The sequence below is a fragment of the Streptomyces yokosukanensis genome, assembly GCF_001514035.1.
Classification (GTDB): Bacteria; Actinomycetota; Actinomycetes; order Streptomycetales; family Streptomycetaceae; genus Streptomyces; species Streptomyces yokosukanensis.
The window spans coordinates 224785-282455 of the sequence record NZ_KQ948219.1; the positions used below are offsets into that span (position 1 = coordinate 224785).

Below are 57671 nucleotides of genomic sequence, written 5' to 3' on the forward strand. Positions count from 1 at the left end.
GCATCTCGATCTTGCCGCCGAGGTGCATCAGGAACGTACGGTCGGAGACCTTGCCGAGGGTGACGCCCTCGATGCCGCGGAGCTTCTCGACGATCTCCTCGGCGTGGGCCGTGGAGGTGGCCGCGATGGTCACGTCGATACGGAGCTTCTCGTGGCCGGACGCGGTGACGTCGAGGCCGGTCACCGAGCCTCCGGAGGACTCCACCGCGGTGGTGAGCTGCGAGACGGCGGTTCCGCTCGCGGGCACCTCCAGCCGGATGGTCATCGAGTAGGAGACGCTGGGCGCCGTTGCCATGGCCGACTTCCTCTGCTTTCACCGTGTCGCGAGTTGTGCCGTCCGATCGTCGCACCTACCGCGGAGTACGCGGTAGTCGCCCTGGATTGCGGACGTTTTGTTCATGAGCGGTGCATGGTTTCGGAAAACCACTTCCACCATACGAGAAGTGATCTGGTGAGAGAAGGGGTGCACGCACCAAAGAAAGAGACCCACATCACGTCGGTGATGTGGGTCTCTCACAAGCTCATGACACCGACCCGCCATGCTCGCCTCGCGGCAAGTGGTCCCTCGCAGGGACAAAGGTTGGGCCCGGGGGCTTGGATCGGGCCGGTGCCACACCAAGGCTAACAAACCGATGCCGTACGGCCATTCCCCTACGGGATGTTCACAGGAAAGTCAGTCCCGCAGCAGGTCCGGCACCCCGGCCGGGTCCGGCTCGTCGCGCTCCCCCGACACCACCGTCAGCTGCTGGGTGGCCCGGGTCAGCGCCACGTACAGCACCCGCAGACCGGCCGGTGACTCGTCGGCGATCTCCGCCGGCGACACCACCACCGTCGCGTCGTACTCCAGGCCCTTGGCCTCCAGGCTGCCGAGCGCCACCACCCGGTCGCCGAGCCCGGCCAGCCAGCGCCGGGCCTCCTCGCGCCGGTTCATGGCGACGACCACGCCGACCGTGCCGTCGACCAGGTCCAGCAGCCGCTCGGCCTCGGCCCGCACCGTGGCCGCCGGCGACCTCTCCGCGCCCTCGCCGCGCGCCGCGGGCGTCGCCACGAAACGCGGCGCGACCCCGGTGGACCGCACGGCGCGGGGCGACTCGGAGCCGGGCATGGCGAGCGCGAGCACCTTGGCGGCCAGCTCGGCGATCTCCGCCGGGTTGCGGTAGTTCACGGTGAGCTGGAAGCGGCGCCGGGGCCGGGTGCCGAGGGCCTCGTCGCGGGCCTCGGCCGCCTCGTCCGGGTCGGACCAGGAGGACTGGGCCGGGTCGCCGACGACCGTCCAGGTGGCGTGCCGGCCGCGCCGGCCGACCATGCGCCACTGCATCGGCGTGAGGTCCTGCGCCTCGTCCACGATGACGTGGGCGTACTCGGTGCGCTCCTGGGCGAGCCGCTCGGCCCGCTCGCGCTGGCTCTCCTCGCGCACCGGCATCAGCTCCTCCAGGCCGGTGAGCTGGTCCAGCGGGTCCAGCTCACGCTTCTTGCGCGGGCGGGCCGGGACACCGAGGATCGCCTGGAGTTCGTCGAGCATGGCGATGTCGTGCACGGAGTGCCCGTCGCGCTGCAGGGAGCGGGCGACCCTGCGGACCTCGCCGGGGTTGAGGATCCGGCGGGCCCAGCGGCCGAGGCGCTTGTCGTCGGCCATGGCGGCCAGCACCGCCTCGGGGGTCAGCTCGGGCCACCAGGCGTCGAGGAAGGCGATGAAGGCGTCCTCGGTCGTGACGTCCTCGTCGAAGGAGGAGCGCAGCTCGGCGGCCAGCTCGGGGTCGCTGTGCCGGGAGCCCGCCCCGGACTTGGCCCACAGGGCGTCCAGGAGCAGCTTGCGGGCGCGCGGGCGCAGCAGGTTGACGGGCGCGGTGCCGCCGAGGGCGGTGCGCCGGACACGCTCCAGCTCGGCGGCCTCCAGCTCCACGCGGCGCCCGAAGGCGACGACGCGCAGGCGGGACGGCGGCCCGTCCATGCCCCGCGGCCCGGCGTCCGCCTCGATGTCGTCGTCCAGGGCGAGCTGCCCGGCCGCGGCGGAGCCGGCCGGCCCCAGTTCCAGCGCGCCCCGGGCGGCCTTCCGCAGCACCTTCAGCATCCGGTACGAGCCCTTGGCGCGGGCCACGGACGGGGAGTCGTACAGCGTGGCCTCGGCGCCGTCGACGAGCGAGCCGATCGCGCGGATCGCGACCTGGCCCTCCTCGCCGAGCGAGGGCAGCACACCCTCGGTGTAGGCGACGAGCAGCGGGGTCGGGGAGACGACGAGGATGCCGCCCGCGTATCTGCGCCTGTCCTGGTACAGCAGATAGGCGGCGCGGTGCAGGGCGACGGCGGTCTTGCCCGTGCCCGGACCGCCCTCGACATAGGTGATGGAGGCGGCGGGGGCACGGATGACCAGGTCCTGCTCGGCCTGGATGGAGGAGACGATGTCCCGCATGGTGTGACTGCGGGCCTGGCCGAGTGCGGCCATGAGGGCGCCGTCGCCGATCACCGGCAGGACGCGGCCGTCCAGGCGGGCGGTCAGCTCGGGCCGCATCAGATCGTCCTCGACACCGAGGACCCGGCGCCCCTTGGACCGGATGACCCGGCGCCGCACGACCCGCCCGGGATCCACCGGCGTGGCCCGGTAGAACGGCGCGGCGGCGGGCGCCCGCCAGTCGATGACCAGCGGCGCGTAGTCCGCGTCGAGGACGCCGATGCGTCCGATGTGCAGGGTCTCGGCGATGTCGGCGGTGTTGTCGTCCCGCACCGCGCCCTCGGCCGGCTCGACCGCCGTGTAGGCGCCGTCCGGGCCCTTCTTGCCGTCCTTGCCGAGGAGCAGGTCGATCCGCCCGAACAGGAAGTCCTCGAACTCGTTGTTGAGCCGGTTCAGGTGGATGCCGGCCCGGAAGACCTGAGCGTCCCGCTCGGCCAGCGCACCCGGCGTGCCGACCTGGCCGCGCTTGGCCGCGTCGTTCATCAGGAACTCGGCCTCGTGGATCTTCTCCTCGAGCCGCCGGTACACCCGGTCCAGGTGTTCCTGTTCGACGCTGATCTCCCGGTCACGGACGGAATCGTGTGCGTCGTGTACCGAGCCGACCGCGGACTGCTGAACCTGAGCGGCCACCGGGCCCCCTTCTGACGTGCTGGGCAGCCGTCAACCGTACGCGAAGGGGGCCCGAAGAAGCTACGGGGTCGAGCGCGTCGACCCCGATGGCGCTACGCCTGGACCTGTACGAGCTTCTTGCCCTGGAAGGTCACGACCTCGAAGTGGTCGATCTCGTTGGGCTTGAAGGCCGCCGCGCCGCCGATGTAGAGCGGCTTCCTGGACTCCGGCGTCTTCCCGTCCGGGATGCCGTAGCCCCAGTTCGGGACGGACCAGGAGGACATCGTCACGCGCTGGCCGTTCTTGGCGACGAGCACCAGCGAGCACTTCAGGGGGCCCGTGGCGTTCTTCAGCTCCAGGACGGCCTGGGTGCCCCAGTCCTTCTGCTCCATGCCGACGGTCGCGCTGACATGGGACGACGGGTCGGTGGCCGACTTCTTGTCGGCCATCGAGGCGAAGGTGGTCTGCGCGGAGGACGCCGCGACCTGGCTGCCGCCCCCGCCCGAGCCGCTGTTCACGGCCACCGCGGCCAGCGGTCCGGCGATGATCAGCGCGGCCGCCGCCGCGATCATGTAGAAGCTGCGCCGGCGCTTGTGGGCGCGCTTCTCGGCGACCTCGTCGACGAGCTTCTCCACCAGGCGCGGGCTGGGCTGGGCGGACAGCGAGTCGCCGATCGCGGGGGTGCTGCCGGAGCCCGGCAGATCCGCGAGCGCGGCCAGCATCGGCTCCATCCCGGCCAGCTCGTCCAGTTGCTGGGCGCACCACTCGCAGCCGGCGAGGTGCGCCTCGAAGGCGGTCGCCTCGGCGTCGTCGAGAATCCCGAGGGCATAGGCGCCGACGGTCTCGTGCTCGCTCGGCACCGGAGATCCCTGATTGGGGCTCATGGGCCCAGACATACCCGGACCACCTGCGCCGAATCCCTGCATTCCCCCGTATCCACTGCTCATCACGCCGTCACCCCCCGCTCCTCCAGTGCCAGCTTCATCGATCGCAGGGCGTAGAACACCCGGGAACGCACCGTGCCGCTGGGAATGCCCAGCGTCTCGGCCGCCTCATTGACCGTACGCCCCTTGAAGTACGTCTCGACGAGCACCTCCCGGTGGGCCGGGGTCAGGTCGTCGAGCGCGTCCGACAGCGTCATCAGCCACAGCGCCTTGTCGATCTCGTCCTCCGCGGGGATGACCTCCAGCGGCGACGGGTCGACCTCCTGCGGCCGGGCCTGCCGGCTGCGGTGACCGTCGATGACGATGCGGCGCGCGACCGTCACCAGCCAGGGGCGTACCGATCCGGTCGCCCGATTGAGCTGACCGGCGTTCTTCCAGGCACGGATGAGCGTTTCCTGCACGACGTCCTCGGCGCGCTGCCGATCACCGGCGACCAGCCGCAGGACATACGCGAGCAGAGGTCCGGCGTGCTCGCGATACAGCGCACGCATCAGCTCCTCGTCAGGTTCCGAGGGCTGTGAGGACATGCGATGTCGGGCCCTCGTTCCACGTTCATTGGCCACGGCCGCATCCTTGCGCACGCCCACCTCCGGTGTCCGGGGGTTCCCCCAGTCGGTCGCTCGCCCACCCGTACGGAAGGGAGCGGCGCGGCGTTCAAACGGAGGCGGCGGTTTTCTCAAGAGCGGTGTGACGACAGGGACATGCGCACACATTCCCCCCGCCTGATCTTTGCATTTCCGACACATCGCCGGGGGGTGCGCCGAGACGACCGAGCTGCCCGGCCGGAGCACGCGGAAAACCGGGTGTTACGCAAATCACGCCCGGGCGGCTCGGGTTCGGACGGGTCAGACACGGGCGTGGGCGGTCCGCCGCCGATGCCGGGCCACCCGCTCCCGGTTCCCGCAGACCTCGCTGGAGCACCAGCGGCGGCGGCGCCCTCGGGACGTGTCCAGGTACACCAGAGGGCAGTTGTCCCCCTCGCACTCCCGCACGGCCGCCCGTGCGACGGGATCGGTGAGCAGCTCCACGGCGTCCCGTGCGACCAGCGCGAGCAGCCCCGCGCACGTCGGCGGGACGGCCAGCTCCCGCACGAGGCAGCCGTTCTCGGCACGAACGGCGAGCGGGGCCGGGGGCGCGGCGCGGGCGGCCTCGTTGACCAGCCGGAGCGCGCGGACGTACGGAGCCGTGTCCACGGCCGGGAGGCCCGCGCGCCCGCACCGCACCAACTGCCCTATGTGCGAACGCAGTTCCCGGAACCCGACGAGCCAGGGGGCGTCGGCGTGGCCGAGCGCCGTACCCTCCGGCACCAGCCCGGACCCGCCGATCCACGCGCACAACGCCTTCGGGGAGTCCAGCCGTTCGACCGGATGCGTGGTCGCGAGGAGATCGAGACAGATCCGTCCGGCGTCGAAACGCAGCTCGTACGGGGGCGTGGCCGTACCCAGTGCCATGTGCCTGTCACCGCCTAGGCCGGGACTGCGGGGAACCGTTCCCTCAGTGCTCCTCTCCTCACAGTGCCTGCCCGGACGCCCCGCCGGAACCCCTCGTACCGGCTGGACGCACGCGTATGCGCACGCGCGCCTCGGCCATGTCCGGGGCCGGGGGTCCCCGGGTTGGCTGAAGGCATGACGAACACACGGCACACGGCGCGGACGCACAGGACGCACGCACACGAGACGGACACGACGGCCACGGCCACCCGCGCCCGGACCGCCGTCCTGAGCGCGGCGACGATCACCATGGGCCTGAGCGCCGGGGTCTTCTACATCTTCGCCTGCGCGGTGATGCCTGCCCTCGCCCGCAGCGACGACCGGACGTACGTCGAGGTCATGCGGAACATCAACACCGTGATCCAGAACCCGGTGTTCCTCCTGGGCTTCATGGGGGCGCTGCTGCTGACGGCGCTGTCGGCGTGGCAGCTGCGCAGGACACCGTGCGGGCGCTGGGTCCGGGCCGCCCTGCTGGCGTACGCCCTGGTCTTCCTCGTCACGATGGCGTTCAACATCCCGCTGAACAACGCCCTCGCGGCCCCGGGCACCCCGTCCGCCCTCCGGGAGCGCTTCGAGGGCCCGTGGGTGGCATGGAACGCGGTCCGGGCGGTGGGCTCGGCGCTGGCGCTCGGCCTGTTGACCCGAACCCTGCTGCTGTACGGCCGCTTCGGCCGCGCAGCACGGTCGGGTACGGTCGGGACATGCCCGAGCTGCAGCGGCTGAGCGCCGCTCACGCCACGGCGGTCCTGGCCTTCGAGCGGGTCAACCGCGCCTACTTCGCCGCCTCGGTCTCGGACCGCGGCGACGCCTACTTCGACCACTTCACCGACCGGTACGACGCCCTGCTGGCCGAGCAGGACGCCGGCACCTGCGCCTTCTACGTGCTGGTCGCCGAGGACGGCTCGGTGCTCGGCCGGTTCAACCTGGTCGACATCGAGGACGGCGGTGCGCAGCTCGGCTACCGGGTCGCGCAGGCGGTCACCGGCCGCGGCGTGGCCACCGCGACCGTACGGGAGCTGTGCCGGCTGGCGGTGCACCGGCACGGGCTGCGCACGGTCCGGGCGGCCGCCGCCCACGAGAACGCGGGGTCCCGGAAGGTGCTGACCAGAGCCGGGTTCGTCCCGGACGGCCCGGCCGACCCGGCCGACCTCGGCGGCAGGCCGGGCACCTGGTACCGGCTCGACCTGTAGCTTCGCCCGTCCCTCCCCCTTTACGCGTCCGCCTCCTACGCGTCCGCGTACTTCGCGTCCGCCGCCGGGTCCAGGGCCAGGCGGTATCCGCGCTTCACCACCGTCTGGATCAGCTTCGGCGCGCCGAGGGCCGTGCGCAGGCGGGCCATCGCCGTCTCCACCGCGTGTTCGTCGCGGCCCGCGCCCGGCAGCGCCTTCAGGAGGTCCGCCCGAGGGACCACCCAGCCCGGGCGGCGCGACAGGGCGCGCAGCAGCGACATGCCCGCCGGCGGGACCGGCTTGAGGTCGCCGTCGACCAGGACCGCGTGGCCCCGGATCTCCACCCGGTGCCCGGCGATCGGCAACGAGCGTGCCCGGGCGGGGAGTTCCCGACACAGCAGCTGGACCAGAGGGCCCAGGCGGAAGCGCTCCGGCTGGAACGTGTCCACGCCCTGCGCCTGCAGCGGCAGCGCGGTCACCGGGCCCACACAGGCCGGCAGGACGTCGTGGGAAAGGGCCGCCACGAGCTCCGGCAGCCGGCCTCTGTCCTCTGCCCGCGAGAGCAAGGAGGCGGCCGCCGGGGCGCTGGTGAAGGTGAGCGCGTCCACCGCGCGGGCGACCGTCGCGTCCAGGAGGCGGTCCAGGGGGGTGATGTCCTCCGGGGGCATCCAGCGGTACACCGGGACCGGGACCACCTCCGCTCCCCCGGCCCGCAGGGACTCCACGAAACCCGGCAGCGGTTCGCCGTGCAGCTGTACGGCGATACGGCGGCCGTCCACGCCCTCCTCCAGGAGCCGGTCCAGGACCTCGGCCAGGGACTCCGAGGAGGGCGACCACTCCTCCGTCAGACCGGCCGCGCGGATCGCCCCCTTGACCTTGGGGCCCCTGGCCAGCAGTTCCGCATCGCGCAGCCGTCCGAGCAGCTGCTCGCCGAGGCCCCAGCCGTCGGCGGCCTCTATCCAGCCCCGGAAGCCGATCGCCGTGGTGGCCACGACCACGTCCGGCACCTGCGCGATGATCCGCTTTGTGGCGGCGAGGAGTTCGCCGTCGTCGGCGAGCGGCACGATGCGCAGGGCGGGTGCGTGCAGCACGGCGGCCCCGCGCCGCTGCAGCAGGGCGCCCAGCTCGTCGGCCCGGCGCGCGGCGGTGACACCCACGGTGAATCCCGCGAGCGGCCCGTGCTCAAGGGCTCCGGAGTGCTGCTCTTCGTCGTACATGGGACTCTCCTAGCTGACCGGCACGCCGAACGAGCCTGTCAACGGCGCGTGACAGGCTCGGTTCAAGGTGATGTCACCGGTGTTACGTCACACTTCCGCGTAGCTGAGCTGCGGTTTTGTCTCCGCAGTAGCCATGGTCGCAGCCTGCCCGGCCGGACGGCGAAGGTATACGGCCCATGTCAGAACGAAACATGCGCCGTAGAAGGCGAGGAAGGCGACGAACGCGCCGGTGCCGGAGCCGTAGGAGAGGAAGGACTGGCGGAAGGCCAGGTTGATACCGACCCCGCCGAGCGCGCCGACCGCGCCGATGAGGCCCATGGAGGCGCCGGACAGCCGGCGGCCGCAGGCCGTCGCGGCCTCCCCCTCCAGGCCCTTGGCCAGGGCCTTCGCCTGGAAGATGCCGGGGATCATCTTGTAGGTCGAGCCGTTGCCGAGGCCGCTGAGCGCGAAGAGCACCACGAAGACGCTGACGAACAGCGGCAGCGACTTCTCCCGGCTCGCGAGGATCAGTACGGCGGTGGCGGCGGCCATGGCGACGTAGTTCCACAGGGTGATGCGCGCGCCGCCGTACCGGTCGGCGAGCCTGCCGCCGACCGGCCGGATCAGGGAGCCGAGCAGCGGGCCGATGAAGGTGAGACAGGCGGCCTGCAGCGGCGTACGCCCGAACTGGATCGTCAGCACCTGCCCGAAGGCGAAGCTGTAGCCGATGAACGACCCGAACGTCCCGACGTAGAGGAAGGACATGATCCAGGTGTGGGCGTCCCTGGCGGCGTCGATGGCCGCGCCGGTGTCGTTCTTCACCGTCGCCAGGTTGTCCATGAAGCAGGCGGCGCACCCGGCGGCCACGACGATCAGCGGGATGTAGACGCCCAGCAGGACGCACGGGCCGCCGCTCGCGCCGATGACCGCGAGGGCGACGAGCTGGATGACGGGCACGCCGATGTTCCCGCCGCCGGCGTTCAGCCCGAGCGCCCAGCCCTTCCTCCTCAGCGGGAAGAAGGCGTTGATGTTGGTCATGGAGGAGGCGAAGTTGCCGCCGCCGATGCCGGCCAGCAGACCGACCCAGAGGAACGTCGTGAAGGACGTTCCCGGTTTCATGACCACGAAGGCGGCGATCGTCGGGACGAGCAGCAGGCTCGCCGAGACGATCGTCCAGTTGCGGCCGCCGAGGACGGCCACGGCGAAGGTGTAGGGGACGCGCACGACGGCGCCGACGAGGGTGACCATCGAGGTCAGCAGGAACTTGTCGGCGGGGGTGAGGCCGTACTCCGGGCCCATGAACAGAACCAGGACGGACCACAGGGTCCAGATCGAGAAGCCGATGTGCTCGGACAGGACGGAGAACCACAGGTTCCGATGGGCGATGCGCTCCCCGGTCGCCTTCCAGAACCCCTCGTCCTCCGGGTCCCAGCGCTCGATCCAGCGGCCACTGCGACGGGTTGGGACTGCGGCTGTCATCGCTCCTCCACGGTGCTCCGGCTGCTCGGTCTGCCATACGGCTGACTGAGCCCGAAGGTAGGGAGCACGCGTTTCACCCCTGTGGCCACGAGTGACCGGAAGGGAACGTTGCTCTCACCGTGCGCAGACCGCGGATGAGAGGGTCCGGAGGTCGGGCACGGTCGGGGAAGCGGGCGCACCGAGCGATCAGAGCCTCACACCTCACCGGTGCGCACGTGGCATCATGCAACTCGGCCTGCATGGACTCGATTTGAGAGGGATGCCCATGGCAGACACCAGTGGCCGGCCGAAAGTCGACAACCCGTACCTGGCCTCGCTGAAGAGTCTCAAGAACCGTCTCAAGACCGAGACCGAGGAACTGAAGAAACAGCTCGAGACCGCGGCCAAGGACATGGACAGCAGACGGGTGTGGGTCGGCAAGGCGGCCACCGAGTGGGCCAAGGACCTGCAAGGCCGGCGATCGCGGATGAAGGTCCTGGTGGAGAAGTTGATTCCCGCCGTGGACGCGGAGATCGCCAAGTGCCCGGAGAAGGTCACGCCGGGCGAGGCCAAGATCATGAACATGAACCTGCAGCGACAGTGATGCCGCGGATGCCGGGACAGCACAGGCATCACCGACGGGGGAGAGAGGCATGGGCGAGTTCTCGGGGATCGACGCGAAGGCGTTGAACGGCATGATCGGCTCGGTCAGGAAGGACAAGGAACGGTTGCGCCGAGGCGCGGCCTGGATCAAGTCCAGTTTTGAGCAGCACGGAATCGACGCGCAGCCCCTGACCGAACTGCTCGGCATCTGCGGCTGGCTGGACGACCAGGTGCCGCTTCTGGTCCGCCGCCACCACCTTGCCCTGGCCGCCACCGACGACGGCAGCAAGCGGTACGTGCACGCCCCCAAGGGCACAGTCATGGTGTCGATCGACGAGGCCGAGGTCGGCCGGCAGGCCGCCGCCGAACGGAACGGCAAGGCGCTGGCCGAACGGTTCAAGAAGGACTTCAGCGGCAGCAGGTCGGCGCAGCTGTTCGCCGCCCTGGAGGCGAACGCCGACGACGGCGACTTCGTCAAGGCCTTCTACAACGCCCTCGGACCGGACAACCTGGCATGGCTGTCCAACGAGATGGCCGACGACCCCTACGACGACTACTACGGCAAGCATCCCAAGGCGCTGACCCACGACCGCGATCTCATCGCCAAGACACTCGGCACCTTCACCCAGGTCGCCTTCGACGGCCGGTCGCCGCAGGAGAAGCAAGCCGACTGGAACAAGTGGTTCGACAAGTTCGCCATGGACCCGCAGCGCGGCTTCCGACCGGACCGCCTGATGCCTCTGCTCGCCGGAGGGACGTACGACAAGGACTTCCTGGTCGCGCTCGGTGACCGGGTCTTCTCCAAGGACCACCAGATCTCCGAGAACGAGTGGATGAACGGCAGCGGGAAAGGCCCTTGGGAAACCGACCACTACGCCCAGCTGTTCGATGCCATCGCGAGGAACCCCGAGGCATCCGGCGCATGGATGAGCCATGACTACGAGACCGTCCAGACCATGCTGTACCACCCCACCGCGGCATGGAACACGGCACGCTCGGCAGCCCTGGTCAAGGTGCTGCACTCGGCGACCATCGATCTGCGCTCCACGAACGAGGCTCTGGCCGAGAATCTGACCGCGCACCTCGCGTTCGACAACTACAAGCACATGAACGGCGACGAGAAGGACATCCACCCGATCGAGGGCGTGGACTACTTCTACTCACAGCTGATCACTTCGTACTGGAAGGACATGGAATACGGGATGACCTCTCCCGTCGCCGACAAATTCTGGATGGGCGACGCGACGACGGGCGGCTTCACCGAAAAGGCGTCCCAGTGGAACGAGAAGACCTTCCTCGACAGCCAGGACCCGTCCCGCTTCGGCCTGGAGGCGGGCGCACCGATGTGGCAGGCCCTGATGAACGAGTCCGCCCGCGACCCGAGGGCGGCCGGCGAACTGAGCGCGCTCTTCGACGCTTACCGCAACCGGGTCGATGCTCAGGTCGTGCACACAGCGCGTTCGGATGACACAGCGATCGAGTATCTGAGCATGAGACGCGGGCTGATGATGAAGGCCTACGGAACGGCCTTCACCTACGCGAAGGGCTCGATCGAGGGGGACGCCGAAGCCTGGTCGGAGAGCGTGAACGAATTCCGCAAGACCCTGATCGACACAGCGGCCGACGGAGTACAAGCGGGCGCCACGGGCGGCACCACCGCCATCGCCGACATGGGCAAGGAGCAGCTCACCGAACTCGGTGATTCCGCCAAGAGCTTGCTCACCGACTGGTTGGCCGGCCAATGGAGCGTCAAGCCCGAGGAGGCGCCGGGCGGGCTTGCGGAGAAGTACAAGGAGCTGTCGGACGCAGAGCTCGACACGTCGTGGCGGGACACCTACCAGAAACTGGCGGCTCAGCAACTCGATCCGGACCCGAGTAGCGGCTCGGGGGGCGGGTGGGACCCGACCATCACCCTCCCCGTCACCGTCGGCCCCGTTCACAAGAGCAGAGTGACCTACACGGGAGACCCGAGAAACTACATCAAATGCCCTGCCGACAATTTTCTCACTCCGGCAGGGCACGTGATGGATCCGGACAGGATGAGACCGCGGCAATTGAGCGCATTCTCACGGTGGCTTGAAGACTACGCGGTTGTGGCCAAGATCCAGCACGACGGTTTCAAGACGGCCCAACAATTCCAGAGTCTCCCGGACTGAGAACTCAGTGCACGGTCATCTTGGCCACTGCTCCAGGTCCCGGGGTCGGTTTGCCGTCCTGCTCCGGGATGCTCGCACCGAGCCCGAGCTCCAGCTCGGCTCCCTGACGTACCTGCGGAGACGCAGCGACGCGCAGACGCACGTGCCGGCTCCCGCCTACAGGCAGCGAGAAACGGGCTACGTCTGGGTCCCGTTCGCCCACAGCGCCTGAAGCATCGCTGGTCGGCGTGGTCGTAGGCAGGTCGCGCCAGCCGTCGGGGGCCGACCATTGGACGTGGATGCCCTCGACAGCGACTCTGCCCGGCCCGGTGCGAGTCTGCTTGCAAAAGCCGCCGTTCACGTCGTGGCAAACGGCAGACGCCCGAGTGGTGATCGCGGCGAAGCCGGTGGTGGCGGTGTTGGTCACACTGAATTCCACTGTCCGCCACTTGCCGTCCCGGGACAGGGTGGTAGGCGCCGACACAGTCGTGAACTTCAACAAGTTGAGGCCGAGATCGTTGGTCGTCCGGTCGAGCAGGTGGCCCCGAGGGTCGAGCAGATCCAGTTCCAGGTGCAACTCTCGGGTGTCGGGAGAGGTGCGGAATGCTGGAGCGACACGCAACTGCGGGCGGTTTTCGCCAGGAGCCAGGGTGAGAGCGTAGGAACCGGTGAGCGTCACGGTGCCCGCGTCTTCTGGCCGGCGCGAAGCCGCTGCGGAGGAAGAATCGGTGGTCAAGGCGACAGGCGTCCATCCCTTGCCCGTAGGGCTGTCGTGCGCGACCGTCAGTTTGCCCACGTCACCCTCGGGCACCTTGAACCGCGCCTTCAGGATGACCTGCCTATGAGACCGCGACGGATTGGTGATGAGCGGGTACACCGTCCCGGGTGCGGCAGCGGACAGCGATGTCGATACGGCTTGGAGGGTCACCCCGGACGGCGAGGCGCTGGGGGTCGGGTTCCGACCTGTACCCGTACCGCTGCAGCCTGCCAGTGCCACGGTGAGGACGCCCGCCGACGCCACAACGCGTACTGCCCGCATGGGTTCTCCCATTTCGTTGACTGGTCGATCGTACTGACCCGCGCCCTTCTCAGGAGCCCGGTCGGGCGCAGCGGCCACGGGCCCGAGAGCCGCCGGCAGGGGCCCTGGCCGCTCCGTCCAACCGGAACAAGCGGCCTCGCGCCCTCACACGGTCACCGGTTGACGCTCTGGATCTCCTGCACGACGACGTCCTGCGTGGCCCCGAAGGTCCCGTCCGGCAGATCACCGCCGTCGCCGTCGCTGCCGGTCCAATGAATCTTCCAAGTGATGGTGGCCTTCAACGGATATGACCCCTCCCCCGAGGAACGCAGATACCTCACCCCACACGGCGGCACCTCATCGGCCTTCCCCTTGGCGTACGGCTCACCGATCCGCCCACCCTTGATCTGACAGACGCCCGAAGCGGGATACGTCTCCGCGTCCGAAGTCCCCGGGTCGACCTTCAGAGAGACCGGCTCCGCGGTGGCCGTCGCGGAGATGTTCAACAGCGGCACGGAAGCCGTGACCGCGACGGGTCTGAACTTCGCACCGTCCAACCACGCCCAGGTGGGAAGGTTCACCTTCGTCGGGCCCTCAGGCGCCAAGGTCACCTGAGTACTGGGCACACGGATCTCGTTGTAGGCGAGTTCCGCGAGGATCTTCGGAGTGACCGCTTGCGGGACGTCCGCCGGCGGCGCAGCACCTTTGTCCACCCAGAAGATCTGCTTCGTGCAGTCCAGCGCGCCGGGATCCGCCTCTCTTCCCGGCGTGACGTAGGTGTCCCACCAGTAGCCCTTGCCGGTCTTGTCCTTGTTGAAGTCCTTGTACGGGTGACCGTTGACGTAGTGGTCCCGCTGCTTGGCGTCCCACTCGTACCCCGTTGAATCAGCCCCCCAGATGGGCTCCAGGTACGCCTTCAACCGGGCAGGCGTGTACTTCGGGGCGTAATAGCAGGCTGGAGGTGTCCACGTGGTCGTGGACGCCACCGGCCCGGCAGCCTGCCCCGAGCCGTTTCTGGAGGTGTCATAGACAACGGCACCGGCGATCGCTTGGACCTTCTGGTCTTTCTGGTCCACGTTGGCCTGCGTCTCGGTGCCGGTCCCGTCACCGCCTGGAACAACATCGGCCCAGGCCATCGGGCCGGAGGCCCCTAGCACCGCACCGATCACCGCGCCGCAGACCGAAATCCTGACTATGGCTGACACTGAGCCGCCCCCCTGACCGAAATGATCTGCGAAGTCTGCCAGACCCCGTCGGAGTTCTTGTCCAGCCTGGTGTTGTACAGGACGTAACTGTTCTTCGTGACGGGAGTCTTGGCGATCTTGTGAGTCTTCTTGTCCTTGCTGAAGCCCTTGCTCTCGTCGCCGCAGAAGATGAGGGTCGCCGACGTCTTGCTCTTCAGCGCCACCTTGCGGTCGTAGTAGCGGACCTCACCCGTGACCGTGGCGTCGGCCTTCTGGAACTGAGCCACCCAGGAAAGGGCCGCTTCAAGGGCTTTGCCCGTGTTGTAGTAGGCGACCGCCTCCCCCTTGGGGTCCGTCCCCGCGATCGCCGCATCCACGGCACGCAAACGCTCCGCGCTGTCGGCCAGCACCGCGTCCTTCACCGCGTCGCCCGTGTTCGAATCTTCGAAGGTCAGCGTCAGATCCGAAGGCAACGTGATCTTCGGGCGGCCGCTCGAACTCGTTGCCGAAGCGGTCGGCGAGGCCGACGACACAGCACCCGGGTCCGCCCCGGAGATCTTGTCCTTCGACTTCGACCCACCGCCACCTCCCCCGCACCCGCTGAGCAGGAGCAGGGCTGCCGCACCGGCGGCGGCTGTCGTGAGCAGGCGAGGGCGGCGGATCACGTGGGCTCCTGATGGGACGGTCGAGGTCTATGAGGCAGCGAATACGGTATCGGGGCGGGGAGTTGACGCAAAGAACACATTGCCTCGCTCCCACGGCACAGAGTGCGCATAGCCGACCAGACAGGGGCAACCGGCAGTGCCATGGGGGGCTTTGGTGCCGTGCCGCGGCCTTCCAGCTGACACTGGTTCCGCGCCTCACCCTGGAAGGGCGCGTCGGCGAGGACCTGCGCCTCGCCCGGGCCGTAATTCCTTGCACCAGTGATGGCGGCCGACACGGCGCCGACTGGAGGCAGGGGCGGCGGCATCGCTGACTGGGCGTGGGTGAGGGCACGCGGGCCGGGAGTGCGGACAGCACGAAGGCCCCGCCGCTCGGAGCGGCGGGGCCTTCGGCCACATGGGGTACCCCCGGAGGGGTTCGTGGAGATGGCGGGAATCGAACCCGCGTCCAACGGTGCAGAATCAGGGCTTCTCCGTGTGCAGTTCGCTTCGCTTTTCTCAGCCCCGGCGATCACGCGAACAAGTCGCCGACGGGCTCAGTCACTGTTTGGTTTCCCTCTTCACCCCGTGACCGGGATCAAGGTTTAGTCCCCTAGCTGATGCCAGGATCCGGGTCGGGAACAGCCCCGGGCTGACACTTCGCAAGTCGCTACTTAGGCAGCGAGGGCGAAGGAATCGCGCTTGGTGTTGGCGATTATTTTTTGCGACATATGGTTTACGAGATCATTGCCGCTTCCTCGACACGCTTCCCCTGCTTCGACATCCGCTGTCGAAACCGATCATCCCCATGTTGTTTTTTCAATCCCTCCGTGGAGGGTGCGTGCACCCGCTGTGGAGTGCGTTGCCATCCTACGTGATCGACGCACGACGGGGCCAGCCTATTCCCGGCTGCCCCGGCTAGGCGTTCCGCTGCCTGCGCTTCGCCGCAGCGATCGCGCGGTCCGACTCGCGCCGGTCCTGCTTCTCCCGCAGGGTCTGACGTTTGTCGTACTCCTTCTTTCCCCGCGCGAGGGCGATCTCGGCCTTCGCCCTGCCGTCCTTGAAGTACACGGCGAGGGGCACGATCGTGTGACCCGTCTCCTGGGACTTGGACTCCAGCTTGTCGATCTCCTCGCGGTGCAGGAGCAGCTTGCGCTTGCGGCGCGCCGAGTGGTTGGTCCAGCTGCCCTGGTGGTACTCGGGGATGTGGGCGTTGTGCAGCCACGCCTCACCCCGGTCGATCTGGACGAAGCCGTCCGTCAGCGAGCTCCGCCCCTCGCGCAGCGACTTGACCTCGGTGCCGGTCAGCACGATCCCGGCCTCGTAGGTGTCGATGATCGCGTAGTCGTGCCGCGCCTTCTTGTTCTGGGCGACGATCTTGCGCTTGCCGCCCTTCTCGCCGTCCCTGGCCTTCGCGGCCCCTCCGCCCTGCTTGGGCTGGGACTCCTTCGGTACGTACATTCCCTTGCTCATAGTGCCGACCATTTTCGCACCACGGAGGGGGTGCGGGGGAAGCGCATTTACGGGACCTACGAGGGGTCGCCGAGCCCCGTGAGCACCGTCTCCGCCCGCTGCAGGGCGTCCGCCGGGCCCACCTCCAGGTCCGGGGTGATGCCCCGGCCGTCGACCGTGTGGTCCGAGGGGGTGCGGTAGTGGCCGACGGTCAGCTCGGCCACCGAGCCGTCGGGCAGCTCGGTCGGCATCTGGATGGAGCCCTTGCCGAAGGTGCGCGAGCCGATCACCACCGCGCGGCCCCGGTCCTGCAGCGCCCCGGTGAGCATCTCGGCCGCGCTCATCGTGCCGCCGTCGACGAGGACCACCAGGGGCCGGGCGGTGTCGCCGCCGGCATCGGCGTGCAGGGAGCGCTGGACGCCGTCGACGTCGTAGGTGGCGACCAGGCCACCGTCGAGGAACGCGGAGGCGGTCTCCACCGCCTCGGCGACCAGGCCGCCGGAGTTGCCGCGCAGGTCGAGGACGATCCCGGCGTCGGCCGGGGCCTGCCGCAGCGCGGCGCGCACGGCGTCGCCGGAGCCCTTGGTGAACGCGGCGATCTTGACGACGGTGACCCCGCCGGCCTGTTTGCGCACCGTGACGGAGTCGGTGGACAGGCTGGCCCGGCGCAGCTTCTCGGTCCACGCGCGCGCACCGCGCTCCAGGCCCAGGGTGACGGTCGTACCGGCGGCCGCGTCGTCGGCGTCGCCGCGCAGTAAGGAGACCACCTCGGTGACCGGCCGTCCGTCGACCTTGCTGCCGTCGACGCTGCGCAGCCGGTCGCCCTTGTGGATCCCCGCCGCGGCGGCCGGCGAGCCGGGCTGCACCTTGGTCACCTCGATACGGCCGTCCCGCTCGCGCCCCGCCCACAGGCCGACGCCGGTGTACCGGCCGTCGAGGGCCTCCTGGAACTCCTGGTACTCGCCCTCGGAGTAGACGGCGCCCCAGCGGTCCCCGCTCCGGCTCACCGCGCGCTCGGCGGCCTCCATCGGGGACTTGCCGTCGGCCATCGCCTCGGCCGCGGCCTTCTCGACGTCCTCGTGCCGGGTGGCCGCGGGAGCGGGCCCGACGGCGGCCTTGCGCGCGGTGGCGTCGGGCTCCGGGAAGGAGCCGGTCGCGGCGCCGGTGACCAGGACGCCGGCGAAGACCAATGTCAGGGCGGCCCCGCGGCGGAAGCGGCGGGGCTGGCAGAACAGGTCTCGGCCTGACATGGCGGTGAGTCTAGGACACGGCGGAGGGCCGTACGGCCGGATGTCCGTACGGCCCTCTTGGTAAGCGTCACACCTTCAGGTACTTGCGCAACGCGAAGAACGCCGCGAGCGCCGGCATCAGCACGCTCGTGGCGAGGATCAGCGGCAGCTTGGCCAACACGGCGTCCCAGCCCACGAAGTTGATGAGCGTGAGCTTGTGGGACAGGTCCATGCCGTGGTCGATGGTGAAGTACCGGCCGACCACCAGGCCCACGCAGGCGAGGCCGCCGCCGATGAGCCCGGCGACCGCGGCCTCGGCGATGAACGGTGCCTGGATGTAGAAGCCCGAGGCACCGACCAGGCGCATGATCCCGGTCTCGCGCCGGCGGCTGAACGCCGAGACACGCACCGTGTTGACGATCAGCAGCAGCGCGACGATCAGCATCATCGCCATCACACCGAGCGCGCCCCGGTTCATCAGGTTCAGCAGCTGGAAGAGGTTGTCCAGGATGCCCTTCTGGTCCTGCACGGACTGCACACCGGCGCGCCCGTTGAAGGCCGACGCGACCACCTGGTACTTCTGCGGGTCCTTGAGCTTGATCCGGTACGACTCCTGCATCTGGTCCGGCGTCAGCGAGCTGGCCAGCGGGGAGTTGCCGAACTGCTCCTTGTAGTGCTTGTACGCCTGGTCCTGCGACTCGTAGGACACCTTCTCGACGATGGACATGTTGTGCAGGTCCGAGAGGATCTGCTTCTTCTGGTCCTCGGTGACCGCGCCCTTGGCGCAGTTGACGTCGGAATCGGCGTCGTGCTTGTTGCACAGGAAGATCGAGACGTTGACCTTGTCGTACCAGTAGCCCTTCATGGTGCTCACCTGGTCGCTCATCAGCAGCGAGCCGCCGAAGAGCGCCAGGGACAGGGCGACGGAGACGATGACGGCGAAGGTCATCGTCAGATTGCGGCGGAGACCGACACCGATCTCCGACAGGACGAACTGGGCGCGCATGGCGTCTTGTCGAGCCTTTCGGTCGTGAACTTGCTTAGTGCTGGTAGCCGTAGACGCCGCGGGCCTGGTCGCGGACGAGGCGGCCCTGTTCCAGCTCGATGACGCGCTTGCGCATCTGGTCCACGATGTTCTGGTCGTGCGTCGCCATGATGACGGTGGTGCCCGTCCGGTTGATCCGGTCGAGCAGCTTCATGATGCCGACGGAGGTCTGCGGGTCGAGGTTGCCGGTGGGCTCGTCGGCGATGAGCAGCTTGGGCCGGTTGACGAAGGCACGCGCGATGGCCACGCGCTGCTGCTCACCGCCGGACAGCTCGCCGGGCATCCGGTCCTCCTTGCCGCCGAGCCCGACGAGGTCGAGCACCTGCGGTACGGACTTGCGGATCTCGCCGCGGGACTTGCCGATCACCTCCTGGGCGAAGGCCACGTTCTCCGCGACGGTCTTGTTGGGCAGGAGCCGGAAGTCCTGGAACACGGTCCCCAGCTGGCGGCGCATCTGCGGCACCTTCCAGTTGGAGAGGCGTGCGAGGTCCTTGCCCAGCACGTGCACCTGTCCGTGGCTGCACCGCTCCTCGCGGAGGATCAGCCGCAGGAAGGTGGACTTTCCGGAGCCGGAGGACCCCACGAGGAAGACGAACTCGCCCTTCTCCAGCTCCAGGGAGACATCCCTGAGTGCGGGGCGGGTCTGCTTGGGGTAGACCTTGGAGACATTGTCGAATCGGATCACGGATGCACCACGGGTCGCCGGGGGTAGATGAGCGTGACCATACGCGAACCGGGTGTGCAAGTGCAGTCGCAGGTCGAGGTTGGGTAAGGGATGTACGTTTTTGTACCGTCGACTGCCGCCCCTCCCTTTCGGAGCGACCGGCGCGAGGTCCCCGGGAACCTGGCACAGTGGAGGGGGAACGTTCTCGTTCCCGTGAGCGTTGTAGGAGTGATGGCCGGCGCAAGGAGGGCGACCGCATGACGTACGACCGTTTGGTGTGCGCGAACTGCGCGGCGCCCGTGAGCGAGGGCCGGTGCCCGGTGTGCCGCGCCAACCGCGAGCGACTGCAGCAAGAGGGTTTCTTCGGCGGGGTGAACCCGATGGCGCTGATCGCGCTGCTGGCGGTGCTGATCGCCACCGTGGCGCTGCTGGCCCACCAGAGCGCGTGAAGCGCCTACAGAGGCGGCAAGGGGCGTAAGAAGAGCCCGAGGAACTCCCGGGAAAACGCCGCAAGGGCCCGGAGCGCCTGGCTCCGGGCCCTAGGTCTGTACGCCGCGTGCGCTGCGTGACCTGACGGCTACGCTCAGGCGGCCGCGCCGCCCCGGCCGTTGACCAGCCGCGGCAGGATGCGGAAGCCGATACCGCCGGCGATCATCGTCGCGGCGCCGATGACCAGGAACGCGGTCTGGCCGGCACCGGTCTCGGCGAGCTGCTTGTCGCCGCCCTGGGGCTTGCTGTCGGAGCCCGTGTCGGTCAGGGCCGAGGAGCCCTGGTCCTGGGTGGCGTTGTTGTTGCCGCCCTGGGGCGTGTCGTTGTTGCCGCCCGTGCTGGAGCCACCGGTGCTGCTGCCGCCGGTGCTGCCCGAACCGCCGGTGCTGCCGGAGCCGCCCGTGCTACCGGAGCCGCCGGTGTTGCCGCCGGACGTGCTGGAACCGCCGGTGGTGCTGGAGCCGCCGTCGGTGCTGCCACCCGTGGTGCTGCCACCGGTGGTGCTGGTGCCGCCGTCGGTGGTGCCACCGTTCGTGCTGCCACCGTCGGTGGTGCCACCGTTCGTGCTGCCACCGTTCGTGCTGCCACCATCGGTGGTGCCACCATCGGTGCTGCCACCGTCCGTGGTGCCGCCATCGGTGGTGCCACCGTCGGTCGAGCCACCGTCGGTGGAGCCACCGTCCGTGGTGCCGCCGATGCTGACCGTGCCGCCGATGCCGCCGTCCGTGGTGCCGCCGTCCGTGGTGCCGCCGTCCGTGGTGCCACCGTCGGTGGTGCCACCGTCGGTGGTGCCGCCGTCGGTCGAGCCACCGTCCGTGGTGCCGCCGTCCGTGGTGCCGCCGTTGCCGCCGCCGTCGGTGGTGCAGATGGCGATCGGGCAGCCGCCGTTGTCGCCCCCGTCGGTGCCGCCGTCGTCGTTCCCGGCGTTCGTGTGCACGCCCAGACCGATCGGGCCGGCCTCGACACCGAGGTCCAGAGCGGAGGCCGCGCCGGCGGCGGTCAGTGACGCACCGGCCGCGATCACGGCGCCCGCGGCTATCCGCGCGACCCGGATCCGCGTCTTCTTCGTCATGTGGTTGCTACCCCCAGTAGCTGTTCGTCAATGAAGCGGCGCGTGGGGCATGCCGTGATCGACGGGAGGCAGCCGGTGACGAAGTCTGCGTCAACTCATTCCCCCGGTTCACATGCGCCCCTTTAAGTACGCATGCCGCGTGCCACCCTTCCGATTTTTCAAAGCAACGTCAAGGCCGTTGCGGGCCTGATGTCCCTTGGGTAGGGGTTTGCTGTGACTTGAAGCCTGTGAGTGTGATGTAAAACCCAGACAAAAGACAACTGCCGCCTCTCGGGCGGCAGTTACCTTGTCGACAAAATTACTTCTCCTGCTGCTTGCGCCAGCGAATGCCGGCCTCCAGGAAGCCGTCGATCTCGCCGTTGAACACGGCCTCGGGGTTGCCGACCTCGTGCTCGGTGCGCAGGTCCTTGACCATCTGGTACGGGTGCAGGACGTACGAACGCATCTGGTTGCCCCAGGAGTTGCCGCCGTCGCCCTTGAGGGCGTCCATCTTGGCCTGCTCCTCCTGGCGACGGCGCTCCAGCAGCTTGGCCTGGAGGACGTTCATCGCCGTGGCCTTGTTCTGGATCTGCGAGCGCTCGTTCTGGCAGGAGACCACGATGCCGGTGGGGATGTGGGTGAGGCGCACCGCGGAGTCGGTGGTGTTGACGCCCTGGCCGCCGGGCCCGGAGGACCGGTAGACGTCCACCCGCAGCTCGGACTCGTCGATCTCGATGTGGTCGGTCTGCTCGACCACGGGCAGCACCTCGACGCCCGCGAAGGACGTCTGGCGGCGGCCCTGGTTGTCGTAGGGCGAGATGCGCACGAGGCGGTGCGTGCCCTGCTCGACGGAGAGGGTGCCGTAGGCGTACGGCACCTGGACGGCGAAGGTGGTCGACTTGATGCCGGCCTCTTCGGCGTACGACGTCTCGTAGACCTCGGTCTTGTAGCCGCGCTGCTCCGCCCAGCGCAGGTACATGCGCTGCAGCTTCTCCGCGAAGTCGGCGGCGTCGACACCGCCGGCCTCGGCGCGGATGTTGACGAGCGCCTCGCGGGAGTCGTACTCGCCGGACAGCAGGGTGCGGACCTCCATCTCGTCCAGCGCCTTCTTCACCGAGGTCAGCTCGGACTCGGCCTCGGCGCGGGTGTCCGGGTCGTCCTCCTCCTCGGCCATCTCGAAGAGGACGGCGAGATCGTCGATCCGGCCGCGCAGCGCCTCCGCCTTCCTGACCTCGGCCTGGAGGTGGGAGAGCTTGCTGGTGATCTTCTGCGCCTCGTCCGGGTTGTCCCACAGGGACGGCGCGGCCGCCTGCTCCTCGAGCACGGCGATGTCTGCCCTCATCGTGTCGAGGTCCAGGACGGCCTCGATCGACTCCATGGTCGAGGAGAGGGACTTCAGCTCTTCGGATACATCGACGACTGCCACGCTTCAAGCGTAACGGCTGTGGCAACCGACCTCGGCCGCCCTGCCCCCGCCCCCGCGCTCACGGCTCACGGGGCTCAGGGGGCCGATGTGCTGTGGGTGTCCTGGGGCGGCTGGTCGTCGCCGCCGGAGGAGGCCAGATACGCACCGACGCCCACGACGGCCGCCACGGCCACCCCCGCCACGCCCAGCGTGATCCGGCGCCGCCGCACCGTGGCCCGGTGCCGGGCCGAGCCCGGCCTCGGCGCACCGGTGGCCCGCGGGGCGCGCGCCGTGCCGTGGGCGCCGCCCGCCAGCTCGTCCGGCGCCGGCACCCGCATCGACGTGTGCGTGTCCCGGTTGGAGTCCGGCTTGGCGCCGGGCACCAGCGACACCGCCCCGCGCCGCCGCTCCGGCTCCCCCGCCGGCGGTTCCGCCGGCGCGGACTCCTCCGCCGCCTCGCCGAAGAGGTCCGGCTCGTCCACGTCCAGCGGCGGCATCCCGACCAGCAGCGGCAGCTGCTCGCGCAGCCGAGCCGCCAGCTCCGAGGCGCGCAGCCGGGACGCGGGTGCCTTGGCCAGGCACTGCACGATCAGCTGCCACAGCTCTTCCGGGATACCGGGCAGCGGTACGACGGTCTCGGTCACATGCCGCCGCAGGACCGCGCCGGGGTGGCCGCCGCCGAAGGGGGTGAAGCCGGCCAGCAGCTCGTACAGGACGGTCGCGAGGGCGTAGATGTCCACGGCCGCGCGCGGCGGCAGGCCCTCGACGATCTCGGGGGCCAGGTAGTCCGGCGTACCGATGATCTTGGTGGCGCGGGTCCGCTTCGGCGAGTCGATCAGCTTGGCGACACCGAAGTCGGTCAGCAGGGCGGGGTGGGCGCCGCCGGGCCCGAGCGGGCCCTGCATGTCGAGGAGGACGTTCTCGGGCTTGACGTCCCGGTGGACGACCCCGGCCGCGTGGGCCGCCGCCAGCGCGTCGGCGACGTCGGCGACGATCGCCACGGCCGCCTCGGGGGAGAGCCGCCGCTCGCGCTCCAGGCGGGTGCGCAGATCGGTGCCGCGCACGAGGTCCATGACCAGGGCCAGGTCGTTGCCGTCGACGACCAGGTCGCGCACCGTGACGATGTGCGGGTGCTCCAGGCCGAGCAGCGCGGTGCGCTCCTGGACGAAGCGTCCGACCAGCTCCTGGTCGCAGGAGAGGTCCTCGCGCAGCAGCTTGACGGCGACGGGGCCCTCCGGCCCCTCGCCCAGCCACACCGTGCCGGCGCTGCCCCGCCCCAGGATCTGGTTCGCGGTGTACCGGCTGCCGATCTTCCGTGCCAAGACTGCTCCTACGGACGCGTGTTGCCGATAAAACTACGCGTCCGACGAGCCAACCTTCACCGCCGAGGCGGAAATCACCCGCCAGGTGTCGACAAATCCGCAAACTCGCGGCCAGTTACCGCGAGTACGGGGTTCAGTTGCCGCCGCCCGAGGAGCCGCCCAGGTCCTTGACCCACTTGCCCGTCTGGTGGATCCAGTGGGTCACCTCGTGCCAGTAGCTGCGGCCCTGGCCGATCCAGGTGTGCAGCGGGGTCAGCTCATAGATCAGCCAGCTCGCCACGACCAGGATGACGATCGTGAACAGGCAGCCCTTCAGACAGCCGAGCCCCGGGATCTTCATGGGGTTGGCGCTGCGCTGCCGCGGCGCGCGCGGCTCGCGCGCGGGGCGCTGCGGCTCCGGCGCGGGCGGCGCGTACTGCTGGGGCTGCTGCGGCGGGGCGTACTGCTGGGGCTGCTGCTGCGGGGCGTAGCCGTACCCCTGCTGGTATCCCTGCTGCCGGCCGCGCGGCTGCGGCTGCTGCGGGCGGGGCTGCGGGGCCTGGCGCGGCGCCTGCGCGGGCCGGGTCACCTGCCGCTGCGGCCGGTGGTGCAGCGGGTCGTCCTCCGGGGACAGGTACTGGACCTGCGTCTGCTCGTTGCGGTCGCGGGCCGCGCGCAGCTGGGTCTGCCAGGGGTGCGGCTGCTCGGGCTGCTGCCCCTGCGGGCCCGTGTTCGGCAGCACCGCCGTCGGGTCCGCCGCGCCCGTGTTCGGCAGTACGGCGGTGGGGTCGGCGGCACCGAGGGGCGCGCCGGTGTGCGGCAGCACGCTGGTCGCCGCGTTCGGGTCGTTCTGGCCGTACGACCCCTGTGGCGCGTTCGTGGGCAGCACCTGGGTGGGGTCGGCGGCGCCGGGCACGCCCGGGACGGCGGTCGGGTCCGGGTCGGGGGCGAGCAGCGCGCCGACCCCCTCGGCGGCCGCGATCTGCGCGGCGTTCGCGTGCACACCGACGCCCTCGGCGACGACCCGCAGGCCGCGGGCGAGGTTCTCGGCGCTCGGCCGCTGCGCCGGGTCCTTGCGCAGGCAGCGCTCTATGACGGTCCACAGCGGGTCCGGGACGGTGGAGGGGCGGCGCGGCTCGGCGCTCAGGTGCTGGTGCAGGACCTCCAGGGCCGTGCTGCCGGCGAACGGCGGGCGGCCGGTGACCAGCTCGTACAGCAGGATGCCGGCGCCGTAGATGTCGACCGCGGAGGTCTGCGGGCGGCCCTCGGCGGACTCCGGTGCCACGTACGCGGGCGTGCCGACGAACTCCTGGGTACGGGTCAGACCCGGGGAGTCCGCGAGGCGGGCGATGCCGAAGTCGGTCAGCATCGGGTGCATCCGGCCGTCGTTCTGCGCGAGCAGCACGTTGGCGGGCTTCAGGTCGCGGTGGACGACGCCGTCGGCATGACTCGCGGCGAGCGCGTCGGCGATCTGCGCGGTCATCAGCGCGGCGGCGACCGGCGAGAAGGAGCCGTTCTCGCGCAGGTAGCGGTGCAGGTCGGGGCCGTCGACGAGATCCATGACCAGCGCCAGCAGATCACCCTCCACGACCAGGTCGCGGACCCGGACGATGTTCGGGTGGGTGAGGCGGAGCAGGACGGAGCGCTCTCGCAGGAAGCGCATCACGATGTCCGGATCGCTCGCCAGCTCCTCCTTGAGGACCTTGATCGCGACCGTCTCGCCGGGCTGCCCGGCCACGGCCGCCTCGGCGCCCGCGGTCTCGCGCTGGCGGGCACGCCAGACAGTGCCTGTGGCGCCGCGTCCGAGCGGCTCCTCAAGCAGGTACTTGCTGCCGACTGGCCGCACGTCACGCGCTCCCTGCTGCTTGCTGCTGCTTGCTTGCCTGCATTCCGGATGTTCCGCCCCACTGTAGTGCCGCCCTTCTGGGCACTACGCAAGCGTTACCGAGCATGTTCGAGATGTTCGAAAGCTTTGGCATGACTCGACACGACTCGACATGACCGGCCGGAACGAAGAGTTCGACGGGAAGACGCACGACCCGGTCGACTGGTTGCCGAAGTCGGACGTGATCGATCTCAACTGATCCCCGGTACGGCACCGGTCAGGCACTTTTGGGGGCAGAGCCGACCAATCAAGATCACTTGTCACCGGGTCCGGGGCGCGTTGTCGGTGGCAGGTGCGAGGATGCCTTCCAGTACTGGCCGACGTGCTCGTGTGGGGTGGGGGGAAGTCCGTCCCGCGCAGACCCGCGCAGAAGGGACCGCTGACGCCGATGCAGATCCGGCTGACCGTCGTAGACCCGCTCGGCCCGTCCTCGCCGCGGGGCCGCGCCGCGAGCCGCGACGTGCTGGTCACGGCGCCCACCGGCACGGACCTCGCCGCGGTCGCGTCCGCGCTGGCCGGGGCGGTCACCGGCGAGGGCGGCGCGGGCCGCGACACCGGCGGTGCGCCCGTGGTGCTGTACGCCGGCACCGAACGCCTCGACCCGCGCCGCCGCACGCTCGGCGAGCCTCCGCTGGTCGACGGCGCCGTGCTGTCCCTGGGTGCCCCGGCCGTCGCCGAGCCCCATCCCGAACTGGACGACGCGCCGACCCAGCTGCATGTCGTCGCGGGCCCGGACGCGGGCGGGGTCCATCTGCTGCACGGCGGCCGGATCACCGTGGGCCGCTCGGACGACGCGGACGTGCCGCTCGACGACCCCGACGTGTCCCGGCTGCACTGCGCGGTCACCGTCGGCGCGGACGGCCGCGTCTCGGTCGCCGACCTCGGCTCGACGAACGGGACGACGCTGGACGGGACGCGGGTGGGCGAGCGTCCGGTGCGGGTCCCTGCCGGGGGCCTGCTGCGGATCGGGGAGTCGGCGCTGCGGGTCGCTCCGGGCGGGGGGCCGCGGGTGGAGACCGTGGCCGACGGGGAGGGGGCGGTCAGGGTTGCGCCGGGCGGCCGCGACGCGGTCCGGCCTCCGGCCGGACCCGGTTCCTCACCCGCACCACCTGTGCGCGAATCGTCGTCGGGCGCGGATGGCCCCCGCGGGGCCGGGGCCGTGTCGGGCCGTGTGAGTGGTCCGCGTGGCGGTGGAGGGCCCTCGGTGGGGGCGGGTGATGCCTGGCCGGGGAGCTCGGGGGCCCCGCACGGTCGTGACGCGGCGGGGTGGGGGGCCTCCGGGGGCGGCGGGCTGGAGCATCGGCGCGCGGAGCCCGGCGTGGTGCCGGGGCAGGCCGGGGCGCCGACCATCGAGAACCGCGGCGACGGGGACACGCACGCCGGCCGCTTCGGCGTCGGCGGATCGGGCTCGGCCGCCGGGGCGCCGTACGGCGACGCGGCGGAACACGGGCCCGCTCACGGTGCCCCCGAGCCCGGCGAGGATCCGCGGGCGCACGGCCGTGAAGGCACCCCCGGCGGCGGCACCGGCAGCGGCACCGGTGTGTCCCCGGGGGCGCGGCGGCGTGGGCTCGGCGCGTGGGCGCGCCGGCTGACCGGCGGACGCGGTGAGCAGCAGCCCGTGGGCCCCGAGGCGTACGACGGCTCCCCGGCCCGCACCGGCACCGCCCAGGCGGCCGTCGCCCCGCAGCAGCCGGACATCTGGCCGGATCCCGCCGCACTCCTGCTCACGGCGCTCGGTCCCGGGCCCCGGCTGTGGGAGCGCGGGCCCGGCCACGCGGAGGCGCTGACCGTGCGGCTCGGCACCGCCGACCGGAGCGCACCGGACGGCTCCGGCCTGCTGCCCGCGGTGCCCGTGACGGCGGCACTGCGCGAGGCGGGCGCACTGGGCCTGGCCGGTCCGCGCCCCCGGCTGTCCGGGCTGGCCCGCGCCGTGCTCGCCCAGCTGGCCGCGCTGCACTCCCCCGACCAGCTGGAGATCGTGCTGATCAGCGCCGACCGCTCGCGCTCCGTGGAAGAGCGCACGGCCGAGTGGTCCTGGCTGGGCTGGCTCCCGCACATCCGGCCGGGCCACGGCCAGGACTGCCGACTGCTGCTGGCCTACGACCGCGAACAGGCGGCGGCCCGCGCGCAGGAGCTGCTGCGCCGGGTGGACGACCACGCGGCGACCGGCAGAAGCGCGGCCCACCCCGGGCGCGCCACGGCACCCGCACCCGGCGACCCGGCCGACGCCACGGCGCCCGGCTCCCGCCCGGACGCCGTCGCCCAAGCCTTCCCCTCGGGCACACCCTCGCAGGGCACCGCCGACGCACCCGCGCCCTTCCCGGCCCCGGCCGACGGCGGCGGCATCGCCCCCGCCACCCCGGGCGCACCCGACCAGGCAGTCGCTTCCGGCCGTCCCGGCACCTCCGCACACGGCTCCCCCCACGCCTCCGGCGCCCCCGGGGCGTCGCCCCAGGGGGCCGACCCCGGGCACCTCGGCGGCCCCGCGTCCGGGCACGCGCACGGCAGCCCCGGCGTACCGGCCCAGGGATTCGCCCCCGGCCACCTCGGCGACCCCCCGTCCGGGCACGCCCACGGCGCCCCTTCCCCCACGTCCCCCCACGCCTCCGGCATCCCCGGCGTACCGGACCGGACACCAACTCCAACTCCGGGCCGTCCCTGCGCCCCCACCGCGTCGTCCGAGGGACTCGCTGCCGCCCACGCCGGGCACGGCGCCCCCGGCGCTCTCCCGGGCTCCGCCCCGGCCGGTTCCCCCGCTCGTCGGCCCTCCTGGGCCATGGGGGATGCCGAGGCCGGCGCGGGCGGGGGATTCGGCGGGCCGTACACCGTCGTCGTCGTGGACGGGGATCCCGGCGGCGGCGCGCTGCGGGACGCCGTGGCGCGGCTCGCCGTGGCCGGGCCGCGGGCCGGGATCCATGTGATCTGTCTCGCAGAGACGGAGCCGGCCTCGCCCGCCTCCCCCGTGGCGCTGACGTACGAGGCCGCGTGCGCGGTGGCGCCGACGTTCCGGCGCTGCGGCGCCGTCGCGCTGCTCAGCGGTGATGTCGCGACCGCGCTGCACCTGCTGCGGGTGGCGCCGAGCGGGCCCGTCGGCGCGGGCACACACGGCGCCGTGGACGCGGTCTCCCCCGCCTGGGCGGAGCGGTTCGCGCGGGCGCTCGCGCCGCTCAGGCCGGACGGTCCGGCCGACGCGCGGGACACGCGCGTGGCCGCGCCGTTGCCGCAGTCGGCGCGGCTGCTGGACGAGTTGGGGCTGGCCCGGGCCACCCCGGCGTCGCTGATGGCGCGCTGGGCGGACGCCGCGGACGACAGCCGGGCGCGGGGTGGCCGGGCGCGGGCGGTGCTGGGTGCCGGGCCGCGCGGCCCGCTCACCGCCGATCTGGTGGCCGACGGGCCTCATCTGCTGATCGAGGGGCCGGCCGGCAGCGGTCGTACGGAGTTGCTGCGGGCCGTGGTGGCCTCGCTGGCCGCCGCCGAGCGGCCGGACCGGCTGGGCGTGGTGCTGGTCGACGGCCGGGACGGTGTCGGGACGGGCGCGGCGCACGGCGAGGGCCTGCGGGTGTGCACCGACATACCGCATGTCACCACGCATCTCGTCGCCAACGACCCGGTGCGGATGCGGGAGTTCGCCCAGTCACTGTCCGCCGAGCTGAAGCGGCGGACCGAGCTGCTGGGCCGGACGGACTTCGCGCAGTGGCACGCGGGACGCACGGCGTCGGGCCGGGTCGTGGCGCAGCGCACCTCCTCGAACGGCGACATAGAAGCGCCGCCCAGCTCCACCCTGCGGCTGCGGCCGGGGGCGGCCGCGCGGCAACAGGCCGAGGCCGCACCGCCGTTGCCGCGTCTCGTGGTCGTCGTCGACGATCTGGACGCCCTGGTCTCGCCCTCGCTCGGCTCGCCGGGCCGGCCCGCCGCCGGGTCGGTGATGCGTGCGCTGGAGGCGGTCGCCCGGGACGGCGAGCGGCTCGGGGTGCATCTGGTGGCGGCGTCCGGGCCCGGGGGGCGTACGGCGCAGACGGAGCCCGCGCGGCGGGCGGCGCTGCGGGTCGTGCTCGACGCTCCGCTGCAGGGCCCGGACGAACCGGCGCCGGGTCGGGGGAAGCTGGCGCTCGCGGACGGGCGGGCCGCGGGCTTCCAGGGGGGCCGGGTGACGGGCCGTATCCCGCGCACGGCGACCCAGCGGCCGACGGTCGTCCCGCTGGACTGGCAGCGCATGGGCGACCCGCCGGCCCGCCGACCGGTGCGGGAGCTGGGCAACGGCCCCACCGACCTGGCCCTGTTGGCGAGCGCGGTGGAGCGGGCGGCCCGGGAGGTGTCGGCGGCCCGGGTGCCGTCCCTGCTGTAGCCGAAGAGAGACGCATACCCCCCTGGTCACGAGCCGGTCACGATGACCCGTCGGACACCGCAGGCGCTCTTGCCCGCCATGAACGGCCCGGCGTACACCGGAGCCCACGGGACCGAGTTCTGAGGTTCGACGACGTCCGCCGACGTTCAACGGAGAACGACGAACGGGGAAGTGATGCGCAGCAAGAGCAGCACCATCCGGACACACAGGGCCGTCACCACACTCGCCGCGCTGCTCGCGGGAGCGCTCGCGCTCACCGCGTGCTCCAGCGGCGACGGCAACGACAAGGGGGAGGGCGGCGGGGATCAGACCCCGAGCGGCTCCACCGTCACCCTGCCTCGACTGAACGGCGCCCATCTCGAAGTGGCCGCCGTCTGGACCGGCGCCGAGCAGGCCAACTTCAAGAAGGTTCTCGCCGAGTTCGAGAAGCGCACCGGCGCGAGCGTCACTTTCGTGCCCGCCCAGGACCCGATCATCAACTTCCTCGGTTCGAAGATCGCGGGCGGCCAGCCGCCGGACGTGGCCATGCTGCCGCAGCCCGGCGCCATCAAGCAGGCTGTGCAGAAGAACTGGGCCAAGCCGCTCGGACCGGACGCCCTGAAGGAGCTTCAGCAGAACTACTCGCAGGGCTGGCAGGACATCGGCAAGGTCGGCGGCAAGCAGTACGGCGTCTACTACAAGGCCGCCAACAAGTCGCTGATCTGGTACAACGCCAAGGTCTTCGCCAACGCGGGCGCCCAGGAGCCGAAGACCTGGAAGGACCTGCTGACGGCGGCGCGCGCGGTGTACGACTCCGGAGTCACCCCGTTCTCGGTGCCGGGCGCGGACGGCTGGCCGCTGACGGACTGGTTCGAGAACGTGTATCTGTCCCAGGCGGGGCCCGAGAAGTACGACCAGCTCGCCCAGCACAAGATCAAGTGGACGGACCCCTCGGTCGAGCAGGCGCTGACGACCCTCGCCCAGATCTGGGGCAAGAAGGACTATCTGGCGGGCGGTCAGGACGGCGCGCTGCAGACGGAGTTCCCGGCCTCGGTCACCCAGACCTTCACCGGTGGCGACCAGCCGAAGGCCGCGATGGTCTACGAGGGCGACTTCGTGCAGGTCAACATCGCTGAGACCAAGGCGAAGGTGGGCACGGACGCGAAGGTGTTCCCGTTCCCGGCCGTCGGCTCCACCGCGCCCGTGGTCTCCGGCGGCGACGCGGCCGTGATCCTGAAGGACTCCAAGGCGGCGCAGGCCCTGGCCACCTTCCTCGCCTCCCCGGACGCGGCGACGATCCAGGCGAAGCTCGGCGGCTATCTCTCGCCGAACAAGAACGTGCCGGTCTCGGCGTACCCGAACGCGGTGCAGCAGAAGATCGCGGGGGCGCTGATCGCATCCGGGGACGACTTCCGCTTCGACATGTCCGACCAGGCCCCGCAGGCCTTCGGCGGCACCCCGGGCAAGGGCGAGTGGAAGGACCTGCAGGACTTCCTGAAGAACCCGACGGACGTGGCGGGCGCCCAGGCGAAGCTGGAGAAGGACGCGGCGGCCGCCTACGGAAGCGGGAGCTGATCCGGCGATGGCGTCGGCAGCGGCGGCCGGGGCCCCACCGGGTCCCGCCGCGCCCCGCGGTCGTCACAACCGTCAGAGCGTGACCGGCACCCGCAAGGCCGTGGCAGCCCTGTTCCTGCTGCCCGCCCTGGTGCTGCTCGGCGCGCTCGTGGTCTACCCGATCGGGTACTCGATCGTCCGCAGCTTCTACGACAACTCCGGCGACGGTTTCGCGGGCGTCGACAACTACAAGACCCTCTTCACGGACGACGGCATCCGCACCGCTCTGAAGAACAACGTCATCTGGGTGGTGTTCGCGCCGACGGTCTCCACCGCGCTCGGGCTGATCTTCGCGGTGCTGACCGAACGGGTGCGCTGGGGAACGGCGTTCAAGCTGGTCGTCTTCATGCCGATGGCGATCTCGATGCTGGCGGCCGGGATCATCTTCCGGCTGGTGTACGACCAGGATCCGCACAAGGGCGTCGCGAACGCGGTGTGGGTGGGCGTCCACGACACCTTCGCGCAGTCGTCGGCGTTCCCCAGCGCCCATCCGGGCCGCGAGTCGCCGCTCGAACCCGATCACGGCGGGTTCGTCACCGCGGCGGCCGTGCACACCGGCCGGGCCGTCGCCCTCCCGCTCGTCGGCGTCGCCCCGGACCAGATGCCGCACGACGCGCGGAAGGCCGCGGCGGCCGAGCCGCAGCCGGGGCGGATCACCGGCACCACCTGGCAGGACTTCACGCGCGGCAAGGGCGTGGGACGGCTCGGCGCGCCCGATCCGTCCGAGCTGGGCTATGCCGGGATGCGGATCGAGGCGGTGAAGGACGGCAAGGTGGTGGCCTCCACCCGGGCGTCCGGCGACGGCACCTTCACCCTGCCCGCGTCCGCCGACGGGGCTCGACTGCGGCTTCCGGCAAGCAACTTCAGGGAGCCGTACAACGGTGTCGAGTGGCTCGGCCCGGCGCTGGTCACCCCGGCGGTCATCGGGGCGTACGTGTGGATGTGGGCGGGCTTCGCGATGGTGCTGATCGCGGCGGGGCTCGCGGGTGTGCCCCGGGAGCTGCTGGAGGCGGCGCGGGTGGACGGTGCCAACGAGTGGCAGGTCTTCCGCAAGGTCACCGTGCCGCTGCTCGCGCCGGTCCTCGCGGTGGTCGCCGTCACGCTGATGATCAATGTGCTGAAGGTGTTCGACCTCGTGTACATCATCGCGCCGGGCTCGTCCCAGGACGACGCGAACGTGCTCGCCCTGGAGCTGTACCGCAAGGGCTTCGCGGAGGGCCGGCCGGGCGTCGCGAGCGCGATCGCGGTGCTGCTGCTGGTGCTGGTGATCCCGGTGATGGCGTTCAACATCCGTCGGCTGAGGCGGGAGGTGCGGCGATGACGGCGACCGCCAGGAGCGTCACGGAAGTCGGTCCCGTCCAGGCGGTTCGGGCGCGGCGGTCGCTCGGTTCGAGGATCGCCGAGAAGCTGAGCGGCGGCCTGGTCCGGGTGTTCCTGATCGTCGTGGGCCTGTTCTGGCTGGTGCCGACGATCGGTCTGCTCGTCTCCTCGCTGCGCGCGCCCGAGGACATGAGCGCGAGCGGCTGGTGGACGGTGTTCTCCAAGCCGTCCCAGATCACCTTCGACAGCTACCGAAAGCTGCTGGAGAACGGCGACATCACCCACTCCCTGCTGAACACCGTGCTGATCACGGTGCCGGCGACGGTGCTGGTCGTGGTGATCGGCGCGCTCGCGGGCTACGCGTTCGCGTGGATGGAGTTCCCGGGCCGGGACTGGTGGTTCCTGGGCGTGGTGAGCCTGCTGGTGGTGCCGGTGCAGGTGGCGCTGATCCCGATCGCCGAGCTGTTCGGCAAGCTCGGCCTGTTCGGGACGATTTTCGGGGTGATCCTGTTCCACACCGGCTTCGGTCTGCCGTTCGCGGTGTTCCTGCTGCGGAACTTCTTCGCGGAGATCCCGCGGGAGCTGCTGGAGGCGGCCCGGCTCGACGGCGCCGGGGAACTGCGGCTGTTCGCCCGGGTGGTGATGCCGCTCGGCGGGCCGGCGATCGCGAGCCTCGGCATCTTCCAGTTCCTGTGGGTGTGGAACGACATGCTGGTGGCGCTGGTGTTCACCAAGTCGGGCACCCAGCCGATCACGGTCGCGCTGCAGACGCAGGTACGGCAGTTCGGCAACAACATCGACGTGCTGGCGCCCGGCGCGTTCATCTCCATGGTGATCCCGCTGGCGGTGTTCTTCGCGTTCCAGCGGCAGTTCGTCTCCGGGGTGATGGCGGGCGCGGTCAAGTAGCCGCGCACCGGGACACTCCGCCGGGGGCGGGCCGCGCATCGTGTGCGGTCCGCCTCTGTCCCCGGTTTCCGGGGATGTTCCGCGGGGGCGCGACGGCCGTGTCCCCCACATGCCGTACGAAACCGTAACCGATTCACCCCATCGGCCGTTCCAGGTCAAAGCCCCCGCGCCGACCGACGACCCATGGATGTCCCTTGCCCAGGTTCAGTGTCATTGTCCCCGTGTACAAGGTCCAGGCGTATCTCTCGGAGTGCCTGGACTCGGTGCTCTCGCAATCGTGGCCCGATCTGGAACTGATCGCGGTGGACGACTGCTCACCGGACGCCTGCGGAGCGATCATCGACGAGTACGCGGCTCGTGACGCGCGCGTGCGGCCCGTGCACCTGGCCGAGAACCAGGGGCTCGGCCGGGCCCGGAACGCGGGGATGGCCGAGGCGAGCGGCGACTACCTGGTCTTCCTCGACAGCGATGACACGCTCACCCCGGACGCGCTCACGGCCGTGGCCGACCGGATCAAGGAGTCCGGCGAGCCCGACGTTTTGGTGTACGACTACGCGCGCACGTACTGGGACGGCCGCCAGGTGCGCAACCAACTCGCCGCCCAGCTCGCCGAGCAGGGCCCGGCGGCGTTCCGCCTGGAGGACCGGCCGGGGCTGCTCGGCGTGCTGATGGTGGCCTGGAACAAGGCCTACCGGCGGGAGTTCGTCCAGGAGCACGGCTTCGCCTTCCCGCCGGGCTACTACGAGGACACCCCCTGGACCTTCCCGGTGCTGATGACGGCGGGTTCGATCGCCACGCTGAACCGGGTGTGCGTGCACTACCGGCAGCGCCGGCAGGGCAGCATCCTCGGCACCACCAGCCACAAGCACTTCGATCTGTTCGAGCAGTACGACCGGGTGTTCGCCTATGTCGAGGAGCATCCCGAACTGGCCCGGTGGCGGCCGGAGTTGTTCCGCCGCATGGTCGACCACTGCGCGACGGTGTTCACCAAGCGGGGCCGGCTGCCGCGCGGCAGCCACGCCGAGTTCCTGCGCCGGGCCCGCGCCCACTGCCGCCGCCATCACGTCCCGGGGGCCCGGCTGCGGTTGCGGCACGCCCTGGTCCGCTTCGGCCTGCACCGCACGTTCCGGGCGCTGCAACTGGCCTCGGCCGTGCGCCGGCGCGCGCTGAAGTCGGTGGTGAAGCTGGCGCGCGCCGTGCGCGCCGGGGCGCTGCGGCTGCACTACCGGATCCAGTTGCGGCTGCCCGTGCGCGCCGATCGGGCGGTGTTCACCTCCGGATCGGGCCGCGGGCACAGCGGCGATCCGGGCGCCCTGGAGGAGGCGTTCCGCAGCCTCGCCCCGCACATCCGCACCGCGTGGATCACCCGCCCCGAGCACCAGCACTCGGTCCCGCCCGGCCCGCACCGGCTGCGGCCCGGCACCGCCGCCTACTGGACGGCGCTGGCCCGCTCCAAGTACCTGGTCACCGACGACCTGCTGGACCGGCACCTGCGCAAGCGGCGCGGGCAGACGGTGATCCAGACCCGGCAGGGCACCCCGCTCAAGCACATGGGCCTGGACCTGCAGGAGCGACCGGCGGCGGCCCGTGACACCGACTTCGCGGAGCTGCTGCGCGGTGTCGACCAGTGGGACCTCGTCCTGTCCGGCAACCGGCATTCCACGCTCGTCTGGGAGCGGGTCTTCCCGGGCCGCTACACCACGCTGGAGTACGGCGCCCCGCGCAACGACCTCTTCCAGCGGGCGACCTCCGCGGACGTGGCCCGGCTGCGCGGACTGCTGGGCATCCCCGAGGACGCGGTCGCGATCCTGTACGCGCCGACGTTCCGCGATCATGTGCGCACCCAGCACCCGCTGCTGGACCTGGAGCGGATCGCGCGCCGCCTCGGCCCGCGCTTCGTGATCCTGGCCCGCTCCCACCCCGTGCACGGCGGCCCGCTCGGCAGCGGCACCCGGGTCATCGACGTGAGCGACCACCCGAGTGTCGCGTCCCTCTGCCTGGCCTCGGACGCCCTCGTCACCGACTACTCGTCGATCATGTTCGACTACATCAACCTGGACCGGCCGATCGTGGTGCACACCGGCGACTGGCAGGCGTACCGGGCGGCCCGGGGGACCTACTTCGACCTGCGCTCCTTCCCGCCGGGCGCGGTCGCGCGCACCGAGGACGAGCTGATCGACATCTTCGCGACCGGCCATTGGCGCGGCTCCCGCTCGGCCCAGCTGCGGGCGGCGTTCCGGGAGCGGTTCTGCCCGTACGACGACGGACGCGCCGCCGAACGGGTCGTACGGCATGTGGTGCTCGGCGAGCACGGGCTGCCGTCGGTGGTGCCGCTCGAGGAGCGCAATCCGGCGCCGTCGGCCTGCGCACGCACCCCGCTGGCCACCGTGCCGCAACCTTCCGGCTCCCTCCCCGTCACCGAGAGGCGTTGAACAGCGTTGATCTCTCCGGGAGTTCCCCTGCTCCTCGGCTCGACGCGGCCCACCCCGAGCCGGCCGTCCACCTGGCGTCCGGCGGGACGGCCAGGCCGCGTGCCCGGCCGGGTTCGTGAGACGACAGAAAGAACAGAATGCCCCGCTTCAGCATCATCGTCCCGTCCCACGGGGTCGCCGCCCGGCTGTCCCAGGCGCTGGACTCGGTTCTCGGCCAGTCCTTCGGCGATCTGCAGCTGATCCCGGTCTGCGACGCCCCCGACTCCGCGGCCGGCGCCGTGGCCGCCGGTCACGCGGAGCGGGACTGCCGGGTGACCCCGGTCGACTCACCGCCGTCCGCCGGTCCGAGCGGGGCGCGCAACGCCGGGATGCGGGCGGCGACCGGCGCGTACGTGCTGTTCCTCGACGGCGACGACCTGCTGCTGCCGGGCGCGCTCGCGGCGCTCGACGCCCGGCTGACCGAGACCGGCGGCGTGGACGTGCTCCACGTCGAGCACGAGCGCGCCCCCTGGTGGGAGGGTGAGCCGACCAATCCGGCCGCCGCCCTGCTGGCCCAGGCCCCCGAGGGCGGCTTCGCCCCGGCCGAGCTGCCGGAGCTGACCGGCGTACGGCTGCCGGCGTGGAGCGCGGTCTACCGCCGGTCCTTCCTCGTCGAGCAGGAACTGACCTTCCCCGACAGCCACTTCACCGACCTGGGCTGGGGCGGGCTGACCACGATCGCGGCCGGGCGGATCGCGGTGCTGCGCCGGGTCGTCGTACGGCACCGGCTGCGCCGGCAGGGCAGTCGGCTGAATCTGCCGGGGCCGCACCAGCACGCCCTGCTCGACCAGGTGGACCTGGTGCTGACCCGGGCCGCCGAGCGCGCGCTGCCCGCCGCGCGGGTCCGGCCGCTGTTCGAGCAGCTGTTCAGCCAGGTGCTGAAGACGGCGTCCCGGCCGGAGCGGCTGCCGTCCGGGCACCGGGCGTTCTTCCGCCGCGCGACCCTCCTCTACCGGCGCCACCGGCCGGCCGGCCACCGACCGCCCGGCGGCAGCCTGGGGGTGCAGCACCGGCTGCTGGCGAGCGGCGCGTACACCGCCTTCCGCGCGCTGCGCGGCGCCTACCGGGTGACCACCAGGGCCACCGGGTGGCTGCCGCGCCCGCGCATGCTGCGCACCCGGCTGCGCTACGCCCTCGACCTGCGCCGCCCGCTCGATCCCGACCTCGCGGTGTACTGCGCCTACTGGGGCCGCGGTTACGCCTGCAATCCGGCCGCGATCCACGCCAAGGCCCGCGAACTCGCCCCGCACATCCGCTCGGTGTTCCTGGTCGAGGCCGACCAGGCGCACGCGATGCCGAAGGACGTGGACTACGCGGTGATCGGCTCCCGCCGCTACTGGGAGGTGCTGGCCCGCGCGACGTACCTGGTCAACAACGCCAACTTCGCCGAGGGGGTCGTCAAGCGGCCCGGCAGCGTGCACTTGCAGACCCAGCACGGAACACCGCTGAAGACGATGGGCGTGGACCAGTCGACGTATCCGGTGGTGGCCGCCCGGTCGGGCAGCTTCACCAGGCTGCTGGGCCGGGTCGACCGCTGGGACTTCAACCTCTCCGCCAACCGGCACTCCACCCAGGTGTGGGAGCGCGCCTTCCCCGGCGCGTACGAGCATCTGGAGTACGGCTATCCGCGCAACGACGTCTACTCCACGGCGACCGGCGAGGACGTGGCGCGCATCCGGCGCGAACTGGGTGTCCCGGAGGGCATGACGGCCGTGCTGTACGCGCCGACCCACCGCGACCACCACACCGGATTCGAACCCGGCCTGGATCTGGAGGCGTTCTGCGCGGCGGCCGGCGACGACGTGGTGGTGCTGCTGCGGGCCCACTACTTCTACGACCGGGGCCGCGCGCAGGGATCCGACCGCGTCATCGACGTCACCGCGCACCGCTCCTCGGAGGACGTGTGCCTGGCCGCCGACGCGCTGGTCACCGACTACTCGTCGATCATGTTCGACTACGCCAACCTGGACCGCCCGATCGTCGTGTACGCCGACGACTGGGACGTCTACCGCGAGACACGGGGCGTCTACTTCGATCTGCCGGCCGAGCCGCCCGGCCTGGTGGCGCGCACCCCCGAGCAGTTGGCCGCCGTCTTCCGGGACGGCTCGTACGCGGGTGCGCGGGCCGCGGCGTTCAGGGCCGCGTTCCGGGAGCGGTTCTGCGAGTTCGACGACGGGCGGGCGGCCGAGCGGGTCGTACGGCGGGTGCTGCTCGGCGAGCCGCCGAAGGCGCTGCCGCCGGTGATCCCGCTCGCCGAGCGCGTCCCCGCCCCGGCCGCCGCGACCCTCGTGAGGAGCTGACCCGCCGTGCCCCGCTTCAGTCTCATCGTGCCCTGTTTCAAGGTGCAGGGCTTTCTGCGCGAGTGCCTGGACTCGGTGCTGACGCAGTCCTTCGGCGACTTCGAGCTGATCGCCGTGGACGACCGCTCCCCGGACGGCTGCGGCGCGATCCTCGACGAGTACGCCGCACGCGACCCGCGGGTGCAGGTGCTGCACCTGCCGGAGAACGTGGGCCTCGGCCGGGCCCGCAACGCCGGGCTGGCGCACGCCACCGGCGACTACCTGCTCTTCCTGGACAGCGACGACACCCTCACCCCGGGCGCGCTGCGGGCCGTCGCCGACCGGCTGGCCGAGACCCTGGACCCGGACGTGCTGGTCTTCGACTACGCGCGCACCTACTGGTGGGGCGGCACCCGGCGCAACGTCCTGGCCGAGGTGCTCACCGAGGCCGGTCCGGACACCTTCACCGCCGAGGAGTACCCGCGCGTCCTGGACCTGCTGATGGTGGTGTGGAACAAGGTCTACCGGCGGGAGTTCGTCCGGTCGGAGGGCTTCTCCTTCCCGCCCGGCTACTACGAGGACACCCCCTGGACCTTCCCGGTCGTGCTCAGTGCCCGGCGGATCGCCGCGCTGGACCGGATCTGTCTGAACTACCGGCAGCGCCGGCAGGGCAACATCCTGTCCACGACCAGCCGCAAGCACTTCGACATCCACGACCAGTACGAGCGGGTCTTCGCCTTCGTGGCCCAGCGCGAGGAGCTGTGGGGCTGGCGGCCGTATCTGCACCGCAAGATGGGCGAGCACTGCCTGGACGTCCTGGCGAAGCCGGACCGGCTGCCGCCCGCCGACAGGGCCGAGTTCTTCCGGCGTACGGCGGCGATGTTCCGTGCGCACAAACCGGAGGACGCCCTGGTCGACGGCGAGGTCGGCGCGCTGGAGGGCTCCTGGACGGGGTACCGGATCCGGCGGCAGGCGGCGCGGGCCGGGCGGGAGGCGGTACGCCGGGCCGAACTGGTCCGCGGCGCGGCCGCCGCGCGGGCCCGCTCCGGCTGGGCGTCCCTGCACGCGCACCGCCCCCTGGACGCGCAGCTCGTCGTCTACTCGGCGTCCTCGCACCGGGGCGTGCTCGGAGACCCGGCGGCCGTCTACGCGAAGGCCCGGGAGATCGCCCCGCGGCTGCGCGGGGTGTGGGTGGTGCGGGACGCGGAGACCGCCGCGCGACTGCCGCCGGACGTGGAGCACGTGATCGTGGGCTCCCGGCGCTGTCTGGAGGTCACCGCGCGGGCGAAGTTCTTCGTGAACGACGTCAACTGGCCCGGCACGCTGGCCAAGCGGCCCGGCAGCGTGCACATCCACACCCATCAGGGCACCCCGCTGAAGTACCTGGGCGCCGATCTGCTGGACAAGCCGGGCGCCCGGCTCGGCCTCGACGTGCCGCAGATGCTGCGCCGGGCCGACCGCTGGGACTACAGCCTGGTCGCGAACCGCCACGCCGAGCTGGTCTGGGAGCGGGCCTACCCCTGCCACTTCACCTCGCTGCGCACCGGCAGCCCGCGCAACGACGTGCTGGTGAACGGCGGCCCGAGCGGCGCCGGCGACTCCGGCGACTCCGGCGGCTTCCGCGAGCGGTACGGCATCCCGGCCGGGCACACGGTCGTGCTGTACGCGCCGACCCGCCGGGACTACCGCCGCGGCGGGCACGTGGACCGCATCGACCTCGCCCGGTTCGCGGCCGACCTGGGCGAGGGCCACACCCTCGTGGTCCGGCTGCATCCGTCGCTGGCGAACGGTCCGGCGCGCGGGATGGGCCTCGGGGAGCTGGCCCGACGCGGGATCGTGGTCGACGCCACCGACGAGCCGCACCCGGCGGACGTACTGCTCGCGACGGACGTCCTGGTCACCGACTACTCGTCGGTCATGTTCGACTACGCCAACCTGGACCGGCCGATCGTGGTGCACGCCGACGACTGGCCCGCGTACACCGCGAGCCGGGGCGCCTACGTCGACATCACCGCCGAGCCGCCGGGCCATGTCGCGCACTCCTACCGGGAGCTGGCCTGGCTGTTCGCCTCGGGATCCTGGCGCGACGAGGAGTCGGCGCAGCTGCGGGCGGGCTTCCGGGCCCGGTACTGCGAGTTCGACGACGGCCGGGCCGCCGAGCGGGTCGTACGGACGCTGCTGCTGGGCGAGCCGATGCAGGAGGCGAGCGCGGTACGGATCCCCGGGCAGGCGGCGGGGCGCGACACCCTGACGTCGGCGTAGGAGGCGCGGGCGGCCCAGGAGGCGTACCGCGGACGCACGCGCCCGGGTGCCGGTCCCCGTCGACGGGGACCGGCACCCGGGCGGGCAGCTCGGACGACTACTCGATGACGAGGTCGACGTCGATGTTGCCGCGGGTGGCGTTGGAGTAGGGGCAGACCTGGTGGGCGGTCTCGACCAGCTTGCGGCCGGTCTCCTCGTCCACGGTGTCGGGCAGCTCGACGCGCAGCGTCACCTTCAGCCCGAAGCCCTCGCCCTGCTTGCCGATGCCGACCTCGGCGGTCACCGCCGCGTCGCTGACGTCGACCTTCGCCTGCCGGCCGACGAGGCCGAGGGCGCTGCCGAAGCAGGCCGCGTAACCGGCGGCGAAGAGCTGCTCGGGGTTGGTGCCCTGACCGTTGCCACCCAGCTCCACCGGCGGAGCCAGCTGCAGGTCGATCTTGCCGTCGGAGGAGACGGCACGGCCGTCCCGGCCGTGGGTGGCGGTGGCGACTGCGGTGTAGAGCGCTTCCATGGCGACCCGTCCTTCTCGATCTTCTCGATGCGGTGTCCGTTGCGAGCACAAGTAGAGCACACAATTCAGTTGCGCACAACTAAATGGGTCGCAAGAGCTACCCTGGATCCATGACCGCCTCGCCCGCCTCCCCCGCCGAGACCGACTGGCTCCACCTGGACCGCCAGATCTGCTTCTCCCTGCACGCCGCGTCCCGCGCCTTCAACGGCGTCTACCGCGTGATCCTCAAGGACCTCGGGCTCACCTACCCGCAGTACCTGGTCATGCTGGTGCTGTGGGAACAGGGCGACCTGCCCGTCAAGAAGCTCGGCGAGCATCTGCGACTCGACTCCGGGACGCTGTCCCCGCTGGTCAAACGGCTGGAGGGGGCCGGCCTGGTGCGCCGCGAGCGCAGCGCGCAGGACGAGCGCTCGGTGCGGGTCATGCTCACCGAGGAGGGCGACGCGCTGCGCGAGCGGGCCCTTCAGGTGCCGCGCCGCATCATGCGCGCGACCGGCTTCGACCTGGGCGAGATCGCCGACCTGCGCGAACGCCTCGACCAGCTCACGACCGCGCTGGACGCGGCGGCACTGGCGGAAGCGGAGCGCGAGGCGGGCTGACCGCCACGGGCAGGGGATTGCGGACGTACAGCCGTACGGCCGTCCCGTTGCGCAGGGTCTCCTCCTGCCCGGTGAAGTCCCGCCGCAGGACGGCGAGTTTGGCCTCCTCGACGGGGGTGCGCGGGATCCAGCGCCCGGCGGCCAGATCGTGGTCCGCCACGACCCACACCCGGTCCAGCCGCGCCAGCCTGCGCCGCACCTCGCCCGGCCCGGCCTCCCGCCCGTACAGGGTCCCCGACCGGGCGGCCCCCTCCACGAGCACCACGTCCCGCAGCCCCCGGAACGCCCGCGGATAGGTGAGGGCCGCGTTGCGCGCGTCGGCCGGCAGGAACACCACGGGGTCCCCCGGCCCCGACTCCCGCGCCACCACCCGGGAAACGGCCCCCAGGTCATCGGGCCGGGCACCGGGGTCGCGGTCGGCGCGCAGGAGGGGGAGCTGCTGGAGGAAGGCGAGCGCGACGGCCAGGACACCGGCGAGGGTGAGCAGCGGGGGGCGCGGAGGGGAGGGCAGCCGGGCGTGCCTGTCCCGCACGCCGTCGTACAGCCGCCGCACCGCGCGCGCCAGCCGCCCGGCCCCCGCGGCCACCAGCAACGGCGCCCCGCCGAGCGCGTACAGCACATACCGGTCCACGTACAGCGGCGACACCTGGGACGCCAGCATCAGCACCGCAGGGGGGACCACCGTCAACGGCAACGCCACACCCGCAAGGGTGACTTCGCCCCGCCGCCCCACGACCCCCGCCAACCCGATCAGGGCAAGCACGAGGCACACCCCGAACACCCCGTCCGCAGGTCCGAGAAACGCCCGCAGCAGCCCTTGCGCCGTGTCCGCCGTGGGCGTGCGCAGCCACGCCACCTGCGCCGACTGCCGCCGCGAGACGCACACCATCGGCAGCAGCGAGAGCACGACCCCGCCCGCCGCGCACGCCCAGCCCCGCCACACCCGCGCCCCGGCCCGGGCCAGCGCCAGCGACCCCGCGTGGGCGCACAGCAGCAGCACCGCGAACTCGTGCAGCCAGCAGGTGAGGCCGAGGACCGCGCCGTACGGCCACCAGCCGCCCCGCGAGCCGTCCTGCGCCGCCCGGACGAACAGCAGCGTCGCGCCGGTGGCCCCGGCGGCCACCAGGGCGTACGAGCGGCCCTCCTGCGCGTAGTGACCGGCCATCGGCGCGACGGCGTAGAGCAGCCCGGCCCACAGTCCGACACGCGGCCGGACCAGCCGGGTGCCGAGCGCCGCCACCAGTGCCGCCGTCAGCGCCGCCGCGCACACCGACGGCAGCCGTAAGACGACCTCGCCGGGGTGGACGGCGAGGACGGCGTGCATGAGGAGGTAGTACAGACCGTGCACGGCGTCCACGTCGTGCAGCAGCAGCCAGATCTGCGGCACCGTACGCCGCCCGGCCTGGAAGCTGACGGCCTCGTCGCGCCACATCCCGCCCCGGTCGAGCCCCCAGAGCCCGACCGCCAGCATCACCAGCGCGGGCACGCCCACGGCGACCCGGCGGCGTATCCGGGCCCGCCGGCCCTGCGGTACGTGCGCCGCCCCACCGGCCGGCCCGGCGGCTGTCGCGGCAGCCGACCGGCGCGACTGCGGTTTCAGAGGAAGCCCGACGTTCACCACGGCCCGATCTTTTACGATTAACCAACCTTTTAACTACCATGACGGCGTATCGGAAGGGATACACCATCCGCGCGGCTTAGGCTCCCATGCGATGAACCGTCCCCGTGCCACCTCCGGTCCGGTCCACGCCCTCGCCGCCCTCTGGCTCACCACGCGTGGCCTCATGCTGTGGCTGCTCGTCCACGACAGCGCCCCGCTGCTGGGCGGGGGTTCGGTGACACGTGAGGTGTGGCGGCTGTACTTCCATTGGTACGGCGTCCTCGTGCACGGCTCCTTCCCGGCGCACGACACCCTGTGGCAGTACCCGCCGGGCGCCGGCGCGGTCCTGGTGGCCCCGGGCCTGCTGCCCTGGTGGACGTATTTCCAGGCGTTCGTGGTTCTCACGCTGGCCATGGACGCACTGGTCACGGTGGCGCTGACCCGCGCGGGCACGCGCCCCGGGCGCAGCCTGCTCGGCGCGGCCGTGTGGACCGGCGGCCTGCCGCTGCTGCTCCATCTCCCGCTCGCCCGGTACGACATCCAGGTCACCGCCCTGGCCGTGCTCTCCCTGCTGGCGCTCGGCCGCTCCCCGCGCGCGGGCGGCGTGCTCGCGGCGCTGGGCGCCCTGGTGAAGGTGTGGCCGGCGCTCGTGCTGCTGGGCACGCCCCGGGGCCGGGCGACCCGCGGGGCGTGGGGGTGGGCGGCGGGCGCCGGGGCCGTCACGCTCGGCGTCTTCGCCGTGGCGTTCGAGCATCCGCTGTCCTTCGTGCGGGAACAGGGCGGGCGCGGCGTGCAGATCGAGTCGCTCGGCGGTACCGCGCTGAACCTGGCGCGGCACGCGGGCTGGTCGGGCCGGGCGCGCTACCAGTACGGGGCCGTCGAGATGGTCGGCCCGCACGTGCACGCCGTCGCCGCCGCCTCCCTGGCGCTGACCGCGATCTGCCTGGCGCTGCTGGTGCTGTGGCGGGTGCGGGCCCGGCACTGGACCGAGGCGACGCCGTTCGACGCGGCTCTGTGCGCGGTGCTGCTGTTCACGGTCACCAGCCGGGTGATCAGCCCGCAGTACATGATCTGGCTGGTCGGTCTCGCCGCCGTCTGCCTGACCTCGCGGCACACGAGCCAGCGGCCGGTCGCGGCGCTCGTCCTGGCGGCGACCGCGCTGAGCACCCTGGTGTTCCCGATGCGCTACGGCGACGTGATCGACGGCACCTGGACCGGCTGTGTCCTGATGCTCGCCCGCAACGGGATCCTGGCGGCCGCCGCCGTGCTGTCGTTCGTACGGCTGTGGCGGGCGGCGCGTCCGGTTGGAAAGAGCGTGCAAACAACGGAACCCCGACCCGGTTCCGGCCGTCTTCCGGATCGAGCTCTGACTCTCTCTTAACAGCCTATTACCGACCGTTCTTAACGGCGTATTACCGAGTATTTCTACGCTCCCGGCCTGTGGACCCGATGCGACGACCAGAACCGTCCGACACCCCCGACACAGCACGCACCGCCGACACGGCAGGCCCGGCCAGGACGGCAGGCGGCGCCGAGTCGGCGCGCGCGGCGCAGGTGGGTGTCGTCGTCATCGGCTACAACGACCGCGCCCACGTGGCCGACGCCGTGCGCTCGGCGCTGGCCCAGGGGCCCGCGGTCGCCGAGGTCGTCGCCGTGGACGACTGCTCCACGGACGGCAGCGCCGAGCTGTTGGAGCGGCTGGCCGCCGCGGAGCCCCGGCTGCGCGTCGTGCGCCTGGACGAGAACAGCGGCGGCTGCGGCAGCCCGCGCAACGCCGGGACCGACGCGCTGACGACGCCGTACGTGATGTTCCTGGACAGCGACGACGTGCTGCCGCCCGGTGCGGTGGACGCGCTGCTGGCGGCGGCCACGGGGGCGCGCGCCGAGGTCGCGAGCGGGCTGTGCGTGCGCCGGGAGCTGCCGTCGGGACGCGAACAGCCCTGGCAGGAGCCGCTCTACACGGCGCACAGCGTCCTCGCGCGCCCCACCCAGCGCCCGCGCCTCGTCCACGACACGCTGTGCGTCAACAAGCTGTACCGCACCGACTTCCTGCGTGAGCACGGCATCCGCTTCCCCGAGGGCCGCTTCCTCTACGAGGACATCGTCTTCACCGCGCGCGTGCTGGCCGCCGGCCCGCGCCTCGCGCTCGTGCCGGACCGCGTGTACGTGTGGCATGTGCGCCGGTCCGCCGAGCAGTTGTCGCTCTCGCTGGACCGGGAGCACATCGACAACTGGAAGGCGCGCGTGGAGGCGTGCACGCTGGCGTACGACATTCTGCTGGGCGCCGGGCAGAAGGAGCTGGCCCGGGCGGTGCGGGCCAAGTTCCTCGACCACGAGGTGCGCATGTACACGCGCGAGCTGGGGTTGCGCGACGCGCACTACCGGCGCGCGTGGTGGGCGCACACCCGGGAGTACCTCGCGCGCTACGACGCCGCCGACTGGGAGCTGAACCCGAGCGCTCCGGGCCGGCTGGTCGCACGGGTGGTCCTGGAGTCGCCCGAGCCCCGCGATCTGCCCCGGCTGCGCGAACTGGCCGCGCGCCCGGCACGCCTCCTGCCGCCCTACGCCCGCACCCCCGACGGTGTCCCCGTCTGGTCCGACGACCTCACCCAGATCACCCTCACGCCGTTCCTGACCCGCCCGGTCTCCGTCCTCCCGCTCGCCGTCGACGCGGAACTGCAGCCACGCGCGCGTGGCGCGCACCTGCTGCTGCGGCTGCACGAGCTGTACGGCAGGGTGGCCGAGGCGGACCCGCGCGAGGTGGAGGTGACGTGGCACTCCCGGTCCGACGACCGCGTGCGCGGGCGCGCGACGGTTCCGCTCACGGAGGCGGGGGCGTCCGGCTGGTCGGCCGAGCTGCCCGTCGACCTGGCCGCGCTCGGCGCGGGCACCTGGGACCTGCGGCTGTCCGTGCGCTTCGCGGACGGCGCGCAGCGGGACGTCACGGCGCACGCCCTGACCGGCGCCGGCCGACTGCGCCGTCGCGCCGTCGCGAGCGCCCGGTACGGCGTCCTCCTGGTGCAGCCGTACGCCACGCACTCCGGCACGCTCGCCGTGCGTGTGGCGACCGGCGTGCGCGGGGTCGTGCAGGTGGCGCGCGGTAGGCTCCGCCGCCTGTTTCACTGAGAGAGCCTCCCCCTTTCACTGTCACACGGGGGCCAACCGAGGAGGAGACGGCCACATATGACCTGGCTGATCACCGGCGGTGCCGGATACATCGGCGCACACGTCGTACGGGCGATGACCGAGGCGGGCGAGCGCACGGTCGTCTACGACGACCTGTCCACGGGCGTCGCCGACCGCGTACCGGCGGAGGTGCCGCTGGTGCGGGGCTCCGTCCTGGACGCGGAGCGGCTGGCCCGCGCGCTCGCCGAGCACGAGATCAGCGGGGTCGTGCACCTGGCGGCGAAGAAGCAGGTGGGCGAGTCGGTGGAGCGCCCGCTGCACTACTACCGGGAGAACGTGGAGGGCCTGCGGGTCCTGCTGGAAGCGGTCACGGCGGCCGAGGTCCCGTCCTTCCTCTTCTCCTCCTCGGCGGCGGTCTACGGCATGCCGGACGTCGACCTGGTGACGGAGGAGACGCCGTGCGTCCCGATGTCCCCCTACGGCGAGACGAAGCTGGCCGGCGAATGGCTGGCCCGCGCGACGGGCAGGGCGACCGGCCTGTCGACCGCGTCGCTGCGCTACTTCAACGTGGCCGGCGCGGCGAGCCCGGAACTCGCCGACACGGGCGTGTTCAACCTGATCCCGATGGTCTTCGAGAAGCTCACCGAGGGCGCGTCGCCGCGCATCTTCGGCGACGACTACCCGACGCCGGACGGCACCTGTGTCCGCGACTACATCCATGTGGTCGACCTGGCCGAGGCCCATGTGGCCGTCGCCCGCGCCCTGGCCTCCTCCCCCGGGACCGACCTGACCCTCAACATCGGCCGCGGCGAGGGCGTGTCCGTCCGCGAGATGATCGACCGCATCAACGCGGTCACCGGCTACGACCGTCCGCCGGCCGTCACCCCGCGCCGCCCCGGAGACCCCGCGCGCGTCGTGGCCTCGGCCGACCGCATCGCCACCGAACTGGGCTGGCAGGCCAAGTACGACGTCCAGGACATGATCACCTCGGCCTGGGAGGGCTGGGTGCGCCACCACCCGGAGGCCGCGCGCGCGTAGCCCGCACCGACCGGCGGGCCGGAATCCCGGGAACACGCGCTCGGCGCCGCCCTCGACCCGTCGAGGAGCGTCCCAGGGCTTCCGGCCGCGGACCGGCACCTGGCCCCTCGCGCCCACGCGGCGCAGCGGCCGTCGCTACGGCCCCGCGCCCTCACAGGGCCGCGGGGCCGCCGCCTGCGGGGCTCACAGCGCCTTCAGCGCGCCCGCCGTGGCCCGGGCCAGTTTCTCCAGGTAGCCCTTCGGCAGCTTCGGGGACCGGATGACCACCGCGCGCCAGTACAGCGGGCCGGAGATCAGATCGAGCGCGAGGTCGGGATCCACGCCCGCCCGCACCTCGCCCCGCTGCTCCGCCGCCGCCACGATCTTGCTGGCCACGCCCTCCTGACCGTCCCGCAGGGCCTTCTGGAAAGCGTCGGCGATGTCGGGATTGCGGGCCGCCTCCGCCTGCAGGTCGGGGATGATCTGCGAGGCGACCGGGTGGCGCAGGGCGCGGGACGTGACCTCGTAGAGCAGGCGCAGATCGCCCTCCAGGGAGCCCGTGTCGGGGACCGGCAGGCCCAGCACCGCCATCGCCGAGACGACGTCCAGGACGAGGTGCAGTTTCGAACGCCAGCGCCGGTACACCGCGGTCTTGCCGACGCCCGCCCGCCGCGCGATGCCCTCGATGGACATCCGGGCGTAGCCGACCGCCGCGAGTTCCTCGAAGACCGCCGCCCGGATGGCCTCGGTCACATCCTCCCGGAGTACGGCGGCCCCGGCGGGGGTCCGGCGCGGGCGCGTCGGCGGCTCGTCGGCGTTCGTGGTCATGACTCACAGCATAGGCCGTGACGACGAAACGGTTGCGTTCCGACGTCGATTGGTTCTACGCTCGCGTTGCGACGATACGGTCCCGTTCCGACGTAAGAGAACGTGAAGAGAAGCGTAAGGAAACGCGCGAAGCGAAGGAAGCGTCGAACGAGGACCACCGACGCGCCCGGCCCCCGGCCAGGCGCGGCACCCCCTCCCCCCGAGCGAAAGCAGCGGATGTGAGCCAGGTCCTCGACACACCGCCCCCCACCCAGGCCCCGGCCGACGACGATCTCGCGGCACTGGCCGCCCGCCACGGCCTGACGGTCAGCGGTGCCCGCCCCACCCTGCGGGAGTACGTCCGCCAGCTGTGGGCCCGGCGCCACTTCATCACCGCCTTCGCCACCGCCAAGCTCACCGCGCAGTACAGCCAGGCGAAGCTCGGCCAGGTCTGGCAGGTCATGAACCCGCTGCTGAACGCGGCGGTCTACTACTTCATCTTCGGTGTGCTGCTGGGTACCAGCCACGGAGTGCCGGACTACATCCCGTTCCTGGTCACCGGCGTGTTCGTCTGGACGTTCACGCAGAGTTCGATCATGGCCGGCACCCGCGCGATCTCCGGCAACCTGGGCCTGGTCCGCGCCCTGCACTTCCCGCGCGCCTCGCTGCCGATCTCCTTCTGCCTCCAGCAGCTCCAGCAGCTGCTGTTCTCGATGACCGCGCTGGTCGTGATCATCCTGTCCTTCGGCCTCCCGGTCACCCCCCGCTGGCTGCTCGCGATCCCCGCGCTGATCCTGCAGTCCCTGTTCAACGCGGGCGTGTCGATGATCATGGCCCGGTGGGGCGCCAAGACCCCGGACATCGCCCAGCTGATGCCGTTCGTGCTGCGCACCTGGATGTACGTGTCTGGCGTGATGTGGAGCATCAGCAAGCTCACGAAGAAGGACCACCTGCCGCACATCGTCACGGTGCTGCTGGAGACCAACCCGGCCGCGGTCTACATCGACCTCATGCGGTACGCGCTGATCAACAGCTTCCACGGCAAGCAGCTGCCCCCGCACGTGTGGGCGGCGGCCACCGGCTGGGCCCTGGTAGCCGGCATCGGCGGTTTCATCTACTTCTGGAAGGCTGAGGAGACGTACGGCCGTGGCTGAGCAGACCCCCACCGAGTTCTCCCTCGACAAGATCCCCACCGTCGTCTGCGACGACGTCGACATCGTCTACCGGGTCAACGGCACCGGCGCCGGCCGTGGCACCGCCACCGCCGCCCTCAACCGCATGCTCCGCCGCAAGCAGGCCGAGAAGGCCGCCGGCGTGCGCCGGGTCCACGCGGTGAAGAAGGTGTCGTTCATCGCCTACAAGGGCGAGGCGATCGGCCTCATCGGCACCAACGGCTCCGGCAAGTCCACGCTGCTCAAGGCCGTCGCCGGCCTGCTGCCGGTGGAGAACGGCCACATCTACACCAACGGCCAGCCCTCTTTGCTGGGCGTCAACGCGGCCCTGATGAACGACCTCACCGGCGAGCGCAACGTACACCTCGGCGGTCTCGCCATGGGCATGTCCCGCGAGCAGGTCAAGGAGCGCTACGAGGACATCGTCGAGTTCTCCGGGATCAACGAGAAGGGCGACTTCATCACCCTTCCGATGCGCACGTACTCCTCCGGCATGGCCGCCCGGCTGCGCTTCTCCATCGCCGCCGCCAAGGACCACGACGTGCTGCTGATCGACGAGGCCCTGGCCACCGGCGACCGCAAGTTCCAGATGCGCTCCGAGGACCGGATCCGCGAACTGCGCGAGAAGGCGGGCACGGTCTTCCTGGTCAGCCACAACAACAAGTCCATCCGCGACACCTGCGAACGGGTGCTGTGGCTGGAGCGCGGCGAACTGCGCATGGACGGGCCGACCGAGGACGTCATGAAGGAGTACGAGGCCTTCACCGGCGACAGGAGCGACAAGAAGGCCGGCGCCGGCAAGGCAGCCTGACCGAGCCGGAAGGTAAGAAGGTGACGTATAAGTTGCCGGGAGGGAAACCGCAGGCCGCGGAATTCCGTCCTCCTTCTTGAGCTGTCCCTTACCCTGCGTGCGGTCATCCCTTTCATCCGCTTAGTGACAGTATGTTATGAAGAATCCTCAAGCCGACGAGCCGAAGGAGTCCACTGCGATGCCCCAACTCAGCGTCATCGTCTACGGACCGAACGCACAGGGGCATCTGACAGAGCTGTTGGACTCCCTGGAGGCCCATCCGCTGTCCGACGCCGAGGTGATCGTCGCGGCGGTCGGCGAATGGGCGCGGGAGGCCGCCGAGGGCCACGCCCCCGAGACGGTCGTCGTACCGCTGCCGGAGGGCACCGGTGACGCGGCGGCCCGGTCCGCCGGCGCCGCCCGCGCCACCGGTCGCTGGCTGCACTTCGTGCACGCCAAGGACAGCCTCCCGGCCGGCGCCCCCCGGCTGATCGCCGAGCGGACGGCCGAACTCGACGCCGCGGACGCCCACGCCACCGCCGGGGCCGCGGGCGCCGCCGTGGACGTCCTCCTCCTCGACCACGTCGCCACCACCTGGCAGACCGCCGCCACCCCCTCCCGCGACGGGCGCCTGCTCGCCGCCGTCGGCCGCGAGGGCCTGACCCTGGACGCGGCGGCCGACCTGCTGCGCCTCACCCCGCTGCTCGGCAACCGCGCACTGCGCGTCGGCTTCTGGCGGGCGCACGAGGAGCAGCTCACCACCGACGACGAACCGCAAGCCGCCCAGGCCGCCCTGCTGCACGCCGGCCGCGTCGCCTGCCTGAACCAGGTGGCGTACGAGCACCGCGAGCTGCGCCCCGAGAGCCTGCCGCCGCGCGCCCCCGAGGACCGCTTCGCGCTGATCGAGCGCCACGAGACGCTGCTCGCGCCGGTCAAGGACCGCCGCGCCGCCCGCGCGGTGCTGTACGACCTGATGATGCGCGACCTCGTGCGCACCTTCGCCGGTGAGAACCTGCCCGACGCGGTGGCCCGCGAGTTCTTCCGCCGGGCCTCGCTCGCCGCGGTCCGCTGGCGCCCCGAGAACCACGAGCGTCCCGCGGGCGTGGAGGGCGTGCGGCACGCCCTGCTGGAAGAGGGCGCGTACACGAAGTACCGCGCGTTCCAGGCCGCCAACCGCACCCGCCGCGCCGCCAAGAAGGCCGTACGCACCCGTAAGAAGCAGGTCGGCGCCAAGCTCCGCGACCAGCAGTACCACCGCGCCCTGAGCCGCCCGGTCGACCCGAACCTGGCCGTGTTCGACGCCTACTGGGAGCGCGGGGTGGCCTGCAACCCGGCCGCGATCGCCGCCAAGCTCGCCGAACTCGCCCCGCACATCCACCAGGTGTGGACGGTGTCGAAGCAGAACGCGGCCCTGCTGCCGCCCGGCACCGACCATGTCGTCCCCGGCACCCGCCGCTACTGGGAGACCCTGGCGACCGCCAAATACCTGACGAGCAACGTCAACTTCCCCAACGCGGTGGTCAAACGCCCCGACGCGATCCACCTCCAGACCCACCACGGCACCCCGCTCAAGCGGATGGGCCTGGACCAGATGGAACACCCGGCCGCCGCCAAGGGCCTGGACTTCGCCGCTCTGCTGGCCCGTATCGACAAGTGGGACTACAGCGTCAGCGCCAACAGCCACTCGACCCGTATGTGGGAACGCGCCTACCCGGCCCGCTACACCTCGCTGGACCACGGCTATCCGCGCAACGACGTCTTCTACACGAGCGACGCCGAGACCGTCCGCGCGGCCCGCGCCCGCCTCGGCATCGCCCCCGGTAAGACGGCCGTCCTGTACGCGCCGACGCACCGCGACTACGAGGCCGGCTTCACCCCGCGCCTGGACCTCGCCGAACTCACCGACCGGCTCGGCGAGGACACGGTCCTGCTGGTCCGCGCCCACTACTTCTACGGCGGCGCGGCCTCCCCGCTGAGCGGACTGCGCCGCTCCGGCCGGATCATCGACGTCTCCTCCTACGACCCCGTCGAGGAGCTGTGCCTGGCCGCCGACGCGCTGGTCACCGACTACTCGTCGATCATGTTCGACTACGCCAACCTCGACCGCCCGATCGTCGTCTACGCCGACGACTGGGAGACCTATCGCACCACCCGGGGCGTCTACTTCGACCTGATGGCCGAACACCCCGGCCAGGTCGCCCGCACCCAGGAGGAGCTGACCGAGATCTTCGCCTCCGGCGCCTGGCGCGACGAGAGCGCGGCCAAGGCACGGGCCGCCTTCCGGCGCCGGTTCTGCGAGTTCGACGACGGACGCGCGGCCGAGCGGGTCGTACGACGGGTGTTCCTGGGCGAGCCGGAGGATTCACTGCCACCGGTGATCCCGATCGAGGAACGCACCCCCGCCCCGACCCCCGAGGAGGCCACGGCATGACGACCCCCGACGTGACGGTGACGGTCATCGTCTACAACGACGCGGCCCGCCTCCCCCGCGCGGTCGCCTCGCTGCGCGCACAGACGCACGCGAACATCGAGATCATCATCAGCGACGACCACTCGACCGACGACACACCGGCGGTGGCACGCCGGCTGGAGGCGCAGGACGAGCGCATCCGCTATCTCCGCCTCCCGGAGAACAGCGGCGGCTGCAGCGCCCCGCGCAACCGGGCCGTCGAGATCGCCCGGGCGCCGTATCTGATGTTCCTCGACAGCGACGACGAACTCCCGCCGCGCGCGGTCGAGTCACTGCTCGCCGCGCACCGCGAGCGCGAGGTGGACTTCACCATGGGCGCGGTACGGCGAGTGCGGGTGGACAACGGCCGGCGCACGACGTGGATGCCGCATCTGGTGTCCGAGCGCCGCACGGTGGAGGGCATCGAGGCCGACCCGCGGCTGCTCTTCGAGCACCTGTCGACGAGCAAGATGTACGCCCGCTCCTTCCTGGACCGGCATCAGCTGCGGTTCCCGGAAGGCATCCACTACGAGGACCAGCTGTTCTCGGCCCAGGCGTACTGCCTGGCCAAGGCGTTCACGATCATCCCGGACCCGGTGTACGTCTGGTACATCGACCCGTTCGCGGCCGCCTCCGCGGCATCCATCTCCAACCAGCGGCACAAGGTCACGAACGTCCGCGACCGGGTCCACGTCCAGCGCCTGATCGACGACTTCCTGGTGGAGAGCGGGCACGCGGGGCTGCGCGAGGACAAGGACTACAAGTTCCTCAAGCACGACTTCCGGATGTACGCCGGCGACCTGCCCTACCGCGACGAGGACTGGCTGCGGGCGTTCGCCGAGATCATGAACCCCTATCTGGAGACGCTCGCCCCCGGCGCGTACGCCCGGCTGCCGCGCCCGGAGCGGGTGGTCCTGGAGCTGCTGCGGACGGGCCGCCTGGAAGACGCGCAGCTCGCGGCGCGCGGGATCGGGAACGGGGTGGCGCCGAGGCAGGTCACGGCCGACGCGTCCGGTGTCCCGTACTGGGGCGACAGCGTGCCGTCCACCGAGCGCGCCCGCCGCGAACTGGACCTGTCCGACCTGGAGTTGGACACGCGCCCGTTCCCGAGCGCGCAGTTCCGCCACGAGATCACGGAACTGACGCCGGGCCCCGGCGCCACCCTCACCCTGGCGATCCGCACCTACGACCCGGGGCTGCGCCTGCCGGTCGGCCCGCAGCGTGCCGCCCTGCTCCTGTCGCCCGGAACCCGCCGCATGACGGTCCCCTTCCGGCTGAACCCGATCCGCCCCGGCGTCTTCGAGGGCGAGGTCCACCTGGACCTCACCACCGGCTCGCTCCCCCTCCAGGGCTTCGCGGGCGTACGCCACCCGCTGATCCGTCTCCAGCAGCAGGGCCTGTCCAACTCCGGGCTCCTGCTGGCGCCCCTGTCCTTCCACACCCTGACGACCCGCATCGACTACCGCTCCGGCGCGGCCCCGCACGAGGTCACCATAGAGCCGGAAGGCCGCAACCCCGGCCGACTGCAGCTCTCCTGGCGACCGGTGGGAGTCACGGCCCGTGTGGTCCGCCCGGTGGTACGCCGAGTCGCCCGCCCCCGCATCCGCAAGGCGGCGAAGCTGCTCTCCAGCGTGCTCCGGTAGGACGCCGACCGGAGCCGCGCCGCCACCGGGTTCCCGTAGAGTGCGCCCTGCCGAGGGGCGGAATCCGCGGGGAGGGGGCGCGTGCCATGGGTACGCCGACGAGGGACCGGACCGGTGTGCTGTCGAGCAGTCCCGAGCAGATGATCGAGGAGGCGCGAAAGGCCTTCTTCGTGATGTTCGGGCTGCTCGCGGTCGTCTGGCTGCTGCAACTGGCCAACTACGCCGACCACTACGCCTTCTCACGGGATCACGCGGTGGTGTCCGGTGACGTCGGCACGCTGCCCGACATCCTGCTCGCGCCCCTTCTGCACTGGAGCTGGGCGCACATCGAGAGCAACTCCGGCCCTCTGTTCGTCTTCGGATTCCTCGCCGCCTACCGGGGGGTGGCGCGCTTCCTCGGGCTGACGCTGCTGATCACGGTGACCAGCGGTCTCGCGGTCTGGCTGTTCGAGCGAGGCGGTGTGGGGACGGTCGGCGCGAGCGGCCTGATCTTCGGGTACTTCGGCTATGTCGTCGTGCGCGGACTCTTCGACCGGCACCTGATCGACACGCTGGTCGGGATCGTCATGGGTGCTTCCTTCGCCTATCTGCTCACGGTGGCCGTGCCCGGGACACCGGGAGTGAGCTGGCTCGCACACCTCGGAGGGCTGATCGGGGGCCTGCTGGGGGCGTGGCTCTTCCGCGACCGGCACGCCCGCGCCGACGACGGCTCCTCCGGTGGTCCGCGAACGGCCACCGGCAGCACCCTTCAGACCCGCACCGACGCCCCACGCGCCGACCTCTACAAGGAACTCGGCGACCTGGGCCTGCTCTGAGCACCGGAGGCCTCCGGCCGGGGCGTCGCCGTGGTGGCGCCGTGGCGTCGTCCACGGCGCACCCGCCCGGCCCTTCGCGGCTCAGGGCACGACTCGGTACAGGACCTGTCCCCCCGGGCCGGCGGTCACCTGCCGCAGCCCCGGACCGGCCAGGCTCCCCGGCCCCACGACCCAGCGCACGCCGTACTCCCGCACGATTCCCGCCCGCTCGGCCGCAGGCGTCGCCGCGGCGAAGTACCGCGCGACCGCGGCCTCCCTGCGCCCCGCGTCCGCGAGGAACACGTCCGGATACCCGGGCGCCACGGTGTACGGCCCGTACGCGGGGATCTGCCGAGCCGGCATCGTCCGCGCCATCACCACGTCCCCGTACTTCACCCACGGCGTGATCCAGTGGTAGCCCACCCAGGGCGTCCGGTACTTCGCCGCCACCACCGAAGGCAGCGCGTCCTTCCCGGTCACATACCCGAGCGTCCCGACCTGCGTCCACGCCCCGACGAGCAGCGCGGCGCCCAGCGCACACGCCCATGCCACGCGCACCGCCCGCCGCCCGGCCGCCACGACCTCCAGCGCGGCGGCCAGCTGCGCCGGGATCAGCGCGGCCGGCAGGGCCCGGCCCCAGGAGTAGTGGCCGCTCAGCCCGCCGGCGGCGAACATCAGCACTCCGAGGGCGAAGAACAGCGCCAAGGGGTCCCAGCGGTCGCGCCGGAAGCGGAGCACCAGCGCCGCCACCCCGAGCAGCACCAGCCCGAACCGCTCGGCCAGATGCCCGTACAGCGGCCGGTGGATGGCCTCCAGGTCCGCGCCGGCGGAGAAGAGCGAGAAGAAGTCGTAGTACGGCCACAGCCACAGCAGGACCATGCCGAGGACCAGCGCGGCGGCCGGTCGCAGCAGCGCCGTGCGGGCCGGCCGGGCCGCGATCACCATCGCCAGTCCCCCGAGGGACGCCACGACGCCCGTGAACTGGTGGCACAGCAGGATCAGGGCCCAGAGCACGCCGAGCCACAGCCACCGTCCCCAGGTGGCCTCCTCACGCGTCGCCCGTGTGAGCCAGGCCCAGAAGTGGAAGGTGAGGCCGAGCGCGAAGATGCTGGGGTACGACACCGTCAGCGCCAGCGAGTTCAGGCCCAGGAAGCCGGACCAGTTGAACAGGGCCGGGCCCCACAGCAGGAGCAGGCTCAGCAGGGCCAGCGCCGGTGCGACGCGGTCCGCGGTCAGGGTGCGGACGTAGCGCCAGACCCCGGTGACCAGCAGCGTCAGCCCGACGAGCGCGGCGATCCGCAGCACCCCGAACACCGACAGGCCGCTCACCTTGGCGACCACGCCGAGCGCCAGCATCCACGGCGAGTAGTAGGGGCTCGGCGTGTCCGCGTCGACCAGCGGATTGCCGGGATGGAAGAGGTTGTGACTCAGCCGCTGGATGGTGGCCGCGTGCATGCCGAGGTCGCCCGCCCACGGCAGGCGGACGATCACCAGGAGCAGAAGGACGACGACGAGCGCGGCTGCTGCCTGCGGCAGGGCCCGGCCGGCCCGCGCGGCGCCGGACGGGGGCTGCGGGGGGCTCACGGGCTCGATGTCAGACGGTGCGGTGTGCATCCTGCTGGAACACCCATGTGCGATAGACCAGGAAACGGAAGGCGGAGGCGAGCACGATCGACAGGGCCTTCGCCACATTCGATTCCAGCACACTGTGCAGGCCGAGAGCGTGGTAACCGACCCAGAACAGGACGATTTCCATCACGACACCGAGGCCGCTGAAGGCGAAGAACAGGATGATCTGGCTGCGCGTGCGCGAGGAGCGGTCGCGATAGGCGAAATAGCGGAAGCCCAGGTAATTGGTCGCCATCGCGACACAGCTGGCCAGGACGGTCGCGGTCATCGCCTGCCAACCCAGGCCGTGCATCAGCAGGTTGAAGATCAGGAAATTGACGAGGACACCGCTGCCGCCGACGATCCCGAATTTCACGACCTCCAGCACGACGCGCGTGACGGGCCGGGCCGGTGCCGGCGCCGGCGCGAGCGGTGCCGCGACCGGGCGGGTCTCGGTGAGTTGAACAGTCACAGCGCAGACCCTATCCGAAAGATACCGATTAGCAGGAAACGGTAAATTCACTGATCATTTTTTGCTAAGGGTCGGCAAGAAAGGGAACGCCCCGGGCCGATTTCCCGTCGGCCCGGGGCGCTCTCACTGTCGTACGGCTGCGAATGCCGTCGTACGGCTACGAATGCGTGCGCAGCAGCGTCCGCATCGTCCGCATCGCCACCGAGAGGTTGGCGAGATCGAAGGTCTCCGAACTGCGGATCTCCTCCAGAGTGGTGCGCGCCCGGCTCAGGATGGGCGCGTTCTTCTGCTCCCAGGACGTGAAGCGCTGCTCGGGCGTGGAGGTGCCGTTGCCGGCCGCGAAGACGTCCGCGGTGAGCGCGGCATGCGCCGCGTACAGGTCCTCGCGGATGGAGGCGCGGGCCATGGACTGCCAGCGGTCGGTGCGGGGCAGCTCGATGATGCGGTCCATCAGCTGGGTGATGTTGAGCCGGTCGGCGAGGTCGTAGTA

45 protein-coding genes and 1 other RNA gene (2 of these 46 only partly in view) are annotated in these 57671 nt (G+C 71.5%); 21 read left to right on the forward strand and 25 right to left on the reverse strand.

Translation table 11 applies throughout. From position 1 onward, the window contains the following. The 5 genes from AQI95_RS31645 to AQI95_RS31665 form a co-directional block, all read right to left on the reverse strand. Positions 1-295: the 5' portion of an NAD-dependent malic enzyme gene (locus AQI95_RS31645; protein ID WP_067131654.1), read on the reverse strand. 1121 nt of this gene lie to the left of the window's left edge; 295 of the gene's 1416 nt are visible here — the first part of the coding sequence; its start codon is at positions 293-295; the stop codon falls past the left edge of the window. A gap of 378 nt (positions 296-673) precedes the next feature. Further along, positions 674-3079, reverse strand: coding sequence for a HelD family protein (locus AQI95_RS31650; RefSeq protein WP_067131657.1), 2406 nt, complete (start codon positions 3077-3079; stop codon positions 674-676). Positions 3080-3171: 92 nt separating this feature from the next. Further along, entirely contained in the window at positions 3172-3942 is a 771-nt protein-coding gene (locus AQI95_RS31655) for an anti-sigma factor family protein (protein WP_244188906.1), read from the reverse strand. A 62-nt stretch (positions 3943-4004) separates the two neighbouring features. Then, positions 4005-4589 (reverse strand): sigma-70 family RNA polymerase sigma factor, encoded by a 585-nt coding sequence (locus AQI95_RS31660; RefSeq protein WP_079071569.1) that lies wholly within the window; start codon positions 4587-4589, stop codon positions 4005-4007. A gap of 258 nt (positions 4590-4847) precedes the next feature. Continuing rightward, entirely contained in the window at positions 4848-5453 is a 606-nt protein-coding gene (locus AQI95_RS31665; protein ID WP_067131663.1) for a CGNR zinc finger domain-containing protein, read from the reverse strand. Between the two features lie 288 nt (positions 5454-5741). Here AQI95_RS31665 and AQI95_RS31670 point away from each other — a divergent pair, with 288 nt between their 5' ends. Both AQI95_RS31670 and AQI95_RS31675 read left to right on the forward strand, forming a co-directional pair. Next, a complete protein-coding gene (locus AQI95_RS31670; protein WP_067131881.1) occupies positions 5742-6215 on the forward strand; it encodes an anthrone oxygenase family protein in 474 nt (157 codons plus the stop codon). Next, on the forward strand, positions 6194-6682 hold the full coding sequence (locus AQI95_RS31675; RefSeq protein ID WP_067131665.1) for a GNAT family N-acetyltransferase: 489 nt from the start codon (positions 6194-6196) through the stop codon (positions 6680-6682). Before AQI95_RS31670 ends, AQI95_RS31675 begins: the two co-directional genes overlap by 22 nt. Before the next feature lie 35 nt (positions 6683-6717). On the opposite strand, the gene AQI95_RS31680 is transcribed toward AQI95_RS31675, so the two are convergent. Together AQI95_RS31680 and AQI95_RS31685 are read right to left on the reverse strand one after the other, a co-directional pair. Next, entirely contained in the window at positions 6718-7878 is a 1161-nt protein-coding gene (locus AQI95_RS31680; protein ID WP_067131668.1) for a uroporphyrinogen-III synthase, read from the reverse strand. Between the two features lie 87 nt (positions 7879-7965). After that, positions 7966-9336 carry a nitrate/nitrite transporter gene (locus AQI95_RS31685; RefSeq protein ID WP_067131671.1) on the reverse strand — a complete coding sequence of 457 codons (1371 nt, stop codon included), beginning with the start codon at positions 9334-9336 and terminating at the stop codon, positions 7966-7968. A 265-nt stretch (positions 9337-9601) separates the two neighbouring features. On the opposite strand from AQI95_RS31685, the gene AQI95_RS31690 reads away from it, so the two are divergent. Both AQI95_RS31690 and AQI95_RS31695 read left to right on the forward strand, forming a co-directional pair. Beyond that, the gene (locus tag AQI95_RS31690; RefSeq protein WP_067131674.1) at positions 9602-9919 is read left to right on the forward strand and encodes a hypothetical protein; all 318 of its coding nucleotides are present in this window, start codon (positions 9602-9604) and stop codon (positions 9917-9919) included. 49 nt (positions 9920-9968) lie between these two features. Next, positions 9969-12074: a hypothetical protein gene (locus tag AQI95_RS31695; protein WP_067131678.1), complete on the forward strand. Its 2106-nt coding sequence runs from the start codon at positions 9969-9971 to the stop codon at positions 12072-12074. Between the two features lie 4 nt (positions 12075-12078). Here the strand turns inward: AQI95_RS31695 and AQI95_RS31700 are convergent, their stop codons facing one another. The 8 genes from AQI95_RS31700 to ftsE form a co-directional block, all read right to left on the reverse strand. Beyond that, positions 12079-12849 carry a hypothetical protein gene (locus AQI95_RS31700; protein WP_159056613.1) on the reverse strand — a complete coding sequence of 257 codons (771 nt, stop codon included), beginning with the start codon at positions 12847-12849 and terminating at the stop codon, positions 12079-12081. Between the two features lie 395 nt (positions 12850-13244). Further along, on the reverse strand, positions 13245-14207 hold the full coding sequence (locus tag AQI95_RS31705) for a hypothetical protein (RefSeq protein ID WP_067131886.1): 963 nt from the start codon (positions 14205-14207) through the stop codon (positions 13245-13247). Positions 14208-14263: 56 nt separating this feature from the next. Further along, a complete protein-coding gene (locus tag AQI95_RS31710; protein WP_067131884.1) occupies positions 14264-14917 on the reverse strand; it encodes a hypothetical protein in 654 nt (217 codons plus the stop codon). Between the two features lie 418 nt (positions 14918-15335). After that, positions 15336-15704: a transfer-messenger RNA gene (gene ssrA, locus AQI95_RS31715) on the reverse strand. A gap of 110 nt (positions 15705-15814) precedes the next feature. Then, positions 15815-16357 carry an SsrA-binding protein SmpB gene (smpB, locus tag AQI95_RS31720; RefSeq protein ID WP_067131684.1) on the reverse strand — a complete coding sequence of 181 codons (543 nt, stop codon included), beginning with the start codon at positions 16355-16357 and terminating at the stop codon, positions 15815-15817. Between the two features lie 68 nt (positions 16358-16425). Next, on the reverse strand, positions 16426-17598 hold the full coding sequence (locus AQI95_RS31725) for a S41 family peptidase (RefSeq protein ID WP_079071571.1): 1173 nt from the start codon (positions 17596-17598) through the stop codon (positions 16426-16428). 67 nt (positions 17599-17665) lie between these two features. Then, positions 17666-18583: a permease-like cell division protein FtsX gene (ftsX, locus tag AQI95_RS31730; RefSeq protein WP_067131689.1), complete on the reverse strand. Its 918-nt coding sequence runs from the start codon at positions 18581-18583 to the stop codon at positions 17666-17668. 34 nt (positions 18584-18617) lie between these two features. Then, positions 18618-19307 carry a cell division ATP-binding protein FtsE gene (ftsE, locus tag AQI95_RS31735; RefSeq protein ID WP_067131692.1) on the reverse strand — a complete coding sequence of 230 codons (690 nt, stop codon included), beginning with the start codon at positions 19305-19307 and terminating at the stop codon, positions 18618-18620. Positions 19308-19543: 236 nt separating this feature from the next. On the opposite strand from ftsE, the gene AQI95_RS31740 reads away from it, so the two are divergent. Continuing rightward, the gene (locus tag AQI95_RS31740; protein ID WP_067131695.1) at positions 19544-19735 is read left to right on the forward strand and encodes a hypothetical protein; all 192 of its coding nucleotides are present in this window, start codon (positions 19544-19546) and stop codon (positions 19733-19735) included. Positions 19736-19869: 134 nt separating this feature from the next. Here AQI95_RS31740 and AQI95_RS31745 read toward each other — a convergent pair whose 3' ends face one another. The 4 genes from AQI95_RS31745 to AQI95_RS31760 all read right to left on the reverse strand — a co-directional run bounded on the left by AQI95_RS31745 (position 19870) and on the right by AQI95_RS31760 (position 25378). Continuing rightward, positions 19870-20847, reverse strand: a complete 978-nt coding sequence (locus AQI95_RS31745) for a hypothetical protein (protein ID WP_067131698.1) — start codon at positions 20845-20847, stop codon at positions 19870-19872. 298 nt (positions 20848-21145) lie between these two features. Continuing rightward, entirely contained in the window at positions 21146-22252 is a 1107-nt protein-coding gene (prfB, locus tag AQI95_RS31750; RefSeq protein ID WP_067131701.1) for a peptide chain release factor 2, read from the reverse strand. A gap of 74 nt (positions 22253-22326) precedes the next feature. Next, entirely contained in the window at positions 22327-23553 is a 1227-nt protein-coding gene (locus AQI95_RS31755; protein ID WP_067131706.1) for a serine/threonine-protein kinase, read from the reverse strand. A 133-nt stretch (positions 23554-23686) separates the two neighbouring features. Then, complete coding sequence (locus AQI95_RS31760; protein ID WP_067131709.1) at positions 23687-25378, reverse strand: serine/threonine-protein kinase; 1692 nt, start codon at positions 25376-25378, stop codon at positions 23687-23689. A gap of 427 nt (positions 25379-25805) precedes the next feature. Between AQI95_RS31760 and AQI95_RS31765 the strand changes: the two genes are divergently transcribed. The 7 genes from AQI95_RS31765 to AQI95_RS31795 all read left to right on the forward strand — a co-directional run bounded on the left by AQI95_RS31765 (position 25806) and on the right by AQI95_RS31795 (position 40593). After that, the gene (locus AQI95_RS31765) at positions 25806-29762 is read left to right on the forward strand and encodes an FHA domain-containing protein (protein ID WP_067131711.1); all 3957 of its coding nucleotides are present in this window, start codon (positions 25806-25808) and stop codon (positions 29760-29762) included. Positions 29763-29936: 174 nt separating this feature from the next. Continuing rightward, the gene (locus AQI95_RS31770; RefSeq protein ID WP_067131714.1) at positions 29937-31316 is read left to right on the forward strand and encodes an ABC transporter substrate-binding protein; all 1380 of its coding nucleotides are present in this window, start codon (positions 29937-29939) and stop codon (positions 31314-31316) included. A 7-nt stretch (positions 31317-31323) separates the two neighbouring features. Continuing rightward, complete coding sequence (locus AQI95_RS31775) at positions 31324-32676, forward strand: carbohydrate ABC transporter permease (RefSeq protein WP_079071573.1); 1353 nt, start codon at positions 31324-31326, stop codon at positions 32674-32676. Then, on the forward strand, positions 32673-33581 hold the full coding sequence (locus AQI95_RS31780) for a carbohydrate ABC transporter permease (protein ID WP_067131720.1): 909 nt from the start codon (positions 32673-32675) through the stop codon (positions 33579-33581). The genes AQI95_RS31775 and AQI95_RS31780 overlap by 4 nt, the downstream gene beginning before the upstream one ends. Before the next feature lie 194 nt (positions 33582-33775). After that, the gene (locus tag AQI95_RS31785; protein WP_067131723.1) at positions 33776-36013 is read left to right on the forward strand and encodes a bifunctional glycosyltransferase/CDP-glycerol:glycerophosphate glycerophosphotransferase; all 2238 of its coding nucleotides are present in this window, start codon (positions 33776-33778) and stop codon (positions 36011-36013) included. 137 nt (positions 36014-36150) lie between these two features. After that, complete coding sequence (locus AQI95_RS31790) at positions 36151-38352, forward strand: bifunctional glycosyltransferase/CDP-glycerol:glycerophosphate glycerophosphotransferase (protein WP_067131726.1); 2202 nt, start codon at positions 36151-36153, stop codon at positions 38350-38352. 6 nt (positions 38353-38358) lie between these two features. Further along, positions 38359-40593, forward strand: coding sequence for a bifunctional glycosyltransferase/CDP-glycerol:glycerophosphate glycerophosphotransferase (locus tag AQI95_RS31795; RefSeq protein ID WP_067131729.1), 2235 nt, complete (start codon positions 38359-38361; stop codon positions 40591-40593). A gap of 97 nt (positions 40594-40690) precedes the next feature. On the opposite strand, the gene AQI95_RS31800 is transcribed toward AQI95_RS31795, so the two are convergent. Next, entirely contained in the window at positions 40691-41104 is a 414-nt protein-coding gene (locus tag AQI95_RS31800; RefSeq protein ID WP_067131732.1) for an organic hydroperoxide resistance protein, read from the reverse strand. A 110-nt stretch (positions 41105-41214) separates the two neighbouring features. Between AQI95_RS31800 and AQI95_RS31805 the strand changes: the two genes are divergently transcribed. Next, complete coding sequence (locus tag AQI95_RS31805; protein ID WP_067131735.1) at positions 41215-41703, forward strand: MarR family winged helix-turn-helix transcriptional regulator; 489 nt, start codon at positions 41215-41217, stop codon at positions 41701-41703. On the opposite strand, the gene AQI95_RS31810 is transcribed toward AQI95_RS31805, so the two are convergent. After that, entirely contained in the window at positions 41648-43174 is a 1527-nt protein-coding gene (locus AQI95_RS31810; RefSeq protein WP_208614319.1) for a glycosyltransferase family 39 protein, read from the reverse strand. The genes AQI95_RS31805 and AQI95_RS31810 overlap by 56 nt on opposite strands. A gap of 241 nt (positions 43175-43415) precedes the next feature. On the opposite strand from AQI95_RS31810, the gene AQI95_RS31815 reads away from it, so the two are divergent. The 3 genes from AQI95_RS31815 to galE all read left to right on the forward strand — a co-directional run bounded on the left by AQI95_RS31815 (position 43416) and on the right by galE (position 47467). Further along, positions 43416-44684: a glycosyltransferase family 87 protein gene (locus tag AQI95_RS31815; protein WP_067131741.1), complete on the forward strand. Its 1269-nt coding sequence runs from the start codon at positions 43416-43418 to the stop codon at positions 44682-44684. Positions 44685-44752: 68 nt separating this feature from the next. Next, positions 44753-46429 carry a glycosyltransferase gene (locus AQI95_RS31820; RefSeq protein WP_079071577.1) on the forward strand — a complete coding sequence of 559 codons (1677 nt, stop codon included), beginning with the start codon at positions 44753-44755 and terminating at the stop codon, positions 46427-46429. 57 nt (positions 46430-46486) lie between these two features. Next, positions 46487-47467, forward strand: a complete 981-nt coding sequence (galE, locus tag AQI95_RS31825; protein WP_067131748.1) for a UDP-glucose 4-epimerase GalE — start codon at positions 46487-46489, stop codon at positions 47465-47467. Positions 47468-47650: 183 nt separating this feature from the next. Here galE and AQI95_RS31830 read toward each other — a convergent pair whose 3' ends face one another. Then, positions 47651-48274: a TetR/AcrR family transcriptional regulator gene (locus AQI95_RS31830; protein ID WP_067131751.1), complete on the reverse strand. Its 624-nt coding sequence runs from the start codon at positions 48272-48274 to the stop codon at positions 47651-47653. A 218-nt stretch (positions 48275-48492) separates the two neighbouring features. Between AQI95_RS31830 and AQI95_RS31835 the strand changes: the two genes are divergently transcribed. From AQI95_RS31835 to AQI95_RS31855, 5 genes are all read left to right on the forward strand, one after another. Beyond that, the gene (locus AQI95_RS31835; protein ID WP_067131754.1) at positions 48493-49407 is read left to right on the forward strand and encodes an ABC transporter permease; all 915 of its coding nucleotides are present in this window, start codon (positions 48493-48495) and stop codon (positions 49405-49407) included. Next, a complete protein-coding gene (locus AQI95_RS31840) occupies positions 49400-50236 on the forward strand; it encodes an ABC transporter ATP-binding protein (RefSeq protein ID WP_067131757.1) in 837 nt (278 codons plus the stop codon). Before AQI95_RS31835 ends, AQI95_RS31840 begins: the two co-directional genes overlap by 8 nt. Before the next feature lie 178 nt (positions 50237-50414). Beyond that, positions 50415-52646: a bifunctional glycosyltransferase/CDP-glycerol:glycerophosphate glycerophosphotransferase gene (locus tag AQI95_RS31845; protein WP_067131759.1), complete on the forward strand. Its 2232-nt coding sequence runs from the start codon at positions 50415-50417 to the stop codon at positions 52644-52646. Continuing rightward, the gene (locus AQI95_RS31850; RefSeq protein ID WP_067131764.1) at positions 52643-54307 is read left to right on the forward strand and encodes a glycosyltransferase family 2 protein; all 1665 of its coding nucleotides are present in this window, start codon (positions 52643-52645) and stop codon (positions 54305-54307) included. Before AQI95_RS31845 ends, AQI95_RS31850 begins: the two co-directional genes overlap by 4 nt. A gap of 86 nt (positions 54308-54393) precedes the next feature. Next, a complete protein-coding gene (locus AQI95_RS31855) occupies positions 54394-55122 on the forward strand; it encodes a rhomboid family intramembrane serine protease (RefSeq protein ID WP_067131767.1) in 729 nt (242 codons plus the stop codon). Positions 55123-55203: 81 nt separating this feature from the next. Here AQI95_RS31855 and AQI95_RS31860 read toward each other — a convergent pair whose 3' ends face one another. The 3 genes from AQI95_RS31860 to AQI95_RS31870 form a co-directional block, all read right to left on the reverse strand. Continuing rightward, the gene (locus AQI95_RS31860; RefSeq protein ID WP_425264933.1) at positions 55204-56715 is read right to left on the reverse strand and encodes a hypothetical protein; all 1512 of its coding nucleotides are present in this window, start codon (positions 56713-56715) and stop codon (positions 55204-55206) included. Further along, complete coding sequence (locus tag AQI95_RS31865; RefSeq protein WP_067131774.1) at positions 56696-57181, reverse strand: GtrA family protein; 486 nt, start codon at positions 57179-57181, stop codon at positions 56696-56698. Before AQI95_RS31865 ends, AQI95_RS31860 begins: the two co-directional genes overlap by 20 nt. A 157-nt stretch (positions 57182-57338) precedes the next feature. Beyond that, on the reverse strand, positions 57339-57671 hold the end of the coding sequence (locus AQI95_RS31870) for an NAD-glutamate dehydrogenase (protein WP_067131777.1). Its footprint extends 4608 nt past the window's final position; 333 of the gene's 4941 nt are visible here — the last part of the coding sequence; its start codon lies off the right edge, out of view; the stop codon is at positions 57339-57341.

Bases quoted from the DNA above. Each gene is read 5' to 3' on its own strand.
- AQI95_RS31655 (WP_244188906.1), bottom strand. From the start codon at position 3,942: ATGAGCCCCAATCAGGGATCTCCGGTGCCGAGCGAGCACGAGACCGTC.
- AQI95_RS31665 (WP_067131663.1), bottom strand. From the start codon at position 5,453: ATGGCACTGGGTACGGCCACGCCCCCGTACGAGCTGCGTTTCGACGCC.
- AQI95_RS31670 (WP_067131881.1), top strand. From the start codon at position 5,742: ATGGGCCTGAGCGCCGGGGTCTTCTACATCTTCGCCTGCGCGGTGATG.
- AQI95_RS31675 (WP_067131665.1), top strand. From the start codon at position 6,194: ATGCCCGAGCTGCAGCGGCTGAGCGCCGCTCACGCCACGGCGGTCCTG.
- AQI95_RS31680 (WP_067131668.1), bottom strand. From the start codon at position 7,878: ATGTACGACGAAGAGCAGCACTCCGGAGCCCTTGAGCACGGGCCGCTC.
- AQI95_RS31685 (WP_067131671.1), bottom strand. From the start codon at position 9,336: ATGACAGCCGCAGTCCCAACCCGTCGCAGTGGCCGCTGGATCGAGCGC.
- AQI95_RS31690 (WP_067131674.1), top strand. From the start codon at position 9,602: ATGGCAGACACCAGTGGCCGGCCGAAAGTCGACAACCCGTACCTGGCC.
- AQI95_RS31695 (WP_067131678.1), top strand. From the start codon at position 9,969: ATGGGCGAGTTCTCGGGGATCGACGCGAAGGCGTTGAACGGCATGATC.
- AQI95_RS31705 (WP_067131886.1), bottom strand. From the start codon at position 14,207: ATGGCCTGGGCCGATGTTGTTCCAGGCGGTGACGGGACCGGCACCGAG.
- smpB (WP_067131684.1), bottom strand. From the start codon at position 16,357: ATGTACGTACCGAAGGAGTCCCAGCCCAAGCAGGGCGGAGGGGCCGCG.
- AQI95_RS31725 (WP_079071571.1), bottom strand. From the start codon at position 17,598: ATGTCAGGCCGAGACCTGTTCTGCCAGCCCCGCCGCTTCCGCCGCGGG.
- ftsX (WP_067131689.1), bottom strand. From the start codon at position 18,583: ATGCGCGCCCAGTTCGTCCTGTCGGAGATCGGTGTCGGTCTCCGCCGC.
- AQI95_RS31740 (WP_067131695.1), top strand. From the start codon at position 19,544: ATGACGTACGACCGTTTGGTGTGCGCGAACTGCGCGGCGCCCGTGAGC.
- AQI95_RS31745 (WP_067131698.1), bottom strand. From the start codon at position 20,847: ATGACGAAGAAGACGCGGATCCGGGTCGCGCGGATAGCCGCGGGCGCC.
- AQI95_RS31765 (WP_067131711.1), top strand. From the start codon at position 25,806: ATGCAGATCCGGCTGACCGTCGTAGACCCGCTCGGCCCGTCCTCGCCG.
- AQI95_RS31770 (WP_067131714.1), top strand. From the start codon at position 29,937: ATGCGCAGCAAGAGCAGCACCATCCGGACACACAGGGCCGTCACCACA.
- AQI95_RS31775 (WP_079071573.1), top strand. From the start codon at position 31,324: ATGGCGTCGGCAGCGGCGGCCGGGGCCCCACCGGGTCCCGCCGCGCCC.
- AQI95_RS31780 (WP_067131720.1), top strand. From the start codon at position 32,673: ATGACGGCGACCGCCAGGAGCGTCACGGAAGTCGGTCCCGTCCAGGCG.
- AQI95_RS31790 (WP_067131726.1), top strand. From the start codon at position 36,151: ATGCCCCGCTTCAGCATCATCGTCCCGTCCCACGGGGTCGCCGCCCGG.
- AQI95_RS31800 (WP_067131732.1), bottom strand. From the start codon at position 41,104: ATGGAAGCGCTCTACACCGCAGTCGCCACCGCCACCCACGGCCGGGAC.
- AQI95_RS31805 (WP_067131735.1), top strand. From the start codon at position 41,215: ATGACCGCCTCGCCCGCCTCCCCCGCCGAGACCGACTGGCTCCACCTG.
- AQI95_RS31810 (WP_208614319.1), bottom strand. From the start codon at position 43,174: ATGCTGGCGGTCGGGCTCTGGGGGCTCGACCGGGGCGGGATGTGGCGC.
- AQI95_RS31815 (WP_067131741.1), top strand. From the start codon at position 43,416: ATGAACCGTCCCCGTGCCACCTCCGGTCCGGTCCACGCCCTCGCCGCC.
- AQI95_RS31820 (WP_079071577.1), top strand. From the start codon at position 44,753: ATGCGACGACCAGAACCGTCCGACACCCCCGACACAGCACGCACCGCC.
- galE (WP_067131748.1), top strand. From the start codon at position 46,487: ATGACCTGGCTGATCACCGGCGGTGCCGGATACATCGGCGCACACGTC.
- AQI95_RS31830 (WP_067131751.1), bottom strand. From the start codon at position 48,274: ATGACCACGAACGCCGACGAGCCGCCGACGCGCCCGCGCCGGACCCCC.
- AQI95_RS31845 (WP_067131759.1), top strand. From the start codon at position 50,415: ATGCCCCAACTCAGCGTCATCGTCTACGGACCGAACGCACAGGGGCAT.
- AQI95_RS31850 (WP_067131764.1), top strand. From the start codon at position 52,643: ATGACGACCCCCGACGTGACGGTGACGGTCATCGTCTACAACGACGCG.
- AQI95_RS31855 (WP_067131767.1), top strand. From the start codon at position 54,394: ATGGGTACGCCGACGAGGGACCGGACCGGTGTGCTGTCGAGCAGTCCC.
- AQI95_RS31860 (WP_425264933.1), bottom strand. From the start codon at position 56,715: ATGCACACCGCACCGTCTGACATCGAGCCCGTGAGCCCCCCGCAGCCC.